Source organism: Flavobacterium sp. LC2016-01 (assembly GCF_009711135.1).
In the GTDB taxonomy this organism is placed as follows: domain Bacteria; phylum Bacteroidota; class Bacteroidia; order Flavobacteriales; family Flavobacteriaceae; genus Flavobacterium.
In genome coordinates this window covers 1-57,671 of sequence record NZ_WMIC01000001.1, presented here as the reverse complement: position 1 = coordinate 57,671, position 57,671 = coordinate 1, and the positions used below count along the sequence as shown (strand labels likewise).

45 protein-coding genes and 2 tRNA genes (1 of these 47 running past the window's edge) are annotated in these 57,671 nt (G+C 34.1%); 31 read left to right on the top strand and 16 right to left on the bottom strand.

Annotated features, from left to right (window positions below):
* On the bottom strand, positions 1-1,477 hold the 5' portion of the coding sequence (locus GKZ88_RS00235; protein WP_155100396.1) for a YifB family Mg chelatase-like AAA ATPase. Its footprint begins 59 nt before the window's first position; only the first 1,477 of its 1,536 coding nucleotides appear in the window; its start codon is at positions 1,475-1,477; its stop codon lies beyond the left edge, outside the window.
* 79 nt (positions 1,478-1,556) lie between these two features.
* Positions 1,557-2,534 carry a Gfo/Idh/MocA family oxidoreductase gene (locus GKZ88_RS00230; RefSeq protein ID WP_155100395.1) on the bottom strand — a complete coding sequence of 326 codons (978 nt, stop codon included), beginning with the start codon at positions 2,532-2,534 and terminating at the stop codon, positions 1,557-1,559.
* A gap of 132 nt (positions 2,535-2,666) precedes the next feature.
* Here GKZ88_RS00230 and GKZ88_RS00225 point away from each other — a divergent pair, with 132 nt between their 5' ends.
* From GKZ88_RS00225 to GKZ88_RS00215, 3 genes are all read left to right on the top strand, one after another.
* Positions 2,667-5,666, top strand: a complete 3,000-nt coding sequence (locus GKZ88_RS00225) for an amidohydrolase family protein (RefSeq protein WP_155100394.1) — start codon at positions 2,667-2,669, stop codon at positions 5,664-5,666.
* A gap of 37 nt (positions 5,667-5,703) precedes the next feature.
* Positions 5,704-7,011, top strand: a complete 1,308-nt coding sequence (locus tag GKZ88_RS00220; RefSeq protein WP_155100392.1) for an amidohydrolase family protein — start codon at positions 5,704-5,706, stop codon at positions 7,009-7,011.
* A gap of 339 nt (positions 7,012-7,350) precedes the next feature.
* Positions 7,351-8,676, top strand: a complete 1,326-nt coding sequence (locus tag GKZ88_RS00215; protein ID WP_155100391.1) for an ammonium transporter — start codon at positions 7,351-7,353, stop codon at positions 8,674-8,676.
* Positions 8,677-8,915: 239 nt separating this feature from the next.
* Here the strand turns inward: GKZ88_RS00215 and GKZ88_RS00210 are convergent, their stop codons facing one another.
* The 3 genes from GKZ88_RS00210 to GKZ88_RS00200 form a co-directional block, all read right to left on the bottom strand.
* Positions 8,916-11,012 (bottom strand): cytochrome c biogenesis protein CcdA, encoded by a 2,097-nt coding sequence (locus tag GKZ88_RS00210; protein WP_155100389.1) that lies wholly within the window; start codon positions 11,010-11,012, stop codon positions 8,916-8,918.
* A complete protein-coding gene (gene tilS / locus GKZ88_RS00205) occupies positions 11,012-12,322 on the bottom strand; it encodes a tRNA lysidine(34) synthetase TilS (protein WP_155100387.1) in 1,311 nt (436 codons plus the stop codon). Before tilS ends, GKZ88_RS00210 begins: the two co-directional genes overlap by 1 nt.
* Positions 12,323-12,453: 131 nt before the next feature.
* Entirely contained in the window at positions 12,454-13,740 is a 1,287-nt protein-coding gene (locus tag GKZ88_RS00200; RefSeq protein ID WP_155100385.1) for an anthranilate synthase component I family protein, read from the bottom strand.
* A gap of 205 nt (positions 13,741-13,945) precedes the next feature.
* On the opposite strand from GKZ88_RS00200, the gene GKZ88_RS00195 reads away from it, so the two are divergent.
* The gene (locus GKZ88_RS00195) at positions 13,946-14,842 is read left to right on the top strand and encodes a DUF4349 domain-containing protein (protein ID WP_155100384.1); all 897 of its coding nucleotides are present in this window, start codon (positions 13,946-13,948) and stop codon (positions 14,840-14,842) included.
* Between the two features lie 211 nt (positions 14,843-15,053).
* Positions 15,054-15,431, top strand: coding sequence for a DoxX family membrane protein (locus GKZ88_RS00190; protein ID WP_155101183.1), 378 nt, complete (start codon positions 15,054-15,056; stop codon positions 15,429-15,431).
* A gap of 58 nt (positions 15,432-15,489) precedes the next feature.
* Here the strand turns inward: GKZ88_RS00190 and GKZ88_RS00185 are convergent, their stop codons facing one another.
* The 5 genes from GKZ88_RS00185 to GKZ88_RS00165 form a co-directional block, all read right to left on the bottom strand.
* Complete coding sequence (locus GKZ88_RS00185) at positions 15,490-16,032, bottom strand: lipocalin family protein (protein ID WP_155100382.1); 543 nt, start codon at positions 16,030-16,032, stop codon at positions 15,490-15,492.
* Between the two features lie 164 nt (positions 16,033-16,196).
* A complete protein-coding gene (gene lpdA, locus GKZ88_RS00180; protein WP_035649234.1) occupies positions 16,197-17,600 on the bottom strand; it encodes a dihydrolipoyl dehydrogenase in 1,404 nt (467 codons plus the stop codon).
* A 404-nt stretch (positions 17,601-18,004) separates the two neighbouring features.
* The gene (locus GKZ88_RS00175; RefSeq protein ID WP_230392441.1) at positions 18,005-18,304 is read right to left on the bottom strand and encodes a type II toxin-antitoxin system RelE/ParE family toxin; all 300 of its coding nucleotides are present in this window, start codon (positions 18,302-18,304) and stop codon (positions 18,005-18,007) included.
* Positions 18,285-18,530, bottom strand: coding sequence for a hypothetical protein (locus tag GKZ88_RS00170; protein WP_116753519.1), 246 nt, complete (start codon positions 18,528-18,530; stop codon positions 18,285-18,287). Before GKZ88_RS00170 ends, GKZ88_RS00175 begins: the two co-directional genes overlap by 20 nt.
* Positions 18,531-18,652: 122 nt before the next feature.
* A complete protein-coding gene (locus tag GKZ88_RS00165) occupies positions 18,653-19,111 on the bottom strand; it encodes an Lrp/AsnC family transcriptional regulator (RefSeq protein WP_012024199.1) in 459 nt (152 codons plus the stop codon).
* A gap of 359 nt (positions 19,112-19,470) precedes the next feature.
* On the opposite strand from GKZ88_RS00165, the gene GKZ88_RS00160 reads away from it, so the two are divergent.
* Positions 19,471-20,715 (top strand): aminotransferase class I/II-fold pyridoxal phosphate-dependent enzyme, encoded by a 1,245-nt coding sequence (locus GKZ88_RS00160; protein ID WP_155100380.1) that lies wholly within the window; start codon positions 19,471-19,473, stop codon positions 20,713-20,715.
* Positions 20,716-20,887: 172 nt separating this feature from the next.
* Here the strand turns inward: GKZ88_RS00160 and GKZ88_RS00155 are convergent, their stop codons facing one another.
* Positions 20,888-22,819: an amino acid permease gene (locus GKZ88_RS00155; protein WP_155100378.1), complete on the bottom strand. Its 1,932-nt coding sequence runs from the start codon at positions 22,817-22,819 to the stop codon at positions 20,888-20,890.
* 362 nt (positions 22,820-23,181) lie between these two features.
* Between GKZ88_RS00155 and GKZ88_RS00150 the strand changes: the two genes are divergently transcribed.
* A complete protein-coding gene (locus GKZ88_RS00150) occupies positions 23,182-25,338 on the top strand; it encodes a DPP IV N-terminal domain-containing protein (RefSeq protein WP_155100376.1) in 2,157 nt (718 codons plus the stop codon).
* Between the two features lie 300 nt (positions 25,339-25,638).
* On the top strand, positions 25,639-26,796 hold the full coding sequence (locus GKZ88_RS00145; protein WP_155100374.1) for a Gfo/Idh/MocA family oxidoreductase: 1,158 nt from the start codon (positions 25,639-25,641) through the stop codon (positions 26,794-26,796).
* A 161-nt stretch (positions 26,797-26,957) separates the two neighbouring features.
* Here the strand turns inward: GKZ88_RS00145 and GKZ88_RS00140 are convergent, their stop codons facing one another.
* The 5 genes from GKZ88_RS00140 to GKZ88_RS00120 all read right to left on the bottom strand — a co-directional run bounded on the left by GKZ88_RS00140 (position 26,958) and on the right by GKZ88_RS00120 (position 35,388).
* Positions 26,958-29,864 carry an FAD-binding and (Fe-S)-binding domain-containing protein gene (locus tag GKZ88_RS00140; RefSeq protein ID WP_155100373.1) on the bottom strand — a complete coding sequence of 969 codons (2,907 nt, stop codon included), beginning with the start codon at positions 29,862-29,864 and terminating at the stop codon, positions 26,958-26,960.
* A 197-nt stretch (positions 29,865-30,061) separates the two neighbouring features.
* Positions 30,062-30,352, bottom strand: coding sequence for a hypothetical protein (locus GKZ88_RS00135; protein ID WP_155100372.1), 291 nt, complete (start codon positions 30,350-30,352; stop codon positions 30,062-30,064).
* 569 nt (positions 30,353-30,921) lie between these two features.
* Complete coding sequence (locus tag GKZ88_RS00130; protein WP_155100370.1) at positions 30,922-33,582, bottom strand: TrlF family AAA-like ATPase; 2,661 nt, start codon at positions 33,580-33,582, stop codon at positions 30,922-30,924.
* Positions 33,583-33,877: 295 nt separating this feature from the next.
* Positions 33,878-34,834: a DUF3137 domain-containing protein gene (locus GKZ88_RS00125; protein ID WP_155100368.1), complete on the bottom strand. Its 957-nt coding sequence runs from the start codon at positions 34,832-34,834 to the stop codon at positions 33,878-33,880.
* Positions 34,834-35,388 (bottom strand): LemA family protein, encoded by a 555-nt coding sequence (locus tag GKZ88_RS00120; RefSeq protein ID WP_155100366.1) that lies wholly within the window; start codon positions 35,386-35,388, stop codon positions 34,834-34,836. The genes GKZ88_RS00125 and GKZ88_RS00120 overlap by 1 nt, the downstream gene beginning before the upstream one ends.
* Before the next feature lie 324 nt (positions 35,389-35,712).
* Here GKZ88_RS00120 and GKZ88_RS00115 point away from each other — a divergent pair, with 324 nt between their 5' ends.
* From GKZ88_RS00115 to GKZ88_RS00005, 23 genes are all read left to right on the top strand, one after another.
* Complete coding sequence (locus tag GKZ88_RS00115) at positions 35,713-36,921, top strand: anhydro-N-acetylmuramic acid kinase (RefSeq protein WP_155100365.1); 1,209 nt, start codon at positions 35,713-35,715, stop codon at positions 36,919-36,921.
* A 267-nt stretch (positions 36,922-37,188) separates the two neighbouring features.
* Positions 37,189-38,760, top strand: coding sequence for a family 10 glycosylhydrolase (locus tag GKZ88_RS00110; RefSeq protein WP_155100363.1), 1,572 nt, complete (start codon positions 37,189-37,191; stop codon positions 38,758-38,760).
* Complete coding sequence (locus GKZ88_RS00105) at positions 38,747-40,072, top strand: MFS transporter (RefSeq protein WP_155100362.1); 1,326 nt, start codon at positions 38,747-38,749, stop codon at positions 40,070-40,072. Before GKZ88_RS00110 ends, GKZ88_RS00105 begins: the two co-directional genes overlap by 14 nt.
* A 23-nt stretch (positions 40,073-40,095) precedes the next feature.
* A complete protein-coding gene (locus GKZ88_RS00100) occupies positions 40,096-40,437 on the top strand; it encodes a hypothetical protein (RefSeq protein ID WP_155100360.1) in 342 nt (113 codons plus the stop codon).
* 30 nt (positions 40,438-40,467) lie between these two features.
* Positions 40,468-41,352: a hypothetical protein gene (locus tag GKZ88_RS00095; protein ID WP_155100358.1), complete on the top strand. Its 885-nt coding sequence runs from the start codon at positions 40,468-40,470 to the stop codon at positions 41,350-41,352.
* A 20-nt stretch (positions 41,353-41,372) separates the two neighbouring features.
* Positions 41,373-41,822: a GNAT family N-acetyltransferase gene (locus tag GKZ88_RS00090; protein WP_155100356.1), complete on the top strand. Its 450-nt coding sequence runs from the start codon at positions 41,373-41,375 to the stop codon at positions 41,820-41,822.
* 2 nt (positions 41,823-41,824) lie between these two features.
* The gene (locus GKZ88_RS00085; RefSeq protein WP_155100354.1) at positions 41,825-43,438 is read left to right on the top strand and encodes a glycoside hydrolase family 3 N-terminal domain-containing protein; all 1,614 of its coding nucleotides are present in this window, start codon (positions 41,825-41,827) and stop codon (positions 43,436-43,438) included.
* A gap of 125 nt (positions 43,439-43,563) precedes the next feature.
* The gene (locus GKZ88_RS00080) at positions 43,564-44,202 is read left to right on the top strand and encodes a peroxiredoxin (protein ID WP_035649265.1); all 639 of its coding nucleotides are present in this window, start codon (positions 43,564-43,566) and stop codon (positions 44,200-44,202) included.
* Between the two features lie 235 nt (positions 44,203-44,437).
* Complete coding sequence (locus tag GKZ88_RS00075) at positions 44,438-44,746, top strand: thioredoxin family protein (protein WP_031453681.1); 309 nt, start codon at positions 44,438-44,440, stop codon at positions 44,744-44,746.
* Between the two features lie 111 nt (positions 44,747-44,857).
* A complete protein-coding gene (locus GKZ88_RS00070; protein ID WP_008462029.1) occupies positions 44,858-45,115 on the top strand; it encodes a hypothetical protein in 258 nt (85 codons plus the stop codon).
* A gap of 345 nt (positions 45,116-45,460) precedes the next feature.
* A complete protein-coding gene (gene tpx, locus GKZ88_RS00065; RefSeq protein ID WP_155100353.1) occupies positions 45,461-45,958 on the top strand; it encodes a thiol peroxidase in 498 nt (165 codons plus the stop codon).
* A 13-nt stretch (positions 45,959-45,971) separates the two neighbouring features.
* Positions 45,972-46,346 (top strand): diacylglycerol kinase family protein, encoded by a 375-nt coding sequence (locus GKZ88_RS00060; RefSeq protein WP_012024181.1) that lies wholly within the window; start codon positions 45,972-45,974, stop codon positions 46,344-46,346.
* A gap of 13 nt (positions 46,347-46,359) precedes the next feature.
* Positions 46,360-48,819, top strand: coding sequence for a DNA translocase FtsK (locus GKZ88_RS00055; protein ID WP_155100352.1), 2,460 nt, complete (start codon positions 46,360-46,362; stop codon positions 48,817-48,819).
* A 7-nt stretch (positions 48,820-48,826) separates the two neighbouring features.
* Positions 48,827-49,519 (top strand): outer membrane lipoprotein carrier protein LolA, encoded by a 693-nt coding sequence (locus GKZ88_RS00050; protein ID WP_155100351.1) that lies wholly within the window; start codon positions 48,827-48,829, stop codon positions 49,517-49,519.
* 7 nt (positions 49,520-49,526) lie between these two features.
* The gene (locus tag GKZ88_RS00045) at positions 49,527-50,978 is read left to right on the top strand and encodes an LptF/LptG family permease (protein ID WP_155100350.1); all 1,452 of its coding nucleotides are present in this window, start codon (positions 49,527-49,529) and stop codon (positions 50,976-50,978) included.
* A gap of 1 nt (position 50,979) precedes the next feature.
* Positions 50,980-52,113, top strand: a complete 1,134-nt coding sequence (gene ribB / locus GKZ88_RS00040) for a 3,4-dihydroxy-2-butanone-4-phosphate synthase (protein ID WP_347343849.1) — start codon at positions 50,980-50,982, stop codon at positions 52,111-52,113.
* A gap of 1 nt (position 52,114) precedes the next feature.
* Positions 52,115-52,513, top strand: coding sequence for an acyl-CoA thioesterase (locus tag GKZ88_RS00035; RefSeq protein WP_155100348.1), 399 nt, complete (start codon positions 52,115-52,117; stop codon positions 52,511-52,513).
* Positions 52,514-52,652: 139 nt separating this feature from the next.
* Positions 52,653-52,737 (top strand) — tRNA-Ser (locus GKZ88_RS00030).
* Positions 52,738-53,336: 599 nt separating this feature from the next.
* Complete coding sequence (locus GKZ88_RS00025) at positions 53,337-53,924, top strand: hypothetical protein (protein WP_155100347.1); 588 nt, start codon at positions 53,337-53,339, stop codon at positions 53,922-53,924.
* A 26-nt stretch (positions 53,925-53,950) separates the two neighbouring features.
* On the top strand, positions 53,951-55,750 hold the full coding sequence (locus GKZ88_RS00020) for a phospholipase D-like domain-containing protein (protein ID WP_155100346.1): 1,800 nt from the start codon (positions 53,951-53,953) through the stop codon (positions 55,748-55,750).
* Positions 55,751-55,772: 22 nt separating this feature from the next.
* Positions 55,773-57,209 (top strand): hypothetical protein, encoded by a 1,437-nt coding sequence (locus GKZ88_RS00015; protein ID WP_155100345.1) that lies wholly within the window; start codon positions 55,773-55,775, stop codon positions 57,207-57,209.
* An 8-nt stretch (positions 57,210-57,217) separates the two neighbouring features.
* A complete protein-coding gene (locus tag GKZ88_RS00010; RefSeq protein ID WP_155100344.1) occupies positions 57,218-57,460 on the top strand; it encodes a hypothetical protein in 243 nt (80 codons plus the stop codon).
* A gap of 122 nt (positions 57,461-57,582) precedes the next feature.
* Positions 57,583-57,667, top strand: a tRNA-Ser gene (locus GKZ88_RS00005).
* Positions 57,668-57,671: the final 4 nt, after the last annotated feature.

Sequence of the window (57,671 nt, the reverse complement as noted above, 5' to 3'; positions counted from 1 at the left end):
GCGAAATTATGGCCGGTGCATTATCTAAATCGGCGATTGTTCTTGCTACTTTTAAAATCCTGTCGTAGGCTCGTGCTGAAAGATTCAGTCTTTCCATTGCAGTTTTTAGCAGTTCTTTGGACTGTTCGTCTAATGCACAAAATTCACGAATCAATTTACTGCTCATTTGTGCATTGTAATGTATGTTTTCGATTTCTTGGAAACGTTTTGTCTGAATTTCTCTGGCAGCGGTGACACGCTTTCTGATTTCGACACTGCTTTCGGCTTTGCGGTCGTCTGCCAGTTTTTCGAAAGGAACGGGAGTCACTTCAATATGAATATCAATTCGGTCTAAAAGAGGACCTGAAATTTTGCTCATATAACGTTGCATTTCGTGCGGTGAAGACGTATTTGGCATACTCGGATCGTTGAAAAAACCACTCGGACTTGGGTTCATACTTGCCACAAGCATAAACGATGACGGATAAGTAACCGTAAATTTAGCACGAGAAATGGTTACTTCACGATCTTCGAGCGGCTGGCGCATCACTTCTAAAACGTCACGTTTAAATTCTGGCAATTCGTCCAGAAATAAAACACCATTATGCGCCATTGAAATTTCGCCCGGCTGTGGGTAACTGCCACCTCCGACTAATGCGACGTTCGAAATTGTGTGATGCGGACTTCGAAATGGCCTTTGATTCATTAAACCAACTTCTTTCAGTTTTCCGGCAACGCTGTGAATTTTAGTTGTTTCTAGTGCTTCTCGCAAAGTCATTGGAGGCAAAATACTCGGGACACGTTTTGCCAGCATTGTTTTTCCGGCTCCCGGCGGACCAATTAAAATGATATTATGACCTCCGGCTGCTGCAATTTCCATACATCGCTTGATGCTTTCCTGTCCGCGTACATCTGAAAAATCAAATTCAGGGAAATCGAGTGTTTTGTAAAATTCGGTACGAGTGTCAATTACTGTGGGTTGGAGCGTTCCTTTTCCTTTAAAGAAATCTATTACTTCCTGTAAATTTGAAACACCATAAACGTCAAGTCCTGCAACGATTGCAGCTTCTTTTACATTTTGAATTGGGAGAAAAAATCCTTTGTAACCTTCTTCTTTTGCTTTTATGGCAATTGGCAATGCACCTCGAATAGGCTGTAAACTTCCATCTAATGAAAGTTCTCCCATAATAATATAGTGTTCGATTTCAGGAGCTTTTATTTGGTCAGAGCCGACTAAAATTCCCATTGCGAGTGGTAAATCGTACGCTGAACCTTCTTTTCTTAGGTCGGCGGGCGCCATGTTTATGGTTATTTTTTTTCCCGGAAGACTTAATCCATTATTTTTTAAAGCGGCCGCAATTCTAAAACTGCTTTCTTTTATTGCATTATCTGGAAGCCCAACTAAATGATAACCAATTCCTTTATCCATATGAACCTCAATCGTAATTGTGGTTGCTTCTACTCCAAAAACGGCACTTCCGTAAACTTTTACTAACATAATTATTCTTTCATTAAATGATTTTTAAATCTAATGAAAAAATAATTATTGTAAATATTTTATTACAAATAAATTTAAATTAAAACGGCAATTTGATTTGCATTTTAATTTCCTCCACAATTCTGTTCAAATCCAAACTATTCTGATGCGACCAAAATTCACTTTCAATTTGACTATTCCGAATACAATTATGACATTCAATAATTTCATGCGAATAACCTTTTCCTAAAACCGGCAAACTGATAACAGCTTCTTTTTCTTCGTTTATAAATAAAGAATATCCATCAGCTACAAACCAAGGCGAATTGAGTTCGATTCTTCCTTTGCTTCCGGCAATAGTTGCTTTCATATCAGAATCTGAAACTATAGAAGCATGCAAAACCGATTGTGCATTTTCATATTGCAAAATCATAGAAGTTTGTAAATCAACATCATTTTTATGTTTTATTGCTTTTGCTACAATTTCCTTCGGATTTCCTAATACTATATAAGACAGGAATAATGAATAAACGCCAATATCAAACAATGCACCTCCGCCCAGTTTTTTATCAAAAAGTCTAAGATTTTCGGTTTCACTTCCGCGAAAAGCAAAATCGGCATTTATGTATTTTACTTCGCCAATTTCTCCTTTTTCTACTTGCTGCAAAACTTCTTGTACAGCAGGAATAAATCGGGTCCAGAAAGCTTCCATGAAAAACTTGTTATTTTTTTTAGAAGCTTCAATCATTCGAACAGCATCAGCATACGAAAGTGCAATTGGTTTTTCACATAAAACGTGTTTTCCAGATTCTAATGCTTTAATAGACAATTCGGCATGCGAATCATGCGGTGTGGCAATGTATATAATTTCGACTTCTTCATCGGCAAAAAGCGCTTCATACGAATCATAAGCTTTTGAGCAATTGTACTTTTGGGCAAAATCATTTGCTTTAATATTATCCCTGGAACCAACTGCTGTTAATTCAGCATCTTCCAACAACAGCAAATCTGCCGCAAATTGATTGGCGATATTTCCCAAACCAATAATTCCCCATTTTATTCTTTGTGAATTTTTCATAAATGTCCTATATACACTATCCATCAGCGGTTTACTTAAATCGTTGTCTAAATTAGAGAAAAAACATTTCAAAAAAATAAAACTTGTATAACATATATTTCATATTTTTAGCAACAAATTAGCAAATACCATATGAAAAAAGCCCTACTACTACTCTTTTTGAGTGTTTTTTTAACAAAAACGTATGCTCAAGATTATTTCCCTGTTAATGAAAGTGTGCACAACAAAAGTAAAAATTATACTGTTTTTACGAATGCCACAATCTATGTTTCTCCAACTCAAAAAATCGAAAAGGGAACTTTACTTATCCAAGATGGCAAAGTCGTTTCTGTTGGAACTAATGTTGTAATTCCTAAAAACAGCATCACAATTGATCTTACAGGAAAAACAATTTACCCATCATTTATTGATATTTACACCAATTTTGGAATCGAAAAACCAAAAGGAAACATGACTCCAGGACGCAGCCGTAACCCGCTGTACGACACAAAACGAACTGGTTTTTACTGGAACGAAAGTGTAAGACCTGAAGTAAACGGTTATGAAACTTTTAAATACGATCAGCCAAAAGCCGATGAATTTTTGAAAGCTGGTTTTGGTGTTGTTGGAACTCACGTGCCTGACGGAATTGCTCAGGGATCTGGAGCTCTAGTTGCATTAAACAACGAAAACAACTCGAAACAAATCATTTCAAATAAATTAACGAATCACTTTGCTTTTACTAAAAGCGCCTTGACAAATCAGCAATATCCAAGTTCTTTAATGGGTATGATGGCTTTGCTTCGCCAAATGTACTTGGATTTAGACTGGTACAAAAAAGGAAATTCTGACACTAAAGATTTATCGTTAGAAGCATTAGCAAGCAATGAAAAACTGGTTCAAATTTTTGCAACAGAAGATAAATTGAACAGTTTAAGAGCTTCAAAAATTGCAAAAGAATTTGGTTTAAATTACGTTTTAAAAGGAAGCGGAAATGAATTCGAAAGAATTGAAGAAATCAAAGGAACAAATGCAAAATTCATTATTCCGATAAGTTTCCCAGACGCTTATGATGTTTCAAATCCGTATTTATCAAACCAAATTGAATTGGCTGATATGCGTTTCTGGAATCAAGCTCCTACAAACTTAAAAGTGCTTTCTGAAAATGGAGTTGTTTTTGCATTAACGACAGACAAATTAAAGAAAATTGAAGATTTCAAACCTAATTTATTGAAAGCAATAAAATATGGTTTTGATAAAACAAAAGCTTTAGAAGCGTTAACTACAATTCCTGCTGCTATTTTAGGAAAAAGCGACGAAGTAGGAAGTTTGAAAACAGGAAGTTATGCGAATTTCATTATTACTTCTGGAGAAGTTTTTGACGAGAAAACGGTTTTATATGAAAACTGGGTTCAAGGAAGCAAATTTATTGTGAATGATATTAATGCAAAAGATATCCGCGGTAATTATGACCTAACGGTTGGAAAAGATACGTACAAATGGAAAATTGACGGAACTGCTGACGCTCAAAAATCTGAAGTTACAACGGTTGATGCCAAAAAAGTAAAAAGCACTTTTGCTATTGCTAAAAACTGGGTTTCTCTTGTAATCAAACCAGCTGACACTATCAAATCAAGCTTTACACGTTTAACTGGTTTTGTTGAAAAAGCCGATGCTTTATCTGGAAAAGCGGTTTTATCAAATGGAGATGAATTGGTTTGGAATGCAGTAAAAACAAGCCCATTTGTTGCTGTAAAAGATACTGTTAAAGCAGAAAAACCAAATCCGATTATGCCTGTAACGTATCCAAATGTTGCTTTTGGTGATACTAAAAAACAAACTGCGCAGACTTTATTATTCAAAAATGCTACAGTTTGGACGAATGAAAAAGAAGGAATTTTGACAGAAGCTGACGTTTTGATTAAAAACGGAAAAATTGCTGCTGTCGGCAAAAACCTTTCTGATGCATCTGCAACTGTAATCGATGCAAAAGGAAAACACATTACAAGCGGTATTATTGATGAGCATTCGCATATTGCAATTTCTAAAGGTGTAAACGAAAGCGGCCACAACTCAACTGCCGAAGTTACTATTCAGGACGTTGTAAACTCAGAAGACATCAATATTTATAGAGATCTTGCGGGAGGTGTTACTATTTCGCAATTATTACACGGATCTGCAAACCCAATTGGAGGACGTTCTGCAATTGTAAAATGGAAATGGGGTTCTGCAGCAGATGAAATGTTATACAAAAATCAACCTAAGTTTATCAAATTTGCTTTGGGTGAAAACGTAAAACAAGCGAACTGGGGAATTGATAATCCAACTCGTTTCCCTCAGACAAGAATGGGAGTTGAACAAGTTTTTACAGATTATTTCCAATTGGCTAAAGAATATGACGAAAACTGGAAAAAATTCAACGCTGGAAATAAAAAAGGAAAAGCGCCAAGAGTGGACTTAGAATTACAGACTCTTGCTGAAATTTTAAACAAAGAGCGTTTCATTACTTGTCACTCTTATGTGGAGTCTGAAATTTTAAATTTGATGAATGTTGCTGAGAAATTCAACTTCAGAGTGAATACTTTCACACACATTTTAGAAGGTTACAAAGTGGCCGACAAAATGAAAGAACACGGAGTTGGAGCTTCAACATTCTCTGATTGGTGGGCTTATAAATTTGAGGTTAATGATGCTATTCCGTACAACGGACCAATTATGCACAACGAAGGTGTAGTAGTTGCTTACAACTCTGATGACGCCGAAATGTCTCGAAGATTAAACCAAGAAGCTGCAAAAGCAGTAAAATATGGAAACATTTCTGAAGAAGATGCTTGGAAATTTGTCACTTTAAATCCTGCGAAATTATTACATATTGATGATAAAGTAGGAAGTTTAAAAGTAGGTAAAGATGCCGATGTTGTTTTATGGAGCGAAAATCCATTGTCTATTTATGCTAAAGCCGAAAAAACAATTATTGATGGTGTGGTTTATTTTGATATCGAAAAAGATGCTCAGAAACAATTGGACATTACTAAAGAAAGAAGCCAATTGATTGGACAAATGCTGCAGGAAAAAAACAAAGGAAACAGTACTCAGGCACCAACAAGAAAAGAGAAAAAAGAATATCACTGTGATACTTTAGAACAGTTATAAGAGCTTTAGAAAATTCATAATGATAAAAAGAGACAACATGATAAATAAAAACATATATAAACTGCTGTTATTATTTTGTGCTTCTGTACAAATAAATGCACAGCAAATACCGGCGCCAAAGCAATCTAAATCGGTTTTGATTTTAAATGCTACTGCACACTTGGGCAACGGAAAAGTGATTCAAAACAGTGCCATTGGTTTTAAAGACGGAAAAATTACTTTAGTGGCCGATGCAACAACAATCAGACTTGCTGCTGATGCTTATGACACGACTATTGATGCTTCAGGAAAACATGTATATCCTGGCTTTATTGCTGCAAATACAACTTTAGGATTAGTTGAAATTGATGCTGTAAAATCATCTGATGACGAAGAAGAAATTGGAACTTTTAACCCGAATGTCAGAAGTATCATTGCTTATAATTCTGAATCGAAAGTAGTTGAAACTGTTCGCCCAAATGGCGTTTTAGTAGCTCAAATTACACCTCGTGGCGGAACAATTTCTGGTACTTCATCCATTGTACAATTAGATGCTTGGAGCTGGAAAGATGCAATTGTAAAAGAAAATGACGGAATACATTTGAATTTTCCTTCTAGTTTCAAAAGATCTGGATCTTGGTTTGAGCCTGGAGTTATTGAGCCAAATAAAGATTATGCAAAACAGTCAGAAGAAATAAATGCATTTTTAATCAACGCAAAAGCATACAATCAAACAGCGCCTAAAGAAAGAAACATTGTTCTGGAAGCCACAAAAGGTTTATTTGACGGAACTCAGACACTTTACATTCATGCTGATGAAGAAAAACAGATTGTTGATGCAATCCAGTTAGCAGCAGACAATCAAATCAAAAAGATTGTAATCGTTGGCGGATTTGAAGCTTACAAAGCAGCTGCTCAATTATTGAAATATAATGTTGGTGTTCTTCTAAGACGTGTACATGATATGCCAACAAGTGCTGACCAAGATGTAAATCTGCCTTATAAAATGGCAAAAATACTTACTGACAAAGGTATTGTTGTAGGTTTAGAAAACAGCGGTGATCATGAGCGTATGAGCGTACGAAATCTGCCTTTCTTAGCAGGAACGTGTGCTGCTTTTGGTTTAGATAAAGAGGTTGCTGTACAGCTTATTACACTGAATACTGCAAAATTATTAAGTGTTGATGCTACTTGCGGTTCTTTAGAAACTGGCAAAGATGCTACTTTGTTTATTTCTGAAGGAGATGCTTTAGATATGAGAACAAACAAGCTTACAACTGCTTTTATTCAAGGAAGATTAATCAATTTAGATACTTTCCAGAATAAACTGAATCGAAAATTCAAAGAAAAGTACAACCAGAAATAAGTACTTTCCTCTCATAAAAAAACGGCATCTTTTGAAATATTCAATTGATGCCGTTTTTCATTTAAACCAAACAATTTGAATACTTAAATGATTATTTGAAGAGAAAAAACCACAATTTTAAGAATAATATTATCTTTTTTCTATCATAATTTACAGGAATTGCGCCTTTTCCTCATTTTAACTTTAATAAATTGTAAAATTTAAGTCTTTTTTAAGAAGTACACGCAAAATTTAGGGGGTCAAATTTAAAAATTAACAAAAATTAAACATTAGACTCTATTTTTTATAGGGGTATCAATTCATTTTATACTTTTATAAAAAATTTAAAACTAAATAACTATGCGAAAAATTATTTTAAGTGTGATCCTCATCACGATTTTATTACTATCTATTTTTTCTATCTCATTTGTTACTGAATCAAAAACATTAGGCGCTCATGTTGTCCAATTAAAATTGGATACGGGTGACACAGCATGGATGGTTGTTGCTACAGCTTTCGTATTATTAATGACTCCAGGATTAGGATTTTTCTATGGAGGTATGGTAGGCAAGAAAAACGTAATCAGCACAATGCTTCAAAGTTTCATGGCAATGGTAATTGTTACAGTTCTTTGGGTAGTAATTGGATTCGGATTATGTTTTGGACCAACTATAGGTGGTTTCATTGGAGACCCTACTTCAAATATATTTTTTCAGGGAGTCAGCGCAAACACGGCGTGGGAATTAGCACCAACAATTCCGATGATTCTTTTTGCTCTATTCCAGGCAAAATTCGCAATCATTACTCCAGCGTTAATTACAGGAGCTTTTGCTGAACGTGTACGTTTCTGGGCTTACTTATTATTCATGGTTTTATTTATCTTATTTGTATACGCTCCATTATGTCACATGACTTGGCATCCTGATGGATTGTTCTTTGGATGGGGAGTTCTTGATTTTGCTGGTGGTACTGTAGTACACATGAGTGCTGGATGGGCTGCTTTGGCTGGAGCAATTTTCTTAGGAAAACGTAAAGTTCAAAAAGTAAACCCTGCTAGAATCACTTATGTATTATTAGGTACAGGTTTATTATGGTTCGGTTGGTTTGGTTTCAATGCAGGTTCTGCCGTTGGAGCAAGCAGTCTTGCTGCACAGGCTTTAGGAACAACTACAATCGCTGCCGCTTCTGCTGCTATGGCTTGGGTTTTCCTTGATAAAATATTAGGACACAAATTATCTGCAATGGGAGCTTGTATTGGAGCTGTTGTAGGATTGGTAGCCATTACTCCTGCTGCAGGTTTCGTAAGTATTCCTCACGCATTAGCAATTGGTATTATCGCAGCTGTAATCAGTAATCTTGTAGTTAGCAAATTCCCTAAAGGAAAAATTGACGATGCTCTTGACGTATTTGCTTGTCACGGTGTTGGCGGAATGGTAGGAATGTTATTAACTGGTGTTTTTGCTTCTAACAGCGTAAACTCTATAGTTGGAAAAAACCAAGGATTAATTTTTGGTGACGCGACTTTATTCTTAATACAATTAAAAGCATTAGTTATCGTATCAATCTTTGCTTTTGGAGCTTCTTATGCTTTGTTCTTCATTGTAAACAAAATAACTCCTCTAAGAGTTACTGAAGAAAAAGAAGAATTAGGATTAGATATTTCTCAACACGGAGAATACTTATAATAAAAAGAATTTCCTCTTTTTGCCTTTATAAAAAAATCCCTCTAAGTTTTGCTTAGAGGGATTTTTGTTTGAATTAATTATTAGTGCTTAGTGATTAGTTCCTAGTGATTAGTTCCTAGTGATTAGTCACTATACTTTTAGTTTAGTTTAGTTTAGTTTAACTTATTAATCATTAACTCTATAATAGATTAAGACTAATTACTAAGGACTAAGGGCTAATCACTAAGCACTAAAAAATCTTATTTAAAGTTCGAAATTCCTTCTTTAAGCCAATGCAAATATTCTTCTGTACTTACATAACTAATTGTAGGTTTTGAACTGTTCAGATTATTACCTTCTAAATCTGTAATAACATATAGAGGCTGTGTATTTGTTTTATATTTTGAAATCATAAAATCAGTCCATTTATCACCTACTGTAATAATTTCATCTCCAGCTTTAGTTACAAATTGTTCTTCTTTTGGCAATTCTCTTTTATCATCAACATAAAGAGAAATCAAGACAACATCATTTTTTAAGATGGGTAAAACCGTTGGATCTGACCAAACATTGTTTTCCATTTTTCTGCAGTTTACACAAGCATATCCTGTAAAATCAAGCATAATTGGTTTGTTGATCGATTTTGCATAAGCCAATCCATCTTCGTAATCATGAAAAACCATAATTCCGTGCGGACCTAATTCTGCACCTTCTGGCAGACCTTTTATATCTGAAGCTGCAGCTGTTCCATTACCAGAACCTCCAACTCCAAAAGGGCTTTCACTATAAGTTGGCGGCGGCGGAAATGCACTTATTAATTTCAATGGCGCTCCCCAAAGTCCCGGAATTAAATAAACCGTAAACACAAGAGTCAATAATCCTAAATACAATCTTCCGACAGAAATATGCTGTAACGGACTATCATGAGGCAATGTAATTTTTCCGAATAAATAAAAAGACAAAGCTCCAAAAATAGCGATCCAAATAGCAATGAAAACTTCTCTTTCTAAGAAATGCAATTGTAAAACTAAATCGGCATTTGATAAAAATTTGAATGCCAAAGCCAATTCTAAAAATCCTAAAACAACTTTTACCGTGTTTAACCAGCCACCTGATTTTGGCAATGAATTTAACCAGCCTGGGAACAGTGCAAAAAACATAAATGGCAAAGCCAATGCTGATGAAAATCCTAACATTCCAACTACAGGCGCAATTCCTCCGTTCGAAGCCGCTTCAACTAATAATGTTCCAACAATTGGCCCTGTACAAGAAAACGACACAATTGCTAATGCCAAAGCCATGAATAATATTCCAATAATTCCGCCTTTATCAGCTTGTTGATCAGCTTTGTTTGCCCATGAATTTGGCAGCATAATTTCAAAAGCTCCCAGAAATGAAGTCGCGAAAATCACTAATATCACAAAGAAAATTAAATTGAACCAAACATCTGTAGACAATGCATTTAAAGCATCGGCACCAAAAATCTTAGTTACAACTAAACCTAATATTACATAAATAGCAATAATTGCAAGTCCGTAAATAATAGCATTTCTAATTCCTTTTGCTCTGCTTTTACTTTGTTTCGTAAAAAAGCTTACCGTCATTGGAATCATAGGAAAAACGCAAGGCGTTAATAAAGCGGCAAAACCACCTAAAAAAGCAAAGAAAAAGATCGACCATAAACTTCTGGTAGGCGCAGGTGGCATATCTTCTTTCGAAACAGGTTCTTCTATGTTCGATTTCACTACCTGAACTTTTGCTGTATCTGTTGCTTTTGCAATTGTATCTACAGCGATTCCAGCTACTTTTGTCTCGTCTTTTTTCGCTTCTGTTATTGCCGGTACTGCTTCCATATTGAAAGTCGACGGAATAGCAATCGAGAATTTTTTATTTGAATTGATACAAACTTCTTTACAAACCTGAAAATCAAAATCAACATCAACTGTTTTTAAATTCGGATTTATAATTTTAATTTCCTGTTCAATGTGCGCTTTTCCTTCAAAGAAAGTTTCATTTACGCCAAAAACATCATTAAAAGCCGTTTTGGTTTTTCCTTCCTTGGCTTTTCCAACTAATTCGTAATTTCCTTTTTGATTTTTAAACGCAATTTCCAGTGCAAGCGGACCGCCTTCTGGTGTAAATTGCGAATACATATGCCAGTCTTTTTCAATCGTTCCGTCAAAAATTAATACGGCATTGTTACCAGCTTTTTTTTCAATTTTCGAAGTCCATTTTACTGGCTCTAAAATTTGAGCGTTGCTTTTTGCAAAAGAAAAAAGAAAAAACAGTAAAAATAAAAGAGATTTACTCCAGACATTTTTTAGCGTTATCGCTTGACGGTATTGATTAAAGTTCATTATTGCAGTTCTATTTTAAGTATTTTATTTGTGGTATTTTCTATTTTAAATCGTTCATCTTGTCGAATGCCGACTACCCAGACAATTTGATTTTCTGAGCATAAAATCCATGTTTTTTCCTTTTCGATGAGTGATAATTTTTCGTCTTTAAAAAGCTTGCTTACTTTTTTTGATTTTCCCTGCATTCCAAACGGATGAAAAACATCTCCTTCATTCCATTTACGTAAAACAAGAGGAAAACGGATTTTTTCGGCGTCAACAAATATAACTTTATTTGAATCTACTATAATGTCGTTTACCTGACAAAACTTCAAATTTAAGGGAAAATTAACGTCTGTCACATTTTCATGAATCTCAAATTCTTCTTTTTCTGAGATTTCAGAAATCGGACTTAAAATCAATGTTTCCCGATTTTTTAGCAATCTGAATTCAGCCGAAAGTACTTGCTTTCCAGATTGTCCTTCAACTAAATCATAAATATCATTCCATGCCGAAAATCCAAATTCATTCAGCCATTGGTACAAATACGATTTATAATTCGGTAATTTTTTAAGCTGCTTTAAATCAAAATGGATATCTTCTCCATCCTCTTTTGCCACTTGCTGATAAATCATAATGGAAGCATCTTCAACCATTTCTTTTGATTCCTGCAAATACGATTGTGTTTTCTGGAAAGCATCCAAAAAGTTCGGATTAATTTCTTTCAAAATCGGAATTAAATCATGACGAATTTTGTTTCGCAAATATTTATTGGATGCATTACTGCTGTCTTCTCGCCATTCAATAGCATTTTCTTTGGCATATTTCAGAATTTCTTCTCTTGAAAATGGCAAAAGCGGACGTATAATTCGGTCATTTTCCTCCGGAATTCCGGTTAATCCATCTAAACCTGTTCCTCGTGTCAAATTGATAATGAATGTTTCCAGATTATCATCTGCATGATGTGCTGTCAGAATAAAATCAAAGTTTTTTTCTTCTAAAAGCTCATAAAACCAGCTGTAACGAAGTTCTCTAGCCGCAACTTGTGTGGATAACTTATAATCTTCGGCGAAAGCCTTAGTATCAAACTGAGTGGTAAAAACAGGAATGTTATTTTGATTGCAATAATTCTGAACAAATTCTTGATCTCCAAAACTCTCTAAACCTCGAAGCTGAAAATTACAATGCAAAACCGCAATTTCAGAAGGCAACTGCTGAAATAAATGCAGTAGAACCATACTATCCAGTCCTCCGCTAACCGCTAGAAATAGTTTTTTATCTTCCAAAAATGGAAATCTGGAAATGATATGATCTTGAAATTTTGAAAACATTTGATAAATGTAAAAAATTAAATGCTATCTATTTTTAAATGAAATGTTAAGCATTTTTTTTCGCCACTAATTCACGAATTTAATTTAATCATTGTGAGTATAAAAAATTCGTGAATTAGTGGCGGAAAAAATTATTGCAAAACTTCGTGCATTGCTTTGGCTTTCAGGAGGCATTCTTCATATTCTTTTTCTGGGATTGAAAGTGCTGTAATTGCGCTTCCAACAGAAAACGAAACATATTTATTTTCCTGATTGTATAAAATACTTCTAATTACGACATTAAAATCAAAATCGCCTTCGGGAGTAAAATAACCAACCGCTCCGCTGTACAAACCGCGTTTGGTTTCTTCCAGATTTTCGATAATTTTCATTACCGAAATTTTTGGCGCACCCGTCATACTTCCCATTGGAAAAGTTGTTTTTAAAACATCAATCGGTGAATATTGAAGATCAACTTTTGAAGTTATTGTCGAAATCATTTGATGAACCTGCAGAAACGAATAAATTTTGCAAAGCTCTACAACCTCAACAGAACCTTTTTGGGCGGTGTGCGATAAATCGTTGCGAACCAAATCGGTTATCATAATGTTTTCAGCCCTTTCCTTTGAATCGGATTCTAGGAATTGTTTTGACTTTTCATCTTCAATAGGATCTGAAGATCGTTTTGAAGTGCCTTTTATAGGCTGCGAAATAACCGTTTCTCCAACTTTTTTCAAATATCTTTCAGGTGAAGCCGAAAGCAAATATTGTTTATGATTTTTAAAGAAGACCGAAAATGGCGCCTGTGAAATTTCATTCAGTTTTTGGAATTTTTCTAACGGATTTATTTCGGCATTTTCAGCAAAAAATTCCATACAAAAATTAGCTTCATACATATCACCAATGTGAATATGTTCAAGCATTTTTGAAACTTTTTCTACATACGAATCTCTAGAAATTCTTTGTTCAATCTTTAAAAATCCAGAACTTTCGACTTTTGACTTTTGACTTTCGACTATCTCATTAAAATCATCTTCGACCTCATCATCACAAAGCAATAAATATTGAATTTCAAGCTGATTGCCTTTTAGTACGAATATTTTTTTTGGCTGAAAGAAAAATAAATCGGGAAAATCTAATCCATCAAAATTAGACGATTTCAAATCTTCAACATCATTTTTTAAATCATAAGAAAGATAGCCAAAAAGCCAATCTTTAGTGGTTTGCTGATATTGTTTTAAATCATCAAAAGCATTTTGAAAATCGGTTTTTAAAGAAGTAAAAGCGTCGACAGCCAGGACAAAATCAAAGCTTGAATATTCCTGCGGATATGAATTACTGTCTAGAAAAACAATCTCGCGGAACTGCTGTGACCAAATTAAAAGCTGCTGTTTAAAATGTTCTGGATTGGAAATATGTTTATGAATTGAAACTCTCAAAGAAGTATAAATTTTAGGTTTCAAAATTACGACAAAAATAATCCTTTGATAAAGCAATCCCGAAAAAATATTGGCACACTTTTTAGTATATCGAATTAGTGCTAATTATTAAAACTTTTCTTGCCATTTGATTAAAAAATTACTCATAAAAAAACGCCTGAAAGATAGGCTCGCTATTATTTATTAATCAAATTTTAAAACCTTTATGAAAACAATTGCAAAATTAGGATTGACTTCCTTGGCGGTTATCGCATTATTATTTTCTTGTAAAAAAGCAGATTACAATTCTGCCGAAGCAGCTGCAGATACTGCAGTTTCAATAGACAGCACAGCCGTATCCTCATCGGCTGCAGTCGAAAAGAAAGACAGCAAACAGAAATTTATTCGAACTGCTGATATAAAATTCAAGGTTAAAAATGTCGTCAAGTCTACTTATGCAATTGAAAATGCCGTGGCAAAATTTGGAGGTTTTGTTACTTACACGAATCTTCAAAGCAACATTCATGATCAGATTAAAACCAAAATCAGCCAGGACAGCACTTTAGAAACTACTAAATATTCTGTTGAAAATAATATTACTATTCGCGTTCCCAACACCCAGCTCGATACTGTTATTAAAAGTATTGCCAAGCAAATTGACTTTTTAGATTTCAGAGTTATCAAAGCCGATGATGTTTCGCTGAAGTTGCTTGCCACTCAGCTTTCGCAAAAAAGAAGCACTGTTTCTGAAAAAAGGGTCGAAAAAGCAATTGATACAAAAGGCAAAAAAATAAATGATATTATGGAAGCCGAAAATGCTTTGGCCAACCAAAAAGAAGCAAACGACAATCGTACAATTGATAATTTATCGATGCAGGATCAAATCAATTTCAGTACAGTGACTTTACAGCTTTATCAAAATGAAACAATAAAGCAGGAAATCACGGCAGGCGAGAAAGACAGTGCGTTTTACAAACCTAATTTAGGGATTCAGATCATTGATGCTTTAAAAAGCGGCTGGTACATTTTACAAGCCATTTTAGTTTTCTTTTTAAACCTTTGGCCGTTTATTTTAATTAGTTTAGGTGGATTTTTTCTCTACAAAAAATACGTCAAGAAATAAGAAAAGTGTTAATAAAATAGCAATTTAATAATGAAAAAATCGTTATATTTGATATAGCATTCAATAAATACCAAAATAGATCAATATTGATTGTAAAATTCTCAATAAAATGAGTTTAAAAACTGAATTTCATTTTACAGCAGAATTTAGGTTAAACGATTTCCAGCACAATTATTTATATTTTTTAACTTATTTAAAAATCCTAAGTATTATGAAAATTGCTACTATTATTGTCCGAATTTTAGTTGGTCTTATGTTCCTTTTTGCTTCCATTAGTTTCTTTTTTCATCTAATGCCCGCAGAACCTGCAACTAATGATAATTTTAAAGCCTTTAACACCGGTTTGATGGCTTCTACTTATTTAATGCCTTTGGCAAAATCAATTGAATTGCTTTGTGGAATTGCATTTGTAACGGGACGTTATGTAACATTGGCTAATATTTTAATCTTGCCTATTACGGTAAACATCTTGTTTATCAATTATTTTCTTGAACAAAAAGCCCTTCCAATTGCAATACTATTATTTCTGGCTAATCTATTTTTAATTTACAGATATTGGGATAATTATAAAAGTGTTTTCAAACCATAAATCATTCAATAACTAAAATAATAAACCCGACAAATTAAAAAATTGTCGGGTTTAATTTTTAATTGACTTTATCGTGTTTTACCCAAATAAGGTCTGAAATTTTATAACCAATTTCCTGTGCTTTTATAAGATAATCTGCTTTTATGCTTTCAGGAATAGCAGTTTCTCGCGAAAGAATCCACATGTATTTTAAATTTTCGCCTGCGACAAGTGCATACTTATAATCCGGATCAATGGCAATGACATTATATCCAGCATAAAAAGGACCAAAAAATGAGACCTTAAGCATACCAACATCGTCCTTTTTGACAAACTTGGCTTTCCCGATACTTTCCTCCCACTTGTCTTTTTTGACATTATAGCCCCTGTTATCAACTTTTATAGTGTCATTATCATTCAGCGAATATTCGGCAGTTACATTGTTTAAGTTTTTCTCCCATTTGTAATCTAACCTTGCAATTTCAAACCATTTTCCTAAGTACTTTGCTTTGTCAAAATTAGTGACGGCAACTGCTTTTTTAGGAATAGTCGATTTGCACGAAGAGAGTACAACTGCAATTCCCGCTCCTATTAAAATCGGAGCTATATACTTATTTTTCATAATGTTATCTTTTTAATTAAAGTAAAGATAGCATCAGAATTATACATCTAATTTACAAAATTTTTCTTTGATTTTATATTTTTTCAGGTATAAAAATTAAACCCAATAAAAAACCCGTCAAAATTAATTTCTGACGGGTTTTAAAATATGATTTACGTAAAAAATTATACGTGGATTGCTCTGTTTTCAGTAGCTGCTAAAGCCGCTTCTTTTACCGCTTCCGCGAAAGTTGGGTGCGCGTGGCTCATTCTTGAAATATCTTCCGCAGAAGCTTTAAATTCCATTGCAGTAACCGCTTCAGCAATTAAATCGGCTGTACGTGCTCCAATCATGTGAACTCCTAAAACCTCATCAGTTTTTTCGTCAGCAAGGATTTTTACGAATCCGTCTAAGTCAGCACTTGCTCTAGCACGTCCTAACGCTTTGAAAGGGAAACTTCCAGATTTGTAAGCAACTCCTGCCGCTTTTAATTGCTCTTCAGTTTGTCCCACTGCAGCAACTTCTGGCCAAGTATAAACTACACCTGGAATTAAGTTATAATCAATATGCGGTTTTTGACCAGCTAAGATTTCAGCAACCATTGTTCCTTCTTCCTCTGCTTTGTGCGCTAGCATTGCTCCACGAACAACATCACCAATTGCATAAATATTTGGAACATTAGTCTGTAAATGATCGTTTACTTCAACTTGTCCTCTGTCTGAGATTTTTACTCCAGCTTTGTCAGCGTTTAATCCGTCCGTGTAAGGACGACGACCAACAGAAACTAATGAATAATCTCCTTCTAAAGTGATTGTTTCTCCTTTTGCATTTTCAGCCTGAACTGTAACAGCATCGCCATTTCTTTCAACCGATTTTACTTTATGAGAAACGTAGAATTTCATTCCTTGTTTTTTCAAAACTTTAGTTAGTTCTTTAGAAAGAGATCCGTCCATTCCTGGAATGATTCTGTCCATGAATTCTACTACAGAAACCTGAGCACCTAAACGAAGGTAAACTTGTCCAAGCTCAATTCCGATAACTCCACCACCAATGATAACTAAGTGTTTTGGAACTTCTTTTAAAGCCAAAGCTTCAGTAGAAGTAATAATTCTTTCTTTATCAATTTTGATGAATGGTAAAGAAGATGGTTTTGATCCTGTAGCAATTACAGTATATTTTGCTTCGATAGTTTCAGATGTTCCGTCAGCTTTAGCAACTGCAATGTGCGTTGCATCTACGAAAGAACCTAAACCATTGAAAACAGTGATTTTATTTTTATCCATTAAGTAGTTGATTCCACCTACGGTTTGATCTACAACGGCTTGTTTGCGCGCGATCATTTTCTCTAAATTGATTTTTACATCTCCAGAAACTTCGATTCCGTGATCTGCGAAATGAGCAATTTCAGCATAATGATGAGAAGAAGATAATAATGCTTTTGAAGGAATACAACCTACGTTAAGGCAAGTTCCGCCTAATGAATTATATTTTTCTACAATTGCAGTTTTGAAACCTAATTGTGCGCAACGAATTGCCGATACATATCCTCCAGGACCTGAACCTATAATGACTACGTCAAATGAACTCATAGTATTTTGTTTTTATTTTAGCGGTTACAAAATTAAGGAATAAAGTTCTGTTTGAAGTTTAATTTTCAATGTTTTTTGTGTGAAATTTTGGGTGTAGGTTTTAACAAAATGGGCGGGGTTTTACCGCAAAGAGCGCTAAGATTTACGCAATCCCGATAGCTATCGGGACGCAAAGTTTTTGTTTTAATCTCGCAAAGACGCAGAGTCGCATAGTTTTTGACTTAAAATTCAATAGCATCCAGCTTTAGCTGGATGGTAAATAATCTCACGATAAAGGCTTTAGCCAAACTGACACAGATTTGGCTAAAGCCCTTTTTTAATTAAAACCTCATTCCTCCAGCTAAAGCTGGAGGCAATTCAAAAAACTTTGAACCTTTATTTCTCTGTCACTTTGCAACTCTTTACTAAGGCTTCCTTTCAGGATTTCTTGAAGTATGAAATACAGAATGAATAATAATATCAGTCTCTATAATCTCATAAATAATAACAAAAGGAAATTTTACCAAAGTCATTTCACGATAACCTGGTTGCTTTTTAATTTCAAATAATTCTGGATTTGTTTTTAAAACCTTGAGATAATATCTTAGATAAGTTAGAAATTGCTTTCCTAAACCTTTACTTCTGCTTTCGTAAAATTCAATAGATTCATCAATCTCTTTTTCTGCTAATGGTAAAATTTTGATTTTAAAAACCATATTTCGCATTCAATCGCTGTTCTGTTTCTTCCCACGAACTTGCTTGTATTTCTCCAGACAGATATTTTTCTCTTTCTTCAGCAACTAAATTATAATGCGTATTAGGAACAATTGAATCTTTTTCATCATGATTAATGGCATCAAAAACGCTTTCCAAAATTTCTAATTTAGAATCGTCATCAATGAATTTACCAAAATCTTTTATAAGCTTGCGTCTTAATTCCTTTGTCCCCATTTCGTTTCTATTTAAACTCAAATTTAAGATTTATAATGATTCAATTATGTTAAAACTTATTTTGCCCGACAAAGTCTCAGAGAAAAAAACTTAGAATCTCAGAACCTTAGCATCTTAGTACCTTAAAAAGAAATCACTGTCGAATTCTTCACTTCGCTGATCATAAACATACTTTGCGTACTGCCAATGTGTTGTAAAGAAGTCAATTTGGTTACTAAAAATTCCCTGTAAGCTTCCATATCTTTTACTAAAACTTTCAAAATATAATCGTAATCGCCACTTACATGATGGCATTCCAGAACTTCGTTGAGTTTGATGACTTCGCTTTCGAATTTGGTTAGGAATTCTTTGGTGTGCTGAATCAATTTTAAATGACAGAAAACTACAAAACCTTTTTCGATTTTAGATTTATCGACTAATGCTACGTAATTTTTGATTATTCCTTCACGCTCTAACTTTTTGATTCGTTCGTATACTGCTGTAACCGAAAGATCCAATTTTAAGGATAATTCTTTGGTCGTTTTTTTACTGTCGGTTTGTAAAAGAACTAAGAGTTTTTTATCTGTGGCGTCTAAAGTCATGGTTTCTGTTTATAGTTTTTTGGTTTGTTGTTTTTGGCTTGTTGCTGAGATGAAAGAAAATCTACTAAACCACATTTCCTATATCAAATTTAGATTAAAAATCATTATAAATTCATTTTAATAGTTTTAAAATCTAATTATTCATTTTACAGTTGATTAATTTTCTAATTAGATCTTATTTTGAATAGAATTTCTTTTGAAAATGACTGCTCTAGCCCTGATAGAAGTGGAAATCCTTTTGTGCCGGGGTTCGGCGCAAAAGATTGAAACGGATAGCAGGATTAGCTCCTAATAATTAACACTAGTTTCAATCAACTTGAAACCTGAAACTTGAAACAAAACAAACAAAAACTAACTATATGAAAAACTTCAACCCAGCAGATAAAATTCAGGATTTGCAGTACTTTGGTGAATTTGGCGGTGTGAATCCGTCGATTTCTGATTCTTCGACTTATACTTTTCTTTCGGCTAAAACCATGTTTGACACTTTCGAGGGCAATATGGAAGGCTGTTATTTGTATTCGCGCCATTCATCACCAAGTAATTTGTATTTGGATCAGGCTTTGGCAGCGATGGAAGGAACAGAAACTGCAAATGTTTCGGCTTCGGGAATGGGAGCGATTACACCTACTCTATTACAGCTTTGCGGTGCGGGCGATCATATCGTTTCGAGCAGAACAATTTACGGCGGGACTTATGCTTTCCTGAAAAACTTTACGCCAAGATTTGGTATTGAAACGAGTTTCGTGGACATTACAAAACTGAAAGCCGTAGAAGCAGCAATTACACCAAAAACGAAAGTTTTGTATTGCGAAACAGTTAGTAATCCGTTGCTTGAAGTGGCGAATATTGCAGGTTTGGCGCAAATTGCCAAAAAGCACAATTTGAAATTGGTTGTTGATAATACTTTTTCACCTTTATCTGTTTCTCCAGCAAAATTAGGAGCCGATATTGTGATTCACAGCTTAACAAAATACATCAACGGAAGCAGTGATACGGTTGGCGGTGTGACTTGCGCATCGAAAGAATTTATTAATTCGCTGAAGAATGTAAATTCGGGAGCAAGTATGCTTTTGGGACCGACAATGGACAGTTTACGTTCGGCGAGTGTGATGAAAAATTTACGTACGCTTCATATCCGCATTAAACAGCATAGTCATAATGCGCATTTTCTGGCTGATCAATTTGAAAAAGATGGCTTAAAAACGGTTTATCCAGGTTTGAAAAGTCACCCGAGTCATGAATTATATAAAACAATGATTAATCCGGAATATGGTTTTGGAGGCATGTTGACAATTGATGTTGGAACTTTAGAAAAAGCCAATGAATTAATGGAATTAATGCAGGAACGAAATCTGGGTTATTTGGCGGTAAGTTTAGGTTTTTACAAAACACTTTTCAGCGCGCCGGGAACCTCAACTTCAAGTGAAATTCCGTTAGAAGAACAAAAGGAAATGGGCTTGACAGATGGTTTAATTCGTTTTTCGATTGGTTTGGATAATGATATTGATCGTACTTATAAAATGATGAAGGCTTGTATGGTTGAGCTTGGGATTTTGAGTTCTACAAAGATTGACAAAGAAGTTTACGCAGACGTTCACTAAGCTTTCTCTCTCGCAGATTTGGCAGATTACGCTAATTATTTCGGAAATCTATAAAAAATCCGTTAAATCTGCAGAATCTGCGAGAGAAATTTTAAGCGTTTTTTTAGAATAACAAAAGCCGTTCTGATTAATCTCAGAACGGCTTTTCCATTTATAATTTATAACTCTTAACTTATAATTTAACTACGTTTAGTTTACTGTTTTTTCTGCTGTAAGTAAAGTAAATCAACAATCCGATTAATAGCCAGACTGTAAAGTAAATCCAGTTCCAAACGCTTAATTCGGCCATCATGTAAAGACAGCAGATTAAGCCTAAAAGCGGGATTAAAGATAGATTTCTTCTGAAAGCCCAAACCGCTAATCCAACTAAAACAAATAAGAATATCCACATTGGAATTTTGTGTTTGAATAAACTGAAACCTGATTCGAATTTCAATGAATCATTGATTGGAAGTCCTTTTACAACTTCAGCATATTTAGCATTGTCATCTTGATATTGGCTCAATAAATGCTCTAAATCTGATGTTTCTGCCGTTTTATTTTTAACGTCAATACTTTCTAAATAAGTAAAAACTTTGGCAGATTCTTCTTTATCTAAAGATGTAATAATTGTCGTGGCGTCGTTTATTTGCGCTTCATTATTAATAAAAGCCATTGTAGCTTTATTATTGAATGCAAAAGCATAATACAGTCCTGCAATCATTAAAACCGGCAAAATAAACTTTGCATTGATGTAAGGTGTTTTGAATTTTCCTCTCGGAATATCTGGTTTATTCTGCAATACTAAAACACCAGCGCAAACTAATACAAAGGCAAACAAAGTTCCGATACTACATAAATCAGTTACCATTGTAAGGTTCAAAAACAAAGCTGGAACTGCAACCACAAAACCAGTTACAATTGTAGCAAAAGATGGTGTTTTGAATTTTGGGTGAACGGTAGAGAATTTTTTTGGCAATAAACCATCACGGCTCATACTCATCCAAATACGAGGCTGTCCCATTTGGAAAACCAATAAAACGCTCGCCATCGCTACTACTGCACTTACGGCAATAATTCCCGACATCCATTTTAAGTTTAATTTATCGAAAACAAATGCAAGAGGATCTCCAACATTTAATTCGTTATATTTTACCATTCCCGTTAAAACCAAAGCAATGGCGATGTATAAAATCGTACAAATAATAATCGCCCACATCATGCCGCGTGGTAAATCACGTTGTGGATTTTTACATTCTTCCGCAGTTGTCGAAATTGCGTCAAAACCAATATAGGCAAAGAAAACGGCAGAAACTCCTTTAAGAACTCCTCCAACTCCGTTTGGAGCAAATGGATCCCAATTTGCTGTATCTACATAAAATACTCCAACTGCAATTACTAGAAGTACCACACAAAGTTTTACAACCACCATTAAATTACTTGCATTACGAGATTCTTTCATTCCTCTGTAAACCAAAGCCGTAATCAAAATAATGATAAACAAAGCTGGCAAATCAGTTACAAAATGAAAAGATCCTATTGTTGGCGCTGTTGTCCAAGCTGTATGTGCTTGCTGTAAAGCGACACTTAAATTTTCGAAAGATTTTCCGCCTCGCATTAAAGCTTCAGCATCATTAAATCCGTTTGATGCGGTTAAATAATCCATCTGAATCCATTGCGGGAGATGAATACCTCCGCTCTGAAGCAGTCCGGTAAAATAATCACTCCACGATATGGCGACCGTTATATTTCCGACGGCATATTCCATAATTAAAGCCCAGCCAATTATCCAAGCGATAATTTCTCCAAAAGCAACATAAGAATACGTATAAGCACTCCCTGAAACTGGAACCATAGATGCAAATTCGGCGTAAGCAAAAGCTGCAAAACTACAGGCCAAAGCAGTAAATAAGAATAAGAAAATAACAGCTGGACCTCCATCTGCACTGGCTTTCCCGATCGTACTAAAAATTCCCGCTCCAACAATAGCTGCTATTCCGAATGCTGTTAAATCTTTGGTAGTCAAATGCTTTCCTAACGCATTATGACCATCTGATTCGTTCTGTGCAACTTGCTTCAGAATATCCTGTACTGTTTTCTTTCGGAATAAACTTGAAAATGCCATATATGTTTTGCTGTTATAAAATTAATTTAATTCAGTCGTTTTTGTTTTATTTTGCAAATAATGCAAAAATTATCCTGATTTCAAATATATAAAACGATTTTGTTTTTTCGGTGTTTTTTTGCCACGAAGACACTAAGATGCAAAGTTCTTTCTTTTGCTTCGAATTTCTATAATTTCTTTATTTTTTTCTTCTGTCAGCCAAAAAGAAAAAAATCCGAGTTTCATTTGCTTTCATAAATTTATTACTGCTTTTAGTACAAATTATATATTGCATTTAAAAAAATGAGTAATTTTAAAAACGATTAAAACACAAAAAATAATACAACTAAATAGGCTATTAATTTAAATACAAAAATGCGTCGATGAAAAAGTTCTTTTTCCTATTGTTTCTAATCTGCTCAAATGTTTTTGCACAAGACATTGACATTGATCATCTGAATTGGCTGCCAAATTCAAATTCTTTTTGGGTAAATTCTCAAGATAATATTGTGGTTTATGATGTTAATAAACTTAAGCAAGGCACTACGATTTTATCTAATGCTCAATTAAAAAATTCAGGTTTTACGAGTGAAATCGAAAATTTGGTATGGAATAATGACAAAACAAAAGTGCTTATTTACACCAATTCAAAAAAAGTCTGGAGAGCCAATACTAAAGGAGATTATTGGTTTTTCGACCTGAAAACCGGCAAAGGAAGACCATTAGGTGCAAGTCTGGAAAAATCATCTTTGATGTTTGCTAAATTTTCCAGCGATAGCGAAAACGTAGCTTACGTTTCTAAACATAATATTTATCTTGAGAATTTAAATTCTGCAAAAATAACGCCGCTAACTACAGACGGAACTGATAAAATCATCAATGGAACTTTTGACTGGGTTTATGAAGAAGAACTTGCGGCACGCGATGGCTTTAGATGGAATCCTGACGGAAAAAGTATTGCGTTTTGGCGCGTAGATGCATCTGAAACAAAATTTCATTTAATGATAAATAATACTGATGCGCTTTATCCTTTTACAATTCCGGTAGAATATCCTAAAGCCGGAGAAAAACCTTCCTCAGTAAAAATTGGCGTAATCGACATTGCGTCTTTAAAAACAAATTGGCTCAATATTCCGGGCGCTCCAGATAATAATTATCTAGTGAGAATGGAATGGATGAACAATCAAAGTGTCATGGTGGTTCAGCTTAACAGAAATCAAAATCAGGCTTCTATTTATAAATGTGATGCAAAATCTGGAGAAGCAAGTTTGATTTATCAGGAAAAATCAGATTCATGGATAGATGTTTTTGATATTTCTTCGGGAGAATATGATGTTTTTTCTTGTCCATTTGTTGACAGCGGAAAAGCTTTTTTATGGAGTTCAGATGCTGATGGATGGATGCATATTTATAAAATCAGTATCGACGGCAAAAAGAAAGAGTTAATTACTACTGAAAATTTTGATGCTTATTTTAAGGCTTATAACGAAAAAACAAAATCGGTTTATTTTATTGCAAGCCCTACAGATGCTACACAGCGTTATTTGTATGAAACGAATTTGGATTCGAAGAAAACAAAACGCGTAACGCCTAAAGAATTTGAAGGTACAAATGAATATCGTTTTTCGACAAATGGTGAATTTGCTACACATACCAATTCAAATATTAATCGAAATCGTAACAACCGCTTAGTTGCTTTATCTGGCCATAAAAAAATATTTCCAGAAACTGCCGATGCTTTTTCAAAACCAGAACGCAATTATTCGATGGAGAAATTCAAAGTAACAACTGTTGACGGAATAGAAATAGACGGAATCATGGCGAAGCCCTTAAATTTTGATCCTGCAAAAAAATATCCTGTATTTTTCTATGTTTACGGAGAACCTATGGCAACGGTTGCAAATGATGAGCCTTATTTTTATGGGTTAATTACGCCTTTAATTCCGGCAGGATATATAGGAATCGCAATGGACAATCGCGGAACTCCTGCAATGAAAGGTACAAAATGGAGAAAATCGATCTACAAAAACATCGGAATTATCAATACGCATGATCAAGCAATGGCAGCAAAAGAAGTTTTGAAATGGAACTTTATTGACTCCGACAAAGTAGCGATTCATGGCTGGAGCGGCGGCGGTGCTATGACTTTAAATTTAATGTTTCAGTTTCCTGAGATTTACAAAACCGGAATAGCGATTTCTGCTGTTACTGATCAGCATTTTTACGACAATATTTACACGGAAAGATACATGGGACTTCCGAGTGAAAATGAAGCGAATTATACTAAAGCTTCACCTGTAACGTATGCGAAAAATCTAAAGGGAAATTTACTATACATTCACGGAACCGGCGACGACAACGTGCATTATAAAAATGCTGAAGTTTTAATTAATGAATTGATCAAATATGATAAAATGTTTAATTTAATGATTTACCCAAATCGTACTCACAATATTTCTGAAGGCGAAGGAACAATGAAACATCTTTTTGACACTTTTATCAATTACATAAAAGAGAAATCTCCTCCTGGAGCTAAATAAATACAACTGTTTTTAAAACTATTTCACAGCCTTATTATTTTTCGAAATAATGAGGCTTTTTTTATTTCAGCTACAGAATATACAGAAAGTTTGTCATTCCGAGGAACGAGGAATCTCCGCGAGAAGCTCGACAAAGATTGGAGATTTTAGTCACGGAGTTACTTGAGGAGATTCCTCGTTCCTCGGAATGACAAGATTGTAGATAATCTCGTAGTCAACTTCGACAAAGTTTCCCCAGCATGTAACTTTTTTAAACAACAGTGTACTAACAAATTAACAACATAACTAAAAAACCAATTTATGGAAAAAATCTCAAGACGTTCTTTTGTAAATAAATTTGGCGTTGGTGTAGGCGCATCGGTTATTATGACTACACTTCCTTCATTTTTAACAGAACCAGAAAAAAATGAAAAACCTTATACCGGAAAAAAATTAAATGTTGCCTTGTGCGGTTTGGGAGTGTATGCTTCTCTAGTAGCCGAGGGACTTCAGGTTTCTGAGTATTGTACGCTTGCCGGAATAGTGACAGGAACACCATCTAAAGCCGAAAAATGGAAAACTCAGTATAATATTCCGGAAAAAAACATCTACAACTATCAAAATTTCGATGAAATTGTAAAAAATAAAGATATTGATTTGGTGTATGTGATACTCCCAAATGGATTGCACAAAGAATTCGTCATTCGCGCTGCAAAAGCTGGCAAACATGTTATTACAGAAAAACCAATGGCGATTACGGTAAAAGATTGCGAGGAAATGATAAAAGCCTGCGAAGACAATAAAGTACAGCTCGCAATTGGCTATCGCTTGCATTACGAACCAACGCATCTCGAAATTAAAAGATTAGGGCAAAATAAAGTTTTTGGGCAAGTTCGATATATTGAAGCTTCTCTTGGTTATAAAATTCACGATCCGCTTGATACAAAAAGCACTGTCGATTTCAATGACCGAAACGAATGGAGGCTTAACAAAAAATTATCCGGAGGCGGACCTCTGATGGATTTAGGCGTTTATTGCATTCAGGCAAGCCGTTATGTTTTGGGTGAAGAACCCATTGCGGTTACGGCACAATTTGGCAAAATATATAACAAACAAATTTTTTCTGAAACCGAGGAAAGTATTTCTTGGCAAATGGAATTTCCCAGTGGTGCAAGAGCAAATTGTAACACAACGGTAGATTATAATATCGACCGATTTTACGCTACCGCAGATGAAGGTTCATTCGAACTGAGTCCGGCTTTAAGTTATGGGCCTTACAACGGAAAGTCAACTAATGGGCCTTTAAAATTTCCTGTAATAAACCAACAGCAGACACAAATGGATGAAATTGCGAAATTACTATTAGAGAACAAAAAACTGCCCAATCATATTACCGGCGAAGAAGGACTTAAAGATATTAAAGTCATCAACGCAATTTATAAAGCGGCAGAAACTGGAAAGAAGATTGCAGTAGTTTAAATTTTCTCTCGCAGATTTAGCAGATATAGCGGATTTTGATTAATCTATTAAAGATTTAAACAGATTTAAAAAATAAAATCTGAACAATCTGCCAAATCTGCGAGAGAAACAAAAAATCTTGGTGTTCTTGGCGTAAATCTTAGCGAGCTTTGCGGTTAAACCTATTTTAAACAGCTTCTCAAAATACTAACAGGATGTTGTGCTTCTCGTTTCGTTCCATCATAAATTTGATGACGACAACTCGTTCCCGCCGCAGCAATTTTTACGTTTTCGGCAGTGTTGCGCACTTTTGGAAAAAGCGTGTCCTCTCCCATTTGCATGCTCACTTGATAATGTTCTTTTTCATAACCAAAAGATCCTGCCATACCGCAACAGCCCGAATTATAAATCGTAACCGTATTATTTTTAGGCAGATTCAGCATGGCGAAAGTCGCTTCAACAGAACTCAATGACTTTTGATGACAATGTCCGTGAATTTTAATTTCTTTTGTTTCTTCCGAAAAAGAATCTGGTGTTATTTTCCCGTCGATAATTTCTTTTTTGAAGAATTCTTCAATGGTGAAGGCGTTTTGCGAAATCCTTTCTGCGCTTTCTTTATCCGATGCCAATCGTAAATATTCATCTCTAAAAGTCAAAATCGCGGAAGGTTCAATTCCAATTAATGGCGCTTTCGAAGAAATTAAATCTTTGAAAATATTGACATTAATATCAGTGATCTTTTTCGCTTCTTCCAAAAATCCTTTTGAGAGATAGGTTCTGCCACTTTCTTCGTGATTTACAATTAAAACTTCGTAACCTAATTTCGTCAATAATTCAAAAGCATCAATCCCGATATTGACGTCGTAATAATTGGTAAATTCATCTACAAACAAATACAATTGTCCGTTTGGGAAATCATTATTTTGTGTTTTTTGATTTTCATACCATTTTCTAAAAGTCTTTTTTGCCAAAAGTGGCACTTGTCTTTCCGACGCAATTCCCATTGATTTTTTTACCAATGACTGATTCGAAATAAAATTCGTAATCGACGGAAACAAACTTCCCATTTTGTTCAATTTTGCATTGTTAGCGAAAATCTTGCTTCGGGTCGAAAATCCGTTTGCTTTTTGATATTGGTATAAAAATTCAGCTTTCAGCGTCGCAACGTCAACATTACTCGGACATTCGCTGGCGCAGGCTTTACAGCTTACACACAACTCAAAAACTTCGTATAATTCTTTCTGGTCAAATTTGTTTTCTTTTTCAGAATACGTCAAATATTCTCGCAACGCGTTTGCTCTCGCACGAGTCGTCTCTTTTTCGTTTCGTGTCGCACGATAACTCGGACACATCGCTCCTCCGGCCGATGGCATTTTTCGGCAATCTCCCGAACCGTTGCATTTTTCGGCAGCACGCAAAATCCCTAAACTGTCAGAGAAATCTTGAAATGTTTTAATATCCGGCTCAACTCTTCCAGAAATTACGCGATGGTTTTCATCCATTTTCAAAGCGTTGACAATTTTTCCAATATTGAAAACCGAATTCGGGTCAAACGCCAATTTGATTCTTTTCAGCAATTCGTAATTCTTATCGCCAATCATAAACGGAATAAACTCGCCACGTACGATTCCGTCACCATGTTCACCGCTTAACGAACCTCTGTATTTTTTTACCAAATGCGCCACATCGGTCGCAATGGTTCTGAATAATTTTAAGTCCGAAGTTTTCTTCAAATTCAAAACGGGACGCAAATGCAATTCTCCCGCGCCGGCATGCGCGTAATAAATCGCTTCCTGTCCGTGACTTAACATCATCGCCGAAAACTCTGCAATATACGCTGGCAAATCGCTTAATTCTACGGCTGTATCTTCAATAGAATCGGCGGCTTTGTTGTCGCCTACAATACTTCCTAAAAGTCCGAGTCCGGCTTTTCTCAGTTCGTTGGCTTTATCAATATCCGCTCCGTAAATTTTTACGAGTGCGTAACCAAAATTGTGTTTTTCTAAATCGGCAATTAAAGCGTTTGCCTGATTTTCGGCATCTTCTAAAGTATGAGAAGCTACTTCAAAAAGCATAATCGCTTTAGGTTCTCCAACCAAAAAGAATCTATTTTTAATGTGTTCACGATTCGTTTTAGTACAATCTAAAATCGTATCGTCAATCATTTCACAAGTGTACAAATGATGTTTCATCGCCACCACAACAGATTCCAAAGATTCCTGAATCGTATGATAATGTCCAACGACCATAATACTGTGCGCTGGCGGTAAATCGTCAACTTTTAAAGTGATTTCGGTTGTAAAGGCCAAAGTTCCTTCGCTTCCGCAGAGTAATTTCCCGAGGTTTATTGTTGGTTCTGTTCCGCCAAATATTTCTGATTTTAATAAAATATCAACGGCGTAACCTGTATTTCGTCTGTGAATTTCCGGTTTCGGAAACTCTTTTATAATTTCTACCTGATTTTCTTTTACTGAAAGTTCGTCGTAAACGCTTTTGTAAATTTTGTTTTCTAAAGCATCGCCTTTGGTTTTCTCAATAAATTCTGCCGAAGTCAATTCGCCAAAAACCACTTCCGATCCATCGCTTAAAATCGCTTTTACTTCAGCAATTTTATCACGCGTAACGCCATAACGAATCGAAGTTGTTCCAGATGAATTATTCCCTACCATTCCACCAATCATCGCGCGATTGGAAGTGGATGTAATGGGCGCAAAGAAAACGCCGTGAGGTTTTAAAAACAAATTTAGTTCATCGCGAATCACGCCGGGCTGAACGGTAACCGTTTTTTTCTCGGCATCGTAACCTAATATCTTGGTGAAATGTTTCGAAACATCAATCACAAGTCCGTCTCCAACCGCTTGTCCGGCAAGTGAAGTTCCGGCAGTTCTTGGTGTAACCGAAATATGATGTTCTCCCGCAAAGCGAATTAATCTGCTGATATCTGCCGTAGATTTAGGCAAAGCCACCGCATTTGGCCGAATCCGGTACACCGATGCATCTGTCGAATAAAGTGTTTTATGAAGATCATCGTATAAAAGTGTGCCCTCGAGTTCGCCGGCTAATTGCTCTAAATCCTTAAGTATTGACATTTTTTCTGAATATGATTTCACAAAAATACTTATTTTTTTAGGTTCTGAGGTTCTAAGATGCTAAGGTTCTAAGGTTTTTTTGTGATTGTTTTTGGAGTTGGAATTTGGGATTTGCTTTTTGGAATTTAACCTGATTGTCATCCTGAGCGATCCCGAGGCTTCGGGAGAAGGCTTTTGAAAACGTAAATTTTCTCTTTTTAATCAATAAGTCTTTCTGTAAACTTTTTAGAAAGAATATCAAAAGTCGGTTTCATATAAGCTTGAAAAGCATTTGCCTCTTCAAGAGTTTGAAAAGGTATCAAATGTTCGTCAATCAATGCATTCAATGCAAAATTTAAGTGCGTAATGTACTCTTGAAAATCATCGAGATAATGAGATTTTGCATCTACTAGTTCCATACCTGATAATTTTTCAAAAGGTTGGCGCTTTGCGTTTATATACTCTTCCGCACTTTTAATAAATTCTTCTTTGATTTTTTCGTAACTCATCTTAATGATATATGAACTGTAACATTTTTGCCATCTGTTTGAAAATCCTGCAGGGATGATTTTCCGAATAAGTCTAATATAAATTTATCGATATTGGAGTCTGAAAACGTATTGTATCCGATTGTTTTTCTTTATCTAAGAAGATTTCAATGAATGTTGGGGTAATTCATTTACTCAAATTTAAAAAAAATTAGCGAGTATAACAAAATTTTAAAACATCCTGAACTGATCGCAAAGTATGTCTTTTTCAAGTTATATTACGGGCAATCTTTGCGGGCACGGGTTGTAAATTCGCGCTATTGGGTGTCGAAGGCTTATGAAAACGGAAACCTCCTTTTGAAAAATAACCACAAATATGACGTTCTATGGTTGTCAGTTGATGTTCTAAACCCCAAATTTGACGTCCTGAAGTTCAAATTTGACGTTAGCGACGTCAAATTTGAGGTAGCATGATCCCAATTTTGACGTGCCTGACCTCAAAGATGGCATGTAAAAACTGATTGATGATCACGTAAGTTACGTTATGTGCACGAGAGGGACGCTCGCGCTAGCCTGGTATCTAAAATAAGCTATTTAATTCCATAAATTTCTTCACGCTGTTTAAAAGCTCTTTTTCCTCCTTCTAATATTTCACAACAAATTGCTCGTGTTTCTGTTCTATCTATTGAACCAGCATCAATAACGTGAGTAACTATATTTGTACTTTTTAGTGGAATAATAAGCTCTGCATCACCTAATACTGCAATGTTAGGATTATGAGTTACAATGATAACTTGTCTTTGTTCCTTAATCTTTCTAAGGTTTTTAACTATTGTTTTAAAAATAAACTCGCTGTCCAAATTATCCTCCGGTTGGTCTATTATTAATGGTTTATTGCTATCTGACAACATTAAAATACCTAATAGTACTGACTGCTGTTGACCTAGAGAAAGTTTTGAAAGAGGTTTTGATATATATTTGGTAGAACCTTCAGCATCTATATAACTTTTAGTAATAGTTACCTCAGGTAAATCATCAAACCTTACCGCTTGAAAATCTTCAAAATTAAAATCACCATTAATTTTATCAATAATGCTCTGACATTCTAAACTTGTGAATATCAAATTACCCTCTTCATCTGTCAAATTGACTAATTTATCAAGCTCATTTTTTTGACAAATTTCAAGAAATTGAAAGACAGAAAAATTTGACGAAATGATTTTTGTTTTTTTGTTTTGCCTCCAATCCATTTTTACTTTTAATAATTCTTCAAAGTCCGTCGAATATATTCCTGATTTATATTTGATTGTTATAAAAAAACCGTCTATTGTATTTTTCAGATTTAGGTTTGCTTTTTTAGAAAACACTTTTCTTAGATCATAAATTTCTTTTTTGTTAGTTAATCTCTTTTCTATTAATATAATACGCTCATCATTGAGTTTTTGCAATAAAATTTTATCTTGATTTAGCTTTTCTATCTTCTTCTTATAATCAATAATATCAATTGATATTTGATTTATCTTTCCTAAATCAAAAGGAATTCCTTGAGCTTCTAGTTGTGCTTTCTTAATATCAATTTTTGCCTGAATTTCTGTCTCTTTTTGTGCCCAATTTTTCAATTCAATATTTAATTGTTCAATTTTAGCTGTAAGTTCCGAATTTAATTCAGTCGATTTAGTTTTTACGACATTTGAAAAATCCGAAACAATTTTTTTGACATTTTGAAAAAAATCTTTCCCAACAATAATTTCATCATCAGAGATAGTTGAAAAATTAGTAAACAAAGTATCATCAGAAAAAATTTCTTTGTATTTAGCAACTAACTCCTGAAGTTTGCTAATTAATTCTGCTCGAATTTGTCTTTCTTTTATTAAAGAGTTTTGATAGGTTACTAATTCCCCTGCTTTTTCCTTTTTTAAGCTTTCTAATTTTTTTTCCTCATTTTTTAAGGCTTTTTCAGTTTCTACATAACTTAATAATTCAAGTCTTATTTTTTTTGATGAACTTTGATTTTCTAATAATTCCTTTATCAATAAATTATCCTCAATATTTTTAGATTCAAGATTCAAAAAACTATCTAAAAAATTAATTAAAACTCTTGGATTTTCATCACTGTGTTGCAATGTTTCAGCTGTTTCTCCCTGTCCATAAGTCTCTATGTCTATTTTTCCAATTCCGTTTATCGGATCAGTTGCATTTCTTATTGAATTATTCTTTTCTCTAACAAAATCAATTTTTTGATTTGCTTCATCATAATATGTTAGCTCAATTTGTTGTGGCCAAACATCTGAATCAACAACTCCATATTTTGATTTATTACCAGTTGCTTCACGTATTGACTCAAGTAAAGTTGACTTACCCGCTCCTCTACTACCAATAATACATGTCAAATTACTACTAAGTGTTATAGTGGTAGAATTAAAGAGCCCTCCTTCTAATTTTATTGTTTTGATATATGGTCTTTGTTCTGGAATTTCATTTTCTAATCTTATTCGAGATTCATAATATTGTAAAGCAATTTTAATTGAATGAAAATTGAGTTCATCAACTTTATATCTTGTTAACTTATTTTCACCTTCTGCATTTGTTCCTAACTTATTCAAAGTATGGGAGTCGGAAGACATAATTTTTGGAAGATTATAATCTAAATCATATTCAAGATGAGCCCTTCTTATAGCTACTAAATTATTTCGTTCCTTTTTTAAATCTGAAACATCAAATTCACTATACAAGCTAATAGAACTTCTAGAACTAATTTCCAATCCTAATAAATTTTTAATTTTAAAAATCTCTTCCATTTGAGGTCCGAATCTAGCAATTGTTTTTTCAAAGCCTGATGTTAATTCAATATGTGCAAGAATCCCGAATCCTCCAAATTGATTGGCAAAGTCTAAGCAATCAACAATGCCTTGAGTGCAAAGTGTTTTATCCCCAGAAATTGTTAATTTGCCATAAAAACTTCTTAGTTCTGCAAAAGTTTCAAAGTAAACAAGTAAATGTCCTTGTGTAGTAGAAATTTCTACACCAGGTATTACTAAAACATCTTTACCTTTTGCATATTCAATTGCAAAATGACAATTGTTTATTTCATTGTGATCTGTTATACTTATTATTTTGAGATTTTTTTCAATAGCGGTATCAACAATTGCTTGTGGCGTCATTGCGGTATCAGTAACATCAAATGAACCAAATTCTCCATAAGAATGAATATGAAGATCTCCTCTATAAAATTGCGCTTGATTATTTATCATTACTTTATCATTTTTATATTACGGCATTTCAACCTGATTTCGATCGGGACTAATTTTTAAACCTTTTGAAAATCAAACAAATATCAACACATAAGTATTACCTCTTTTACGGAAAACCGTATCATACTGAAATTTTATCAAAAACAAGTTTAGTAATAAATAAGAGAAAAGAAGCCAGTAGTTATACCTGTTTATTTCATAACAATAAAGATATTTTAAAAAGAAAAACCGTTTAATAAATCTTGAGACAAATCAAAATCTATTAAACGGCTTAAAATATTTTATATAAAAAAAACTACTCCTTCCCCCAAATCCTAGTATTCAAATCCAGTTCCTGAACAATATCATGCATGAATTTTACAATCGAAAGATCATCTGCAAGCAAATCAGGATCTAAAAGCGTTGAATGAATAGGCGCTTCAAAATAATTGTGTGACAATGGAAAAGCAATATACATTTTAGAACTTATAAACGAGACCGAAATTGTTTCGTCGCATTTATTGTTTAAGTCCAGAATTCTTTCCATCATCGCAGGCGTTAGAATGTATCTTGCTTCAATTTGGTTTCTGGAATAGGTTGCAAATTTGCTATCAAATTCTGTGTTTTCTAGTTCTACTACTTCGCTGTTTCCAAAACTAAAAACGTTTTTAGAAAACCACGAACCAAAAGCTTCGCCATAACCTTTTGGGCGAACAACAGTTGAAACTTCAAAGTTTTTATTAAAATCGGCTACAAAAACAATTCCTTTCAAAATAGTATGCCATTCTGTACGAGTTCCGTTTTTTGTGCTTGTTTCCGTTTTATATTCGGCATGAACTTCGGCAAACCAAAAAGAAGTTTTGTCGTTTGTTCCGCTTATTAAATCCTGCGTTTTATAACGATCCGGCTCTGTTGTAAAAAGCTCCGAACTTATAAATTCATATTCAGGAAGCCCACTTTGCGGTGTTAATGTCAAACTTTCATTGATATTTTTTAATGCTTGTGCTACAACATTAGTTTTGTAAGCAACTTTGTATTTTACGGCAGTATCTTCTATTTGAAAATACATTACAATACCAGTAATACCAGAAGCTGCAAATCCCAGAAAACCTATAATCGGAATTCGAATCAAAAAACCTATTATCAGAAGCACAAAGGCAAGACCAAATAAAATGTAACAGGTCGTGTAGGTTTCGGCAATCTTTTTTCGGTCAATTTCTAATGTATTCAAAACCTCTTGCAAGGCTGTATTAGTGTTAATTTCTGAATCCATTAATTATTGAAAAGTTCTTTTGCACTAATATTTTTACGCTCTTCTTCTGAAGTTTCCAAAACATCAATTTTGGTATAATTCAGCATTCCTGAAAATAAATTTCCCGGAAACATCATAATTGCATTATTATAGCTCGTAACCGAAGCATTGTAAGTTCTTCTGGCAGCCGCAATTTGTTCTTCGCTTTCTGTCCAAGTGCTTTGCAGATTTAGGAAATTCGTATTCGCTTTTAAATCTGGATAATTTTCAACTGTAACCATTAAACCTTTTACAGCAGTACTCAATTGTGTGTCTAAACTTGCTTTTTCGGCATCGGTTAAAGTACCAGAGCCTGCTTTGGCACGAAGTTCTACTATTTTAGTTAAGGTACTTTGTTCGTAATTGGTGTATTGTTTTACTATTTCAACTAGATTCGGAATCAAATCAAAACGTTTTTTCAGCATTACATCAATTGCCGAAAAAGCATTCGTAACATTATTTCTTTTTTCGATAAGGGAATTGTAAATAAATACCCCAATTAGTAGAAAAGCAACAAGAATAATAACAATAATCATGGTTTAAGATTTAATTAGTTTGAAAACAAATATATAAAAAGAGTTGTGAGTTTTATTTGATGAATTGCGTTTTTATTTAAACACATAGAAACATAGTTTTTGAAACTGAAAAAGAGATAAATAAAATCAAGATTTTACACATAGCTATGTTTGTTTAAAAAAAGTGAAACGCCTTTAACCACAAAGAAATCTATGTCTCTATGTGTTTAAAAACAATTACGCATAACGTAAAAAAAATAAATCTTGTAGTTTATTTATATTTATATGTAAAATAATCCCATTTTAGCGTTACCAAATTAAATGCTTTTTTTAAGATTACTTAAAATGAATAAAAATATAAAATCGCTTTACGAAATTGCTCAAAAAGAAACCCGAAAAATAATCGGTTTAATGTCAGGAACTTCCCTTGATGGACTTGACTTGGCGCTTTGTGAAGTTTCTGGCGAAGGAGAAAATACAATTGTAAAAATCGAACAGTTTGAAACCATTGATTACAGTGAAGATATTAAAACCGAAATCAGAAAAGTGTTTGCTAAAAAAACAATCGATTTTCAGCATTTGGTTTTATTAAACGAATGGATTGCCGATTTGCATGCCGGAATGATAAACGATTGTCTTTCAAAATGGAATATCCCCTCAATTGAAGTCGATTTAATAGCATCACACGGACAAACGGTTTTGCATGCGCCAAAGTTTTTGCATCAGCAGGAAAAATTTCCAAATGCAACTTTGCAAATTGGCGACGGCGATCATATTGCGGTAAAAACCGGAATTATCACTTTATCTGATTTCAGACAAAAACACGTTGCGGCAGGTGGTGAAGGTGCGCCTTTGGCGGTTTATGGCGATTATTTGTTATTCAGCAAAAAAGGCGAAAACCGCATTATGCTGAATATGGGCGGTATCGCAAATTTCACTTATTTGCCAGCCTCTCAAAACGCCGAGGAAGTTTTTGTAACCGATACCGGAACTGCCAATACTTTAATTGATATTTTCACCAAACAATTTTTCCCTGAAAAAAGCTTCGATAAAGATGCTGAAATCGCTAAAAGCGGAACTGTAAATCAAGTACTTTTAAATGAATTAAAAAGTGATGCTTTCTTCCAGAAAAGCTTCCCAAAAACCATTGGTCAGGAATTATTCAATCATGATTTTGTCAATTCGGCTTTGGTAAAATTAGGTTTCGAAAACATTTCGGCACCAGATTTGCTGGCCACTTTAACACGCCTCAGTGCCGAGACAATTGCCGAAGCAGTTCTATTTGTTGTAAAAAATACTAAAACACCAATCGAAGAGTTTACAGTTTATATGTCGGGCGGAGGTGCGAGAAATCCGCTATTAGTGAGTTGGTTACAGGAATTATTGTCTTGTAAATTTGAAAAAAGCGACGTTCTCGGAATTTCAGGCGATGCAAAAGAAGCGGTTTTATTTGCCGTTTTGGCTAATGAAACTGTTGCAGGAGGAAATTATAATTTTGGTTCAAAAAAAGGAATTCCATCGGTAACAATGGGGAAAATTTCATTTCCTAGCTAAATATTTTTAAACACATAGAAACATAGATTAAATTTTATCAAAAAGGTAATTTAAAAAAATCTAGATTTTCACACATAGCTATGTTTGTTTAAAAAAATGAAATGCCTTTAAGCGCACAGAAAAACTATGTCTCTATATGTTTAAAATAAAAATACAATTTGCATTAATTTTTGTTCTTAATTATTCTTTTAAAAAATAATTTGTGAAAATTCGTGTAATTCGTGGCAAAAGAAACTATTTTTGGTTTTTGTTAAAATAAAGATTGCAATGCATAAAAATCAGACACTATTATTCTCTATCATATTCATACTTTTCTTTGGATGGAAATCCTCTTCACAGGAAAAAATACTGCATCCTAAAAATGAATTCAGAGGTGTGTGGATTGCTACTGTTGTTAATATTGACTGGCCAAAAACAGCCACTGACAACGTTGAAAAAGAAAAAGCTGATTATCTTGAAATTTTAGAGACTTATAAAAAACTGAATTATAACGCCGTAATTGTTCAGGTTCGAAGCGTTGGTGATGCTATTTATCCTTCTGAATTTGCACCTTGGTCCCGTTTTTTAACAGGGAAAGAAGGTTTGGCTCCTAACCCGTATTATGATGCCTTGGCCTGGATGATCGAACAAGCGCACAACCGCGGATTTGAATTTCACGCCTGGTTAAATCCTTATCGTGCAACTTTCGATTTAAACAAAAACCTTTTAAGCCCAGGACACGATCTTTTTAAACACCCGGAATGGATGATCGAATATGGCGGAAAATATTATTATGATCCTGCTTTGCCAGAAGTTCAAGCGCATTTGACTAAAGTGGTAAAAGAAGTAGTGGACAAATACGATATCGACGCGATTCATTTTGATGATTATTTTTATCCGTATGCTGTTCCAGGAAAAGTCTTTAACGACAGTGCTTCATACAAAAAATACGGTGCTGGCCTAAGTCTTGCCGATTGGCGCCGTGCCAATGTGAGCAACTTTGTACACACGATTTCAACTACTATAAAAGCAAGCAAACCTTGGGTTCAATTCGGAATCAGCCCGTTTGGGGTTTGGAGAAACAAATCGGTTGACCCGAGAGGTTCTGAAACTTCCTCTACGGCAAATTACGACGATTTATATGCTGATCCTATTTTATGGATGGATCAAAAATGGATTGATTATATTCTGCCGCAATTGTATTGGAGCATGAATAATCCAAGAGCTTCTTATTCAAAATTAGTAAAATGGTGGTCAGAAAACTCTAATAATACTGCCATTTACATTGGCCATGCTTCTTATAAAATTAGAGGTGATGGCGACAAAAGCTGGAATTTCATGACCGAAATCCCTACTCAAATTGACTTTTTGAGAACTTTTAAAAATGTTTCCGGAAGCGCGTATTTCAGCTCTAAATGGTTCATGAACAAAAACTTTGATGTCGTTCGTCATTTAGAAGAAAATCAATATCGATATCCAGCGCTTCCTGCTCCGGTTCCGAATTTAAAACATGTGATTATTGATACTCCGCAAATTGCCGAATATACTAAAGACAGTATTAAATATACTTTTACAGTGAAAAGTCCGCTGAATACAAAAGTTCGTTATATCGTAGTTTATGGAAGCGAAAATGTTTCAAAAATCGACATTAATGATGCTACAAAAATTGTAGAGAAAGTTACCGTAAAAGAAGTTGACGGACAAATTACGTTCTCAATCGCTGGCGGGAAGCTCAATCTTTACAAAGCCTGCGCCGTAACTTTTATTGATTATTATGCAAACGAAAGTACCCAGACTGCCATAGATCTAAAAAAACCATTTAAAAACTATACACCTGCTCAGCCTAATGAAAACAGATAATAAACCTTGGTTCTGGATTCCGCTTCTTAATTTTGCTTCTGGATTGCCATATGCCATAATTATCTCGGTTTCGGTAATTATGTATAAAAATCTTGGTATCTCAAATGAAGATATTGGAGTTTACACCAGTTTATTATATCTTCCTTGGGTAATCAAACCACTTTGGAGCCCGTTTATTGAAATTACAGGAACCAAAAGAAAATGGTTTTTATCGATGCAGTTGCTAATTTCGATTGCGTTTTTATTGGTCGGATTCACGATTCCTTTCAATGGCTTTTTTATACTATCATTATCCATATTCTGGGTTGCTGCTTTTGCTTCGGCTTCAAATGATATTGCAACCGACGGCTTCTATTTATTAGTTTTGCCAGAAGACAGACAATCTTTCTTTATCGGAATCAGAAGCACTTTTTACAGGCTTTCTATGCTCGCAGGAAATGGTTTAGTAGTACTTTTTGCAGGTTATTTAGAGCATAAATACGGCGACAATACAAAAGCCTGGTCGTACACCATGATTTGTGTTGGTTTATTAATGACTTTCATTACAGCTTATAATTTTGTTTTTACTCCAAAAAACGAAATAAATGCTGTGGCAAGCAATAAAGAAACACATCAAAATCAAAACTTCGCTACGGTTTTCATAAGTTTCTTCAAGAAAAAACAAATTGGATTGATTTTGGCTTTTATTTTGGTTTTCAGATTAGGAGAATCACAATTGCTTAAAATGCTAAGTCCTTTTTTACTTGATAAAAGAGAATTAGGCGGAATGGGATTAGATACCGAAGCTGTTGGAATTATTTATGGAACATTGGGGATTTTCGCCCTTACAATAGGAGGAATTTTAGGAGGAATTGCCATTTCTAAACACGGACTTACAAAATGGATGTTGCCAATGTTTTTAGCCATGCACCTTCCAATACTTGGTTTTATTGGTTTGGCTCATTTTCAGCCTCAAGAACTTTTTCATCTTCATTTAAATTTATATTTTTTTGAGATAAATTCTCCATTAAATCTTTATACTTGCATTACTGTTATATTAGAGCAATTTGGTTATGGTTTTGGATTTACAGGTTTTATGATGTATTTAATTCATGTTGCCGAAGGAGAATCAAAAACAGCACATTATGCATTGGCAACCGGATTTATGGCATTAGGAATGATGCTTCCGGGAATGCTGAGCGGTTATATTCAGAAATATTTAGGCTATGACAACTTCTTTATTTGGGTTCTTATAGCTACAATTCCAGGTCTTATTTTATCACGTTTTTTAAGTTTCCCAAAAGATTTTGGGAAAAAATCAGAAGAAGTTTAACCCCCAAATCAAACATCTTACCTATGGAAATCAATGAAAATTTGCAGGCCGAACGCAACTCGAAAGGAGCTGAGTTCGAAAAAAATGGAAATCTAGAAAAAGCAATTGAGTTATATGAGGAGAATGTCGCGGAAAGCTTTAAAGGAAATCATCCTTACGATCGATTAGCTACGATCTACAAAAATCAGCTTGATCTTGAAAATGAAATCAGGATTTTAGAAAAAGCGATTGTAGTTTATGAAGAAATCACAATCGAAGACCGATTGGAAGGTTTGCCAAAACTTTTCCGTTTCAAAAACCGATTGGAAAAAGCAATTGAAACCAAAAAACAATTAGCCAAGCAAAAAAAGGCCAAACTGAAGTAAAACAACAATCTCAAAATCTTTATCAAAAGGATGAAAGCAAGAATTTACATAAAAGCATTAGCTATGATGTTACTTTTATCTTGTGGACAAACTAATGAAAAGAAAAATAAACTATTGGATAAAGAGAAACCTGTTACAAAAACATTTGAGCAAAGAGAAAAAGAACGTTTAAAGAAAAGAGCTGAAATTGAAAAACAGGATAAAATCGATAGTTTAAAATTAGATAAAGTTTTATTTGACGCTTTGAAAGTTGCCACTCCGGAAATTAATCAAAAAAAGCTTGAAAAGAAATACAACGTTAGGTTTGACAACGAATATAACGTTCAAGTCGAAATAAGTATAGATAACTATTTTACAAAAAATAATCCTCACTTAATTATCCGAAGATTAAGTCCAGGTAATGTATATATCGATATTTATTCAAAAGATGGAAATAAATTCAAAAAAGTTGTTTCTCATAAAGAGTGGACTATGACTTATATGAATGACACAATTAGAGACATTAATGGAGACGGCTTAAAAGATTTTGTTGTTAATTGGTATGGTGCAACTGGGTGTTGTTTAAAAGGATTCAGTGACATTTATTTGCTAAGAAAAGATAAAAAAGAATTCTCAAAAGGCTTTGAATTTATTAACCCTACTTTTTCTCCTCAAGAAAAAACAATTAGAGGTGTTGAATACGGTCATCCCGGACAAACCGAAATCTATAAATATAAGTGGAATGGTGAGACAGTTGACACTTTGGAATACGTTTATTATGATACGGATAAAGAAGGAAAAAAGACTGGGAAAATAATTATTTCAAAAAAAAGAGCTTACAGTAAAAATAAAAAAGACATACAGAAACTAAATTCAATACCTGATGAATATAAAAAAATTGAAGGTTTTGATTGGTTTACAGGAAATGTTCCGTGAATAAAAAATATATCTAGGATATGAGTAATTTAAAACGAACCAATTCAGACGATATCGATTTTATAAATCTGGTTGCTTTATTAGATAAAGATTTAGCAATTCGAGACGGAGACGATCATGCATTTTACAATCAGTTTAATAAAACGGATAAAATAAAACACACGATCGTTTATTACGAAAATGGTATTCCGGTTGGCTGTGGTGCTTTTCGTGAAAAAGAAAGCGACAAAACCGAAATTAAACGAATGTATGTTCATCCTGATTTTCGCAATAAAGGAATTGCATCAAAAATTTTAGCCGAATTGGAAATCTGGGCGAAAGAAGTAGGTTATACTTATACCATTCTCGAAACAGGAAAAAATCAGCCGGAAGCCATAAACTTATATCAAAAATTAAATTATATCATAATTCCAAATTATCCGCCTTATGAAAAGATGGATAATAGTGTCTGCATGAAAAAGACTTTATAATAATGAAAATGACAGCCGAAGCATTAAAACAAAAAGTGGGACAATTCTTTTTTCCTGCCGTATTCATAAACGATACCGAAGAAAATATTCAGGAAACTGAACGTCTTATCAAAGAACACAATATTGGCGGATTAACCTTTTTTCACAGCCGTGCTAGTGCTGCAACGAATTACGAAAGCAAGAAAAAAGTTGTTTTTAATGATGACAGCTACGAAAAAATCAAAGCATTAGTTGTTCGTTACCAAAAAGCCGCTGCTACCCCACTTTTAATCAGTATTGATGCGGAATGGGGTTTGGCAATGCGTATCGAAAAAACACCTCAATATCCGTACGCGATTACGCTTGGCGCTTTGCCTGAAAACAAATCAAATTTAGTTTACGAAGTTGGAAAACAAATTGGCTTAGATTTAAAAGCTGCCGGAATTCAGTACAATTTATCGCCTTTGGCGGATATCAACAATAATCCAAATAATCCCGTTATTGGTTATCGTTCTTTTGGTGAAAACAAAGAAAAAGTAGCCGATTTTTCCATTGAATATTTAAAAGGAATGTCGGAAGTTGGTGTTTTAGGCTGTCTGAAACATTTTCCCGGACACGGAAATACAAATGTTGATTCGCATTTAGGATTACCGGTTTTAAAGGAAACTTTAGAAGAATTATTAGAAAACGAATTATATCCATTCATCAAAGGAATTGAAAACAATGTCGATTCAATTATGATTGGGCATTTGGCTGTTCCGAGTTTAAATGATGGAAAAGATACATCAGCAACTTTATCAAAAGCGGTTATTCAGGATCTTCTGCGTGATAAATTAGGTTATGATGGTTTGGTGATTTCTGATGCCTTGAATATGCACAGCGTTTCTAAACTTTATGATACCAAAGGGCATTTAGAATGGGAAGCCTTTAATGCTGGAAATGATGTTTTATGTTTTGCCGAAAATGTTCCGGAAGGAATTGAAGAAATCCTGAAAAATGCTTCACCAGAAAGAATCGAGGAAAGTTTCAACAGAATTATGAAGGCCAAAGAAAAAGCTGGAATTCTTTCTGGAAATACTGCTGCTTCGGGCGAATTAGATTTCAAAAAAGCATCAGAATTAAATTTGGAAATTGCTCAAAATGCCATTACCACAATCATTGACAATTCAAATTCAGAGTTGGTTTTTGAGGCGCAAAAAAACAATAAACTTGCTAAACTAAGTTTATATAAAAATATCGAAAACACTTTCTTTAAAACTTTAAATTCAAAACTGACTTCACCAGAATTTGCTTTTGAAAATATAGAAGTTTCGGATATTTCATCCATCAAAAAAGAATTAGAAAATTTCGAAACAATCCTAATTTCATTATTTGTTCCAAAAGCAAAACCAATGAACAATTTCGAAATTAATGACGAAGTTTTAGAATTGCTTTCCAATTTGCTTCAAAGCAAAAAATGTATCGTTTACGTTTTCGGAAATCCGTACGCTTTACCTATAATTCCAAATCTTAAAAAGGCTTCAGGATTAGTTCAGGCCTATCAAGATTTTGAGGAATTTCAAAAAACTGCGGGAATTCAATTTTTAGATAAAATTTCTTCAAACGGAGTTCTCCCTGTAAATGTTGACATTCAATAAGTTATAATTAAAAATAATCAAAAACTATCAACTTATAAATTTTAATAATCACATCTTATTGTAAGAACCTGCACTTATGCCCTACTTTTGCACCAGAAATAAATTTTTAACGTAAAACGAAAAATATGTCTTTAGTAGGAAAAAAATTCCCAAGTATTGCAGTAGATGCTATCTCAGAAATGGGTGACAATTTAAAAATCAACATTTTTGAAGAAGCAGTAAACAACAACAAAAAAGTATTATTGTTTTGGTACCCAAAAGATTTCACTTTTGTTTGCCCAACTGAATTACACGCCTTTCAAGCTGCATTACCAGAATTCGAAAAAAGAAATACTATCGTAATTGGTGCTTCTTGCGATACTAACGAAGTTCACTTCGCTTGGTTGAATACTCCAAAAAACAACGGTGGAATTGAAGGTGTTACTTACCCAATCTTAGCGGACACAAACCGTAACTTATCTAACATTTTAGGAATTTTAGATATTGATTCTACAGAATACAGCGAAGAAACGGATTCAGTTATCATCGAAGGTTCAAACGTAACTTTCAGAGCTACTTACCTTATTGACGAAACTGGAAAAATCTTCCACGAAAGTGTTAACGATATGCCATTAGGACGTAACGTAAACGAATACTTAAGAATGGTTGACGCTTACACACACATCCAAACTAAAGGTGAAGTTTGTCCTGCAAACTGGGAAGCTGGTAAAGAAGCTATGTCTGCTGACAGACTAAGTACTGCTGAATACTTAAGCGCAAACTAATTTTTTTAAGGTTCTGAGGTTCTAAGGTACTGAGGCACTAAGTTTTTTTACTGAACTTTTAAATCTTAAATAAAATTCTACAATACAGTTATCGGGTTCTAAGATTAACTCTTAGAATCTTAGAACCTTGATAGCTTTAGATCTCAAAAAATAATTTTAACGTTAAGTCATTTTATGGACTAAGGGCTAAAAAACTTAGAACCTTAGCGACTTAGCACCTCAAAAAATAAAAATTATGTTAATCGACTTAAACGAAGATACGTTAGCAGATTTAGTTGCTAAAAACGAAAAAGTAGTAGTACAATATTCAGCTTCATGGTGTGGAAATTGCCGTATTATGAAACCAAAATTCAAAAAATTAGCCACAGAAAATGAAGCTATCACTTTTGTTTTGGTTGATGCAGAAAATGCTCCTGAATCAAGAAAATTAGCTAATGTGAGCAATTTGCCAACATTCGCCACTTTCGTAAACGGACAATTGGTTGGCGAAACACAAACTAATAAACAAGAAGTTTTAATCGATCTTGTAAACGCAATTGCTTAAATTTAGATTAGTTAGACTGGCTTAGATTTTTAGACTTCTTAGAAGTTGTCTACAAACTTTAAAAAGGTCTAAGAAGTCTAAGAATGTCTAAAAATCTAAGAAGTCTAAATTATGAAATTACCTGTAATAAAGCATTTGACGCAATTCATCGAAGAAAACGATCAGGATTATATCATTGAAACAATCGAAGTTCTTGAAGCTATGACTGAAATTCCTTCTCTTAAAGACGAAGAATTAGACGTAATTGGCGAATTGATTTCGAATATGTACGGTGCACTTGAAGTACAAAAATTGGTTGCACAAGGAACAGATAAAAAAGAAGCTTTAAATACGTTCATGAAACGTGTTTTAGGTTCAATCGATAAATAAATCGGCCTCTTTTTCAAATAAAAAACAAAAAACAAGACTGAGAAAGCGTTTCTATTTTAGGGACGCTTTTTTTGTATTGTGGCAAATTGCACACGGATGACACGGATTCACTTCGTGAAGTCGCGGATTTAAACGGATTCTTTTCGTTTCGTACGTAATCATAAAAAAAATAAATCCGTTTAAATCCGCGTTTTTGCGTAAGCAAATCTGTGCCATCCGCGTTCAATCTATATACAAACCAAAATAAAAATTCACCTCCTTAATCTCTCCTTAAACCCATAACAAATACTTTTAGATTCAAATATTAATCCTTACTTTTGAACCTCATTAAATTAAACAAAAATCATGGCTTCAATAACATTAGGAGGAAATCCAGTTCATACATCAGGCGAATTACCAGCAGTTGGATCAAAATTGGCTGATTTCAAATTAGTACAAAACGATTTATCAGTTGCTTCACTAAGCAATTTTGCAGGTAAAAAATTAGTTTTAAATATTTTCCCAAGTGTTGATACAGGAACTTGCGCAACGTCTGTTAGAAAATTCAATGCAAGCGCAAGCGGATTAGAGAACACTACTGTTTTATGCATCTCTAGAGATTTACCTTTCGCTCAAAAACGTTTTTGTGGTGCTGAAGGTTTAGAAAATGTAGTTAATTTATCTGATTTCCAAGAAGGAAGCTTTGGTAAAGCAAACGGTTTAGAAATCGTTGACGGACCTTTAGCTGGTTTACACTCAAGAGCAATCATTGTTGTTGACGCTGACGGAACAATTACGCACACAGAACAAGTTGCAGAAATTGCAAACGAACCAAATTACGAAGCGGCTTTAGCAGCACTATAATATTTTCCAATAAATGGAGTTTCAAAAAGATAATACATTTGTTACAGGTCGTTTAAAAAGCGTTACATATGCTTTTAAAGGAGCTGTAAAACTAATCAAAACAGAACACAGCGTTATGGTTCAATTCTCATTGGGAATTATCATGACCATTGCCGGGTTCTATTTTCATATTTCACAAACCGAATGGCTTTGCCAGACTTTGGCAATTGGCTTAGTTTTAAGTGTTGAAGGTTTGAATACAGCAGTTGAAAAAATTGCTGATTTTATTCATCCTGATTACAGCAGACGAATCGGATTTATTAAAGATATTGCTGCCGGAGCGGTATTTTTTGCCGCAATGACTGCAATAGCAATTGGCTTAATTATTTATATCCCAAAATTTATATAGGCGGAACGCAAGAATGGCAAAAACAAAAAAAGAAACGGCAGACAAAAAAACTGAATCAAAAGTTGAGAATATTAGGTCTTGGAAATTAACCAAACAGCAAAAGTTTGTTTTGGGATGTCTTCTAATACTTTTTTCAATCGCATTATTGGTTGCATTTATTTCGTTTTATATTAACGGACAGTGGCAAACAGACCAAAGTGCTGTCAACAGTCTTGGAGACCGAGACGAAGTGGTACAAAACTGGCTCGGAAAATTCGGAGCTTATCTTGCTGATCTTATTGTTTACAGAGGTTTTGGGATTGCTTCTTTTATTTTTGTCCGTTTATTTTTCCTTACCGGATTGTTTTTAGCATTAGAACTTTCGACCAAAAAACTAAAAAACACTTGGTTTTGGGACTTATTTGCTATGATTGTTGTTTCTATTCTGTTTGGTTTTTTCGCTACATCAGCGCCAGAATTAGGAGGAACAATTGGTTATGAATTGAATCTTTTTCTTCAGGATTACATTGGAAAAACAGGAACTTTATTGACCTTGTTTTTCGGTCTGATCGTTTATTTGATTTTCAAAATAAAAGTATCACCTGAAAAAATTCAGTCTTATTTTGATTCAACTAAAAAGGAATTTAATTCAGAATTAGAATCTATAAAACCTGTTCAACAACATCCACAACCAGAAAGTGCTTATAATTTAGAAGAATTTGCAATTGAGGAAGAAGATCCTGAATTGGATAACATTCACTTAAAAACGGTTGATTCCCAATTCGAAATCAATAAAGAAGCTTTAAAACCTACTATTTCAAATTCTTCAGAAATTGATTTAAATCCGGTTTTAAAACCCGTTCAAATGAATATCAATCCTGCAACTGTTACAGCTCCAGCTCACACTGAAGAGTTTGTGATCGAAAAAGCAGAAGAAGAAGATATTATTGAAGAAAATCTGGCTTCTCGCCTAGTTGCTGATTTTGGATTATTTGACCCAACTTTAGATCTTTCGAATTACAAATTCCCAACCATCGATTTATTAAAAGAATATTCGACAGGCGGCATTACGATCAATCAAGAAGAATTAGAAGAAAACAAAAATAAAATTGTAGATACATTGCGTAACTACAAAATTGAAATCGCTCAGATTAAAGCGACTGTTGGTCCATCGGTAACTTTATATGAAATTGTACCGGAAGCCGGAATCAGAATTTCTAAAATTAAAAGTTTAGAAGATGATATTGCACTTTCATTATCCGCTTTAGGAATTCGTATTATTGCGCCAATTCCAGGAAAAGGAACGATTGGTATTGAGGTTCCGAACAAGAATCCAACGATGGTTTCGATGAAAAGCGTTATTGGATCAGCTAAGTTTCAAGAAGCCGAAATGGAATTACCAATTGCATTAGGAAAAACAATTTCAAACGAAACTTTTGTTGTCGATTTAGCCAAAATGCCTCACTTATTGATGGCGGGTGCTACTGGACAAGGTAAATCGGTTGGATTAAATGCTGTATTAACTTCGCTTTTATACAAAAAACATCCAGCAGAAGTAAAATTTGTTTTGGTTGACCCGAAAAAAGTGGAGCTTACGCTTTTCAATAAAATTGAAAGACACTATTTAGCCAAACTTCCTGATACAGAAGATGCTATTATTACAGATAATGCAAAAGTTGTCAACACTTTAAATTCGCTTTGTACTGAAATGGACAATCGTTATTCTTTATTAAAAGATGCGATGGTTCGAAATATTAAAGAATACAACGATAAATTCAAAGCAAGAAAATTAAATCCTGAAGCCGGACACCGATTTTTACCTTACATCGTTTTGGTTGTCGATGAGTTCGCCGATTTAATTATGACTGCCGGAAAAGAAGTCGAAATTCCGATTGCGCGTCTGGCTCAGCTTGCCCGTGCCATTGGTATTCACTTAATTATTGCCACACAGCGACCTTCTGTAAACGTAATTACAGGTTTGATTAAAGCCAATTTCCCAGCCAGAATAGCGTTTAGAGTAACTTCAAAAATTGACTCGAGAACAATTTTAGACACTCAAGGTGCTGATCAGCTTATTGGACGAGGAGATTTATTATACACAAATGGAAACGATGTTGTGCGTGTACAGTGCGCATTTATTGACACTCCTGAAGTTGAAAAAATTACAGATTTTATTGGCGGACAAAAAGCGTATGCCACAGCATATTTGCTTCCGGAGTTCATTGGAGAAGAAAGTGGCATCAATCTTGATATAGATATTTCCGAAAGAGACACCTTATTTAGAGAAGCCGCTGAGATTATTGTCAATGCACAGCAAGGTTCTGCTTCATTACTGCAAAGAAAATTAAAATTAGGCTACAACAGAGCCGGGCGATTGATTGATCAATTGGAAGCAGCCGGAATTGTTGGCCCTTTTGAAGGCAGTAAAGCAAGAAGCGTGAACATTTTAGACTTAAGTGCTCTTGATCAATTTTTTAATAATGAACAAAATTAACCCCATCATGAAAACGAAAATTCAGGAAATCAGAAACAATTCTATCACTAACATGACTAAAAAGTGCTTTCAAATTGCAGTAATATTGCTTTTGAGCTTCACTTCAACTCAGGCTCAGGATAAAAAAGCCAAAGATTTATTGAACGAGGTAACCACTAAAATTAAAAGTTACGACAATATTGTTATCGATTTTAAATACTCTTTGAATAATGCTAAAGAAAACATTAATCAAGACAGTAAAGGAAATGTAACTATGAAAGGAAATCAATATGTTTTGAATTTCATGGGTGTCACTAAAATATTCGACGGGCAAAAAACCTATACTATAAATCCTGAAGACGAAGAAGTTACTATTTCGAAAGTAAATGAGAAAGATGACAATGCTATTACGCCTTCAAAAATGCTTACTTTCTTTAATTCTGGATACAAATACAACATGGATATTGTTCAGAATGTTAAGGGAAGAAAAATTCAGTACATCAAATTAGTGCCAACAAGCGGTAAAGACCAAAGAAAAGAAATTCTTTTAGGCATTGATGTTCAGACAAAACACATTTACAATTTAATCGAAACTGGAAAAAACGGAACAAAAACAACTTTAACCGTTAATTCTTTTAAAACCAATCAGCCTTTATCAAAAAATCAATTTACCTTTGTAGCGAGCAAATATCCAAAATACTACATCAACAAATTAGATTAATTACGGGTTGAAAATTTTAGACAAATACTTACTAAAAACATTTCTGATTACGTTTACTACGGTATTCGTAATCCTTTTTTTTATATTCATACTTCAAACAGTATGGCTTTTTATCGCAGAACTTGCAGGTAAAGATCTTGACTTAATATTAGTTGTCAAATTCCTGCTTTTCTCAATGCCGCGTATCATTCCGCTGGTTTTACCTTTATCGGTTTTATTAGCTTCAATTATGAGTTTCGGAAATTTAGCCGAAAACTATGAATTTGCCGCTATGAAATCTTCTGGAATTTCACTTCAAAGGGCAATGCGTATTTTAATCGTATTTATCTTTGTTTTAAGTATTGTTGCTTTTTGGTTTGCTAATAATGTAATTCCGTATGCAGAATACAAATTTGTTAACTTCCGAAAAAATATCGCTCAGGCTAAACCAGCAATGGCAATTGCTGAAGGCCAATTTAATGATGTTGGATTTTACAACATCAAAGTAAATAAAAAATCAGGCGAAAACGGAAATATCTTAACCGGTGTTACCATTCATGAAAAAAATAATAACATTGGCGAAAACAAAACTGTTATTAAAGCAAAAAATGGCGAGTTAATAAGTAATGAAAAATCAAGTATTTTGAAACTTGTTTTAAATGACGGCTATTATTACCAAGACGTAATGCCAAAAAAATATGAAGACCGTGCCAAATTACCTTTTGTAAAAGCTGCCTTCAAAAAACAAATCATCAATATCGATTTATCTGAACTGAATAAAGTTGACGAAAATAAAGAAGATGTGAACAGCACAAACGGGATGCTGAATGTTAGCGAATTGCGCTATACGCTTGATTCCTTAAACAAAAATTTGGACAATGAAATAATTTCTTTTTCAGAAAATATCAATCAGCGTGTTGGAATTAAAAAAATCCCAATGCCTATTAAAACTGATATTAAGAAAAAGCAAATGCCTAATGATCTTCTATCATTATATACAAATAAGCAAAAACTGGATATTCTAAAAATGGCAAGCAGTAATGTGAGCAGTAATATTTATTCAGTCGAAGCCACCCAAAAAGATTTAAAAGACAAACAGCGAGAAATCAACAAGCATCTCAGTGCATTATATGAGAAATTTGTCATTGCTTTCGCCTGCTTTTTAATGTTTTTTATTGGAGCTCCATTAGGCGCAATCATTCGCAAAGGCGGACTAGGATTGCCAATTGTTTTTGCAGTATTGATTTTCATTACATTCCATTTCATTAATACTTTTGGAAAAAGACTTTCACAAGAAGGCGGTATGACTCCATTTTTGGGATCATGGATGTCCTCTTTCATATTAACGCCATTGGCAATTTTATTAACATACCGTGCAACAAATGACAACGGATTAATAAATTTTGATGCTATTATGACGCCTATATCACAATTATTTCAGAAAATTTCCGAGCGATTTTTCCCCGCTCAAAATAAATAAAATTATGTCAGCAAAAATACAACTAAATACCATTGAAGAAGCTATAGAAGATATTCGTCAAGGTAAAGTAATTATTGTAGTCGATGATGAAGATCGTGAGAATGAAGGTGATTTTTTGGCAGCAGCCGAAAAAGTAACTCCAGAGATGATCAACTTTATGGCAACACACGGCCGCGGATTAATCTGTACACCACTTACAGAAAGCCATTGCAAAGAACTTGATCTACGTGCCATGGTAACTAACAATACAGATCATATGGAAACTGCTTTTACAGTTTCTGTTGATTTAAAAGGTCACGGCGTAACAACCGGTATTTCTGCCGCTGACAGATCAAAAACTGTTCAATCTTTAGTTGATCCAAACACAAAACCGCACGATTTAGCGCGTCCTGGACATATTTTTCCGTTGATTGCTAAACAAGGAGGCGTTTTAAGAAGAACAGGACATACAGAAGCAGCTATTGATTTTGCAAGACTGGCAGGATTCAAACCTGCAGGTGTTATCTGCGAAATTTTAAATGAAGATGGAACAATGTCTCGCCTGCCTCAGCTTATTGAAGTTGCTAAAAAATTCAACTTGAAATTAGTTTCTATTGAGGATTTAGTTGCCTACAGAATGCAGCACGACAGTCTGATCGTTAAAAAAGAAGATTTTGATATTGAAACCCGTTTTGGTACATTTAGATTAAGAGCTTACGAACAAACTACAAACAAACAAATTCATATTGCCTTAACAAAAGGAACTTGGAATTTAGGTGAGCCAATTTTAACCCGAATCCACTCTTCGCAAGTAAATAATGATTTATTAGGCACTTTAACCAATAATGCCGAACAACAACTGGATGATATGTTTAAAGTTATTAATGAAAATGGCAAAGGCGCTATTATCTTCATTAATCAGGATATGACTGCAGTTAATCTTTTAAATAGAATTTCTGAACTTAAATCATTACAATCTCAAGGAACATTAAAAGCCCCAAAAGTAATTATTGACAGTAAAGACTACGGAATTGGAGCTCAAATTCTACATGATATCGATATTTCTAAAATTAGATTAGTATCGAATACACAGCAAACAAAACGTGTTGGTATGATTGGGTATGGACTTGAAATTACTGAATACGTAAACTACTAATATGGGGACATTAGAAGAAAGAATTTTAAAATCTGAAACACATATTTTCAAAGCTGTTTTTCCGAGTACAACGAATCATTATGACACCTTATTTGGAGGAACTGCACTTCATTTGATGGATGAAGTTGCTTTTATATGTGCAACCCGTTTCAGCCGTAAAAAAGTGGTAACAATTTCAACAGGTCAAATTGATTTTAAAAAAGCAATTCCGGCGGGAACTTTAATCGAATTAGTAGCGAAAGTTATCAGTGTTGGAAGAACAAGTTGTAAAATTCACGTTGATATTTTTATGGAACAAATGTATTCAGAGCTTCGCGAAACTGTAGTTTCAGGAACTTTTTCGTTTGTTGCTGTCGATGAAAATAAAAAACCGGTGCCAATTTTGGATGATTTAGAGTAATTTTTCAAAAAATCTATTTTCGTAAATACTGATAATTAGACACTTGAAAATTAACTTAAAAAAATCGCTAAAAAAGTTTTTATAATCGGAAAAGCGTACTATATTTGCACTCGCAATCAGATAACGAGAGCGACATACTGGAGAAATGGCAGAGCGGTCGAATGCGGCAGTCTTGAAAACTGTTGACTGTAACAGGTCCGGGGGTTCGAATCCCTCTTTCTCCGCTGAAGGCTAAAAAGAGACTTTTCAAAGTTTATAAAAAAAGCCAAAAAGAGCGGTAAACCCTGCAAATCAAACGATTTGCAGGGTTTTTTCTTTTATACCACTTTTCAATATTTATAAAAGCGCGCAAAATCGCCACAGCACATTCGAGGCAAGACTTATCTCTTAAAAACAAAAATCAAGCATTTATAAGGTCTGCCGAATTTAGATCCTAATTTTTATTAAGCTAGAACAAAAAAGCAACTGAACAAATACTCCAAAACAGGTATAACTACTTGACAATTATAACTTTATATTTTTTAATTTCGAAGCTAATATAATAACACAGAAAAGTTCTTCTTTTTCCATGATTTACAAAAAGACCTTTTACAATACAAAATTCTTCAAAAGATCTAATATGTAAAATTTTTAAGCATTAATTAAGATACTTAAAACATACCCGCCAAATAAAGATCATAAATTAAAATGCGTTTTCATTATATCCGACAAGACTAGTTTTTATTATATAAACTCGTCATGACATTGAAAAAAAAAAAAAAAAAAAAAAATAATTTCAAAACTACTGAATCTATATCCTACTAATCAATTAAAAATCTTAATCATGAAGCATCTAAATTTCATTTCAGGACTTTTAACAATACTGCTTATTCTTAGCATTACGTCCGGTTTTGTACCTGCTGTCGATAGTACAAAAGCCAAGAATCCTGATACCCCTAAAATTGAAAAAGGCAGGTCAGACTCCGCCATTGAAACTGCAGGAGGTCAATCAGATACCAGTCACAAAAATAGTGCTGTGCCTGCTGCTCCGTCAATAAATGAAAATGCAGTTCTTATTATTACTGTTCTCTTTTTTGCTGTGATGCTGTTTCTCTTTTATAAATTATTTGGCCACCTTAAAGACAGGGAACAATATATAGGATTTCAATCCATAAAACTCATCGGCCTTATATTAATGTTTCCGGGCATCTGTATCCTTGCCTTGGCAGGAGGAGGCCTTATAGGAGGCTCTACCCTTGCAGCGCTTTTGGGCACTATAGCAGGGTACGTACTCTCAAGAGAAGACGACCCTAAAGATTCATCACTAAAAGAAGATTATACAAAATTAAAAAAAGACAAGGACGCCTTAGATGATGCTGTAAAAAATCTCAAAATAGAAATTGAGGAACTGAAAAAACAAATTGCAGGATAAAAGAATTCACTTAATCTTTATCAATTATGAATATATTCAATAAAAATAATGGTGTAAGCGTACGCGCTTTCAAAGGCGATGCAATGACTTTGTTGGCATTCGACTTAATTCCTTCATTAACAGATAATCTGGCAGGATTCACTATTCGTTATAAGATAAAAGGAACTGCTTTCGAAGATTATATTTATAACCGGATGATCTTTCCTGACCATGTGATAATTGCCTCCAATATTCCTCCCAGAGAAAAAAATTCAACATTATATGCTCCCATACAAAAATTTAACTGGGTACATGTTCCCAATGCTGCTATCGATAGCCAAATACCAGTTTTTGGTATTTATATTTACGAGATTACACCCCGCCACATTGCCGATAATGTTTTGAAGCCCATTGATCATTCACTAACAGTGACTATAGAAATTAATGTAGGTCCTTTTGAAATGAAAAACACTAAAATTGGATTTACAAGAGGCTTTGTGTCCTCTGTGGCTTACGCAAAAAGGTTTAATGTGGAAAACAACAGTGTAAGACCAAACGAAACTGATTTAATTTTCGACATCAGCCAAAAAGCAGACAACGCAAAGAGATGGAATAACGCCCTGCACAATTACGAAATGGTGCCCTATACGTATGAAGACCAACATAAGTGGCTGGGATGGCAGGCCAGACAAAGAATACTCGATTTTTTAAATGAAGTCATTACAGATAATTCACTGAGACTTAAAGTCTTTGCCTATGATTTAGATGAACCCGAAATCTGCAACCGCTTACTGGAAATAACAGCATCTGGAAGATTAAAAATCATTTTAGACGATGCTGGGGATCATGGAGAGCTAGATTCTTTTGAAGACAAATTCAATATTCTTTTTAATAGCAGAAAAACAGGAAATTCAGAAATTGTAAGAGGCCATTACAAAGGTCTGGCGCACTGCAAAACTTTTATAATACTTGATTCCAACGACAAGGCTTTAAAAGTACTTACAGGCTCCACTAATTTTTCAACAAACGGAATTTATATTAATTCCAATCATGTGCTGGTATTTGATAATAAAAAAATTGCTGAATGCTATAACAATCTTTTTGATATGTCATTTTCCAAAACTAAAATCAATAATCTTAAAGGTACTGAGCCTACAACGCTGGATTATCATTTTGAAGCAGAAGAAATTCCAGAAATGACAATCACTTTTGCACCGCATGCTAAAGCAGATGCCGAGAGAATTTTTAAAAGAATCAGTGACCGCATTACCCGAGAAGGAAATAGTGACGTTCTTTTCGCCATTATGAAAGATAACAGTGCCAGCAGTATCTTAACTGCCGTACAGAATCAATTAAAAAACAATACTGTTTTTACTTACGGCATAACGGACAGAATAAATAAAAAAGCAGAAGACTACGAAGTCTTCCTCTATAAACCCAACAATATAAACGGAATAAGAGTTGCAGGAAGAGGTATAGCCTCTGTATTGCCCCAGCCGTTTGGAACGGTGCCAAAAATCGACGGTTATGCTATTCATCATAAATTTATTGTGGTGAACTTTAGGGGAGACAATCCTGTAGTTTACTGCGGAAGCAGCAACCTTGCTTTTAATCCCGAACAAAAAAACGGAGATAATCTGCTGGAAATCCACGACGATGATATTGTTACGGTTTTTGCTATAGAAGCCCTCCGATTAGTTGACCATTTTCATTGGAGAAATTACGAAGTGAACCCAGACCAGGAAAGACATCTGGACGATTTAAACGACAAACGCAAATCTTGGTATAAATCCTGGTTTAATCCCTCAGATTTAAAAAGCAGGCAGAGACAATTATATATTAAATAAGAAGAACCAAATCCGAAAACATATGAAAAGATTTCTAGTATTTTTCTTTATTCTCATTCATTCAATAGCGCATTCACAGGAGAATGAAAATAAAACCGCGGAAATAATCAGAACCAAGGAATCTCTCTCCAATGAAGAGTTCAACAAAATAATACAGACTAACTTCTCAAAATTAATTACGGGCCAGTCCGCTAACAACATAGGAAGTTATGCAGGCGTTGATATCGAAAAAACAGAGGTAACTTTCAGTCCCACTTTTATATTAAAAAACGGAAATATCGTTACAGGCAAAATGATGGGAGGCATATCTGACGGCATGTACTCTATTTTCAACAACTCTAAATTAAACACCAATATCAGTCTGGAAGTTCAATATCATTTTTTATTCAATAACCAGCCTAAGATAATATATTATTACAAAAATGATCTTGACAAGCAGAGAGAAGCACTACAGAAAATCGATAAGGAATACAAAGATGCTTTAATTAAAATTGATTCTTCGTTTGATAAAAAGAGCCGGATAATTGAAAACAATCAATTAGAAACAGATAACAAAACTGCTGATACCAAAATTAAAAAATTAAAAAAGCTTAAGAGCGATTTAAAAGATTCTCCAATACCTAAAGTCCAGGATTCGGTAACCGCTTATAGAGAACTCTACGATGCGCAGATTACTGTAGAAAATATCAAAAAAAAACAAAACCAAGCTAAGATAACCGAAAACGATTCTTTAAATAAAATTTTCAATAAATTAAAAGAGCGCCTTAAAATTGGAAATGCCAGAGCTGAAAGATTACAGGAAAATGACATTTCAAAACTAAAAGTTGCCGGCTATCGATTTGCGTGGTTTTCAATGTCTGCTAAATTAAAAAATGATGATTTTCGTTTGTTAAATCCTCAAGAACCTTATGAAAAGCAGATTACAAAAGATAACTATGTCAGTTATGAATTTAAAACACAATATTCCTATATAAATTTAAATCCGAGCAAAAATGACAAAACTACATACCTCACCTCATCTTTAACCATGAAATATAAAAGCAATTTTAATGATTTAAAGAAAGTCGAAGTTTCCCAGACAAATCTCACAGGCACAAGTTCAAATCAGACAAGGGAAACTGTTGAAAAATATTTTGCATACTCCGGAGTCTACAAAACCGGCATAACCGAGATTAACGCAGATATAGATTTTTATCATTTCCCATTCAGAAACAGCAGCATTGGATTTCACCTATTCCCCAATAGCAAATACACCGAAAATTTAAAACCGGTTTATAATGCTGGCTTTGGAGTGGTATTCCCTTTCATTGACAAAAAGAAGGACAAATCCACCATCAATGCCGAATTATATTACAATGCAGTCAACATCTTTAATTCCAAAGATTCAGACTACTCCTTAATTGAAAGAAACAATATCGGAATACGATTAGTTTTCCCAATAAGTTTTAATCTTAAATAATCAAAATCATGGCAAAGAAAAACATTATAAAAAGTGATACTTTTAAATTAATCCGTCAATTTAAAGCAATCTGCAAAGAAAAAGATCTTTCATGTGATTGGAAAAACACAGAAGATGAAGCAATTTTAGACGCGATAAACCATCAGAATACAAATATTACTCATAGCGTCGATATACTTGTACAAGAACGACAAGAATATATAATGAAAATTGGAAAAGATAAAATTGAAAAAGTTCTTAATTTGAAATAAATATTTCATTCTTACTTAGCTGTCAAATATAATTTTCTTTTTAAATAGTATCAAAAAAATTTCTAAAATCGAAAAAACATTTTATCTTTGCACCCGCAATCAGAAAATGATTGGAACATACTGGAGAAATGGCAGAGCGGTCGAATGCGGCAGTCTTGAAAACTGTTGACTGTAACAGGTCCGGGGGTTCGAATCCCTCTTTCTCCGCTGA

What these genes read in the sequence shown, in the direction of transcription:
- GKZ88_RS00020 (WP_155100346.1), top strand. Translation starts at nt 53,951, where the DNA reads ATGAATATATTCAATAAAAATAATGGTGTAAGCGTACGCGCTTTCAAA.
- GKZ88_RS00140 (WP_155100373.1), bottom strand. Translation starts at nt 29,864, where the DNA reads ATGTCAATACTTAAGGATTTAGAGCAATTAGCCGGCGAACTCGAGGGC.
- GKZ88_RS00150 (WP_155100376.1), top strand. Translation starts at nt 23,182, where the DNA reads ATGAAAAAGTTCTTTTTCCTATTGTTTCTAATCTGCTCAAATGTTTTT.
- GKZ88_RS00160 (WP_155100380.1), top strand. Translation starts at nt 19,471, where the DNA reads ATGAAAAACTTCAACCCAGCAGATAAAATTCAGGATTTGCAGTACTTT.
- GKZ88_RS00070 (WP_008462029.1), top strand. Translation starts at nt 44,858, where the DNA reads ATGAAATTACCTGTAATAAAGCATTTGACGCAATTCATCGAAGAAAAC.
- GKZ88_RS00165 (WP_012024199.1), bottom strand. Translation starts at nt 19,111, where the DNA reads ATGACTTTAGACGCCACAGATAAAAAACTCTTAGTTCTTTTACAAACC.
- GKZ88_RS00130 (WP_155100370.1), bottom strand. Translation starts at nt 33,582, where the DNA reads ATGATAAATAATCAAGCGCAATTTTATAGAGGAGATCTTCATATTCAT.
- GKZ88_RS00225 (WP_155100394.1), top strand. Translation starts at nt 2,667, where the DNA reads ATGAAAAAAGCCCTACTACTACTCTTTTTGAGTGTTTTTTTAACAAAA.
- GKZ88_RS00190 (WP_155101183.1), top strand. Translation starts at nt 15,054, where the DNA reads ATGAAAATTGCTACTATTATTGTCCGAATTTTAGTTGGTCTTATGTTC.
- GKZ88_RS00170 (WP_116753519.1), bottom strand. Translation starts at nt 18,530, where the DNA reads ATGGGGACAAAGGAATTAAGACGCAAGCTTATAAAAGATTTTGGTAAA.
- GKZ88_RS00010 (WP_155100344.1), top strand. Translation starts at nt 57,218, where the DNA reads ATGGCAAAGAAAAACATTATAAAAAGTGATACTTTTAAATTAATCCGT.
- GKZ88_RS00145 (WP_155100374.1), top strand. Translation starts at nt 25,639, where the DNA reads ATGGAAAAAATCTCAAGACGTTCTTTTGTAAATAAATTTGGCGTTGGT.
- GKZ88_RS00105 (WP_155100362.1), top strand. Translation starts at nt 38,747, where the DNA reads ATGAAAACAGATAATAAACCTTGGTTCTGGATTCCGCTTCTTAATTTT.
- GKZ88_RS00215 (WP_155100391.1), top strand. Translation starts at nt 7,351, where the DNA reads ATGCGAAAAATTATTTTAAGTGTGATCCTCATCACGATTTTATTACTA.
- GKZ88_RS00075 (WP_031453681.1), top strand. Translation starts at nt 44,438, where the DNA reads ATGTTAATCGACTTAAACGAAGATACGTTAGCAGATTTAGTTGCTAAA.
- GKZ88_RS00095 (WP_155100358.1), top strand. Translation starts at nt 40,468, where the DNA reads ATGAAAGCAAGAATTTACATAAAAGCATTAGCTATGATGTTACTTTTA.
- GKZ88_RS00110 (WP_155100363.1), top strand. Translation starts at nt 37,189, where the DNA reads ATGCATAAAAATCAGACACTATTATTCTCTATCATATTCATACTTTTC.
- GKZ88_RS00080 (WP_035649265.1), top strand. Translation starts at nt 43,564, where the DNA reads ATGTCTTTAGTAGGAAAAAAATTCCCAAGTATTGCAGTAGATGCTATC.
- GKZ88_RS00175 (WP_230392441.1), bottom strand. Translation starts at nt 18,304, where the DNA reads ATGCGAAATATGGTTTTTAAAATCAAAATTTTACCATTAGCAGAAAAA.
- GKZ88_RS00220 (WP_155100392.1), top strand. Translation starts at nt 5,704, where the DNA reads ATGATAAATAAAAACATATATAAACTGCTGTTATTATTTTGTGCTTCT.
- GKZ88_RS00120 (WP_155100366.1), bottom strand. Translation starts at nt 35,388, where the DNA reads ATGATTATTGTTATTATTCTTGTTGCTTTTCTACTAATTGGGGTATTT.
- GKZ88_RS00055 (WP_155100352.1), top strand. Translation starts at nt 46,360, where the DNA reads ATGGCAAAAACAAAAAAAGAAACGGCAGACAAAAAAACTGAATCAAAA.
- tpx (WP_155100353.1), top strand. Translation starts at nt 45,461, where the DNA reads ATGGCTTCAATAACATTAGGAGGAAATCCAGTTCATACATCAGGCGAA.
- GKZ88_RS00230 (WP_155100395.1), bottom strand. Translation starts at nt 2,534, where the DNA reads ATGAAAAATTCACAAAGAATAAAATGGGGAATTATTGGTTTGGGAAAT.
- GKZ88_RS00155 (WP_155100378.1), bottom strand. Translation starts at nt 22,819, where the DNA reads ATGGCATTTTCAAGTTTATTCCGAAAGAAAACAGTACAGGATATTCTG.
- tilS (WP_155100387.1), bottom strand. Translation starts at nt 12,322, where the DNA reads ATGTTTTCAAAATTTCAAGATCATATCATTTCCAGATTTCCATTTTTG.
- GKZ88_RS00090 (WP_155100356.1), top strand. Translation starts at nt 41,373, where the DNA reads ATGAGTAATTTAAAACGAACCAATTCAGACGATATCGATTTTATAAAT.
- GKZ88_RS00115 (WP_155100365.1), top strand. Translation starts at nt 35,713, where the DNA reads ATGAATAAAAATATAAAATCGCTTTACGAAATTGCTCAAAAAGAAACC.
- GKZ88_RS00035 (WP_155100348.1), top strand. Translation starts at nt 52,115, where the DNA reads ATGGGGACATTAGAAGAAAGAATTTTAAAATCTGAAACACATATTTTC.
- GKZ88_RS00025 (WP_155100347.1), top strand. Translation starts at nt 53,337, where the DNA reads ATGAAGCATCTAAATTTCATTTCAGGACTTTTAACAATACTGCTTATT.
- GKZ88_RS00185 (WP_155100382.1), bottom strand. Translation starts at nt 16,032, where the DNA reads ATGAAAAATAAGTATATAGCTCCGATTTTAATAGGAGCGGGAATTGCA.
- GKZ88_RS00195 (WP_155100384.1), top strand. Translation starts at nt 13,946, where the DNA reads ATGAAAACAATTGCAAAATTAGGATTGACTTCCTTGGCGGTTATCGCA.
- GKZ88_RS00100 (WP_155100360.1), top strand. Translation starts at nt 40,096, where the DNA reads ATGGAAATCAATGAAAATTTGCAGGCCGAACGCAACTCGAAAGGAGCT.
- GKZ88_RS00135 (WP_155100372.1), bottom strand. Translation starts at nt 30,352, where the DNA reads ATGAGTTACGAAAAAATCAAAGAAGAATTTATTAAAAGTGCGGAAGAG.
- GKZ88_RS00015 (WP_155100345.1), top strand. Translation starts at nt 55,773, where the DNA reads ATGAAAAGATTTCTAGTATTTTTCTTTATTCTCATTCATTCAATAGCG.
- GKZ88_RS00060 (WP_012024181.1), top strand. Translation starts at nt 45,972, where the DNA reads ATGGAGTTTCAAAAAGATAATACATTTGTTACAGGTCGTTTAAAAAGC.
- GKZ88_RS00210 (WP_155100389.1), bottom strand. Translation starts at nt 11,012, where the DNA reads ATGAACTTTAATCAATACCGTCAAGCGATAACGCTAAAAAATGTCTGG.
- lpdA (WP_035649234.1), bottom strand. Translation starts at nt 17,600, where the DNA reads ATGAGTTCATTTGACGTAGTCATTATAGGTTCAGGTCCTGGAGGATAT.
- GKZ88_RS00085 (WP_155100354.1), top strand. Translation starts at nt 41,825, where the DNA reads ATGAAAATGACAGCCGAAGCATTAAAACAAAAAGTGGGACAATTCTTT.
- GKZ88_RS00050 (WP_155100351.1), top strand. Translation starts at nt 48,827, where the DNA reads ATGAAAACGAAAATTCAGGAAATCAGAAACAATTCTATCACTAACATG.
- GKZ88_RS00125 (WP_155100368.1), bottom strand. Translation starts at nt 34,834, where the DNA reads ATGGATTCAGAAATTAACACTAATACAGCCTTGCAAGAGGTTTTGAAT.